Consider the following 56,176-nt stretch of genomic DNA (forward strand, 5'->3'; position numbering starts at 1 on the left):
TCTTGGCGGTGCGCAGGGTCTGCGGGTGGCTGTGCTCGGTGGTGAGGAGGGTCACCGTCTGCTGCGGTTCGAGCTTGGAAAGGGTCAGCACATGGGTCCAGGCGCGGACCATATCGGCATCGCTTACGGGCATGGGAGGTCCTTTGAGGTTCGGCGCGGGGAACGGATCACAGCTGCACGCCGAGGAAGCCGCCGAGGGCGGCATGGAAGCCGGCCTCGTCGTCCCACGGGATCATGTGGCCGGCGTCCGCCACCCGGCGAATGTCGATGGCGGGGCAAAGGGTGCGGATCTCATCCTCGTCGGCGGGGGTGATGACGCCGGCGCGGCCCGCCACCATCAGCAGGGTGGGGCAGGCGAGGGCCGGAAAATCCGCATGGATGTCGTCATTCTGGAAGTCGGCGAAGGCGGTGCGCACCGCGCCTTCGTGGCAGGTGTGGAGCCATTCGGCGCGCAGGCCCAGCTGCTCCTCGCTCCAGCTGGGGCAGAAGGCGCGCATGGCCGCGCCATCGCAGCCGGCGGCGGCGAGGCGGATCGAATCCACATACCAGGCGAGATTGGCCGGGTAGGGCCGCCGGCCGGGGCCCGACACCGGCGGATCCACCAGCGCCAGCTGCGCCGCCCCGGCACCGTGGCGGGCCTGGGCTCGCAGGGCGATGCGCGCGCCCATGGAATGGCCGGCGAGCACGTAGTTGCGCAGGCCCAGCGCCTCGGCCAAGGCCGCGGCGTCGGCGGCCATGGCATCGAGCCCATAGTCGAGGGCATCGCCGCTCTCGGAGAGGCCGCGCCCGCGGATGTCCACCACATAGGTGTCGAACACGCGGCCGAGGCGCTCGCCGACGAAGGCCCAGGTGATGGCAGGGCTGGTGATGCCCGGCAGCAGCAGCAGCGGCCGGCCGCGTCCGCCGAAGCGCAGCACGTGCTGGCGGATGCCGTTGGCGCGGACGTTGGCGCCATGAAGGAAGGTGCGGGTCATGGCGCGGTCCTCAGTAGGCGCCGGAGAGCAGGGCGCCGGCGCCGGGCACGAAGGTCTTGAGATCCAGCGCCTTGAGCATGGCATAGGTGGTGGCCGCCGCGGCCGTCACCACCGGCTTGCCGGTGCGCGCCTCCACCTCGGCGATGGCCCGCAGCGAGGGCATCTGCACGCAGGCGGAGAGCACGATGGCATCGGCATCGCCATAATCCATCTGCGCGACGATGCCCGGCAGCCGGGCCGGATCATGGCGCCCCACCTCGATATTGTCGGGGATCTCCAGGGCCCGGAAATCCTGCACCTCGATGCCTTCATGGGCGATGTAGTCCACCACCATCTGCGCCAGCGGGCGCATGTAGGGGGCCACCACCACGATCTTCTTGGCGCCGATGGCAGGCAACGCCTCCACCAGCGCGCCGGCGCTGGTGATGACCGGGGCCGGCGCGCCATTCTCCACGGTGCGGCCGTGCAGCCGCTGCTGGGAGATGCGGTGATAGGACTTGCCCATGCTCATGATGGCCACCAGGCAGGCATAGCCCAGCACATCCACCCGCGCGTCGGAGAGCTCCAGGGCGCAGCGGTCGGATTCGCCGTCCATGGCGGCGAGCTCCTCCTTCTTCACCGTCTTCATGCGCATGCGGCTGGAATGGAAGGTGAAGCGGGTGCCGTGGGTGCGCGCGTGCGCCTCCAGCATGGCGGGGATCTCGGTCTCCATGGTGGTGTTGGAGCTCGGCACGATCTGCCCGATGCGATAAATCTTGTCCGTCATGGTCTCGTCTCGCTGAAATCAGGCCACGAGGCGCGGCTGCGCCCCATCGCGCGCCGCCTCGAACTTGCGGGCGTCGTATGCGTAGACCCAGTTGGCCTGGATGCCGGTGGCCTGCGGATTGAGCAGGCCGCGCAGCCAGTAGATGAAATCCCGCTTGGCCTGGGCCATGGGCGAGGGCAGGTGATAGGTGCGGCCGCGCTCGCGCGCCTCCAGCTGCACCCGGCTGGTGCGGGGGAGCCGCTCGGCCTCATAGGCGCTGAGGGCGCCGGCCACGTCCGCGCCGTGGTGGGCGAGGGCGGCCGCCAGCACATAGGCATCCTCGATGGCCATGGCCGCGCCCTGGGAGAGGAACGGCAGCATGGGGTGGGCGGCATCGCCCAGCAGCGTCACCCGCCCCTTGGACCAGGAGGTCATGGGGTCGCGATCGAACAGGCCCCATTTGAAGACCTCGGTGACCTGGCTGAACAGCTTTTCCACCTTGGGGTGCCAGCCGCGGAAGCTGCCCATCAGCTCGGCCTGGCTCGAAGGGGCGTTCCAGGATTCCTCCACCCAGGCGGCGGTTTCCGCCACCGCGACGATGTTCACCGCCTTGCCGCCACGCACGTAGTAAGTGACGAGGTGGCTCTTCGGGCCCATCCAGAAAGAGGCGTCGGGGCTCACATAGTCCACCAGCCCCTCCACCGGAACCAGGGCGCGGTAGCACATGTGGCCGGTGAAGCGCGGCGCTTCCGGGCCGAACAGGGTGTTGCGCACGGCGGAGCGCACGCCATCGGCGCCGACGATGAGATCAGCCTCGAAGCTGGAGCCGTCGGCGAAGGTGGCGGTGGCGCTGTCCTTGCCCTGGACGACGCCGGTGCAGGCGGCGCCGAAGGTGGTCACGCGCTCGGGCACCAAGGCGGCGAAGATGGCGTGCATGTCGGCGCGGTGGATGTGGATGAAGGGCGCGTCGTAGATCGCCGGGCACACCGCCTTGAGCGGGGTGCGGAAGCTCTCCCGGCCGGAGCGCCAGTTGCGGCCGACGATGGCCTCGGGCAGGAAGCCTACCGCCAGCATCTTGTCGAGCTGGCCGAGGGCCTTGACCACCTTCACCGCGTTGGGGGTCATCTGGATGCCGGCGCCCACCTCGCCGAACGCCTCGGCGCGCTCGAACAGGCGCACCTCGAACCCGCGGGCGATGAGGTTGGCGGCCAGCGCGACGCCGCCGATGCCGCCGCCGACAATGCCGATGGTCTTCGGTCGTTTCACTTCGCTCTCCTGTCGTGCCAATGCCGGCTCTGCGGCATTAATTGTGTGATTATTTAATTTGTGGGGCAGGGGTGGTGCGATCCGCCGGCGCTCAGCCGCCGAGATAGGCGCGCAGCAGTTCCGGATCGGACCTGAGGGCGGCGGCGGGGCGGGCGGCGCGGGTGCGCCCGGTCTCCACCACATAGGCGCGGGAGGCCACGTCCAAGGCGTTGTAGATGTTCTGCTCCACCAGCAACACGGTGACCCCGTGGCCGTTGATGGCGCGCACCACGTCGAACACCTCGTCGGCCATCTTGGGGCTGAGGCCGAGGCTCGGCTCGTCCAGCATCAGCAGGCTAGGTTCGGACATCAGCGCGCGGGCGATGGCCAGCATCTGCTGCTCGCCGCCGGAGAGGGTGCCGGCCAATTGCCGGGCCCGTTCCCGCAGGCGCGGAAAGCGGTGGTAGGCCATGCCGATGCGCTGTTCCCGCTCAGCCCGCGAGCGGCACAGGAAGGCGCCGAGATTGAGGTTTTCCTCCACTGTCATGGCCGGCCACACGTGCCGTTCCTCGGGGCAATGGGCGATGCCGGCGGCCACCACCTTGTCGGGCGGCTGGTTGGCGATATCGCGCCCCTCGAAGCGGATGGCGCCGGACCGCAGCTTCAGCAGGCCGGAAATGGCCCGCAGCGTGGTGCTCTTGCCGGCGCCGTTGGCGCCGATGAGCGCCACCGTCTCGCCCTTGTGCACCTCGAAGGAGATGCCGTGCAGCGCCGCGGTGCTGCCATAGGCCACGTGGATCTGCTCGACGCTGAGCACCGGCGGCTGGGTCGCTGTCTGGCTCATGCGGCGGCCTTTCCGAGATAGGCTTCCTGCACCTCGCGGTTGGCGCGCACCTCTTCCGGCCGGCCTTCCGCCAGCTTCTGCCCGAAGTTGAGCACCACCACCCGGTCGCAGGTGTTCATGACGAGGCTCATGTTGTGTTCCACCAGCAGCAAGGCGGTTACGGCGCGGCCCACCAGTTGCTTCAGTGTTTCGCCGAACAGATGGGCCTCGTGGCTGTTGAGGCCGGCGGCGGGCTCGTCCAGCAGCAGCGCCTCGGGCTTGGCGGCGAGGGCCACCGCCACTTCCAGCAGCCGCAGCTCGCCGCAGGAAAGCAGGTGGGCCGGGGCATCGGCGCGGTGGCTGAGGCCCAGGGTTTCCACGATCTGCGCGGTGCTCTCGGCAATGCGCGCCTCGCTGGCGCGGGTGCGGGCGCCCGGCAGGAAGGTGCCGAGCAGGGATTGGCGGCCCTGCATGTAGTGGCCGGTGCGCACGTTCTCGAACACGGTCAGTTTCTTCATCACGCTGGTCTTCTGAAACGAGCGCACGAGGCCGAGCCGGGCGATCTCGAACGGCCGGCGGCGGGTGATGTCGGCGCCCTTGAACCGCACCGTGCCGGCGCTGGCCGGGCAGAAACCGGTGATCATGTTGAAACAGGTGGTCTTGCCGGCGCCGTTGGGGCCGATGAGGCCGACGATCTCCCCCGGCATGAGGCGGAAGGAGAAGTCGCGCACGGCAATGAGGCCGCCGAACACCATGGTGAGGTTGTCGGCCTCCAGCAGCGGCGTCGCGGGGGTGGGATGGGTTTGGGACATGATCACAGCACCCCTCGGTCGGCGGAGACGGGACGGGCCGGCGCATGGGGCCGCAGGCGCTTGAGCTTCGGCGCGAGGCTGATGATGCCATTGGGCAGGAACAGCACCACCGCCATGACGATCAGGCCGAACAGGGTGAGTCGTAGTTCCTGCATGTCGCGCAGGTATTCCTCAAGCAACGTGACGATGGCAGCGCCAATGATCGGGCCAATCAACGTGCCCTTTCCGCCGATCAGCACCATGATGATCATGCTGGCCATGAAGCTGAACTGGAAGATGTCCGGCCCGACGAAGGTGATGTAGTGGGCATAGAAGCCGCCGGCGAGCCCGGCGAGGCCCGCCCCCAGCACGAAGGCCAGCATGGCCGAGCCGAACGGGTTGATGCCGATGGACTGGGCCACGAAGCGGCTTTCCCGCACCGCCACGGCGCCGCGCCCGGCATTGGAATGGACGAAGCGGTAGCACAGATAGAGGGTGACGGCGGCCACCGCGAGCACCGCGTAGAAGAACAGGCGCTTGTCCTGGAGAAAGCCCTGCGGGATGCCGGCAAGACCCATCGGCCCGTTGGTCACCGCGATCCAGTTGTTGGCGACGAGCCGCAGCACCTCGGCAAAAGACAGGGTGACGATGACGAAATACGGGCCCTTGAGGCGCAGGGTGATGGCGCCGATGAAGCCGCCGGCCACCGCCGCCAGGGCCCCGGCCGCCGGGATGGTGGCCCAGACCGGCCAGCCGGCCTTCTGCGCCAGCAGCGCCGCGGCATAGGCGCCGACCCCGAGGAAGGCGGTGTGGCCGAGGGAGAACTCGCCCACATAGCCGACGATGAGGTTCAGGCTGGAGGCCAGCACCACATAGAACAGCACCAGGATGGCGATGTGCAGCACATAAGGATCATGCACCGCCAGCGGGAACAGCGCCGCCGCCGCCAGCAGGGTCAAGAGGATACGGGAATCGGACGGCATGGCTCAGGCCCTCTCGCTGGAGCTGGAGAACAGGCCCTGGGGCCGGAACAGCAGGATGAGGATGACGAGCACGAAGCCGATCACGTCCACCATGCCGGTGGCCACGTAGCCGCCCCACAGGGACTCGGCGACGCCCAGCAGCAGCCCGCCCACCACGGCGCCGGGAAACGAGCCCATGCCGCCGAGGATGACCACCACGAAGCTCTTCAGGCTGACCAGGCCGCCGACGCTGGCCTGGGCCGAATAGATGGAGGCGAGCAGCATGCCCGAGAGGGCGGCGAGCGTGCAGCCGAGCGCGAAGGTGGCGGCATGGACGCGGGCGACGCGGATGCCGGAGAGGCTCGCCGCCATGGGATCCTGGAAGGTGGCGCGCATGGCCTGGCCGAGGCGGGTGTGGCGGATGAGGGCGTGGGTGGCGATCATCAGCGCAATGCCCACCGCCACCGCCATCAGCCGTAGCTTGGTGACGATGATGGGGCCGATGAAAAGGGCGCCCTCCGGCACCGCGCCAGCCACCTTCAGCGGCGCCGGGCCGACCACCAGCAAGGTGACGTTGGCGAGGAAGATGGACAGGCCGATGGTGAAGAGAATGCCGGGCTCCTCGCCCTCCCCGCGCAGCCGCTCGATAAGGAAGCGATCGATGAGGAGGCCGAAGGCGGCCATCACCGCCGCCACCAGCGCGACGGACAGAAAGAAGTTCAGGCCGAGATGGGTGGTGAAGAACCAGCCCAGCACCCCGCCGAGCATGTACATCTCGCCATGGGCGAAGTTGACCACACGCATGAGGCCGAAGATGAGCGTGAGCCCGAGGGCGGAGAGCGCATAGAAGGCGCCGTTGATCAGCCCGTTGGTGAGGAACTGAAGAAACAGATCCATGGGTCTTTCCAAGAAGGGGGCGCGTCGCCGGTGGTTGGGGGCCGGCGGCCGGGAGCCGCCGGCGCACGCATCAGTGGGGCGCATCCACCGGCGCGGTCGCGATGACCTTGGGGCTCTTGCCCTCGATCTTCACCAGCGCGGTCTCGAAGCCATAGGCCTGGCCCTTGTCGGTGAATTTGTAGGTGCCGTTGGGGGCGGCATAGTCGGTCTGCTTGAGGCCGGCGAGGATGGCCGGGGCCTCGGTGCTGCCGGCGCGGGCGATGGCGGCGGCCATGATGTTCACGGCGTTGTAGCCGGCGGCGCCATACTTGCCGGGCTTGGCCCCATATTGCGCCTCATAGGCCTTCACGAACGCCGTATTGCGGGGCGTCTCAAGGGTGGAGACATAGGGCACCGCCGCATAAAGCCCCTCGGCGGCCTCGCCGGCGAGGTCGATGAAATCGGCGGTGGCCCAGGAGCCGACGCCGAACACCTTGGCGGACAGGCCGAGTTCCTTGATCTGTTTCACCAGGATCGAACCATCCTGGGTCTCGGCGGCCACCACGATGCCATCGGGACGGGTGGCGCGGATCTTCGTGAGCAGCGTGTAGAAATCTGTGGCACCGTGGTCGAAATACTCGGTGGCCACGGTCTTCACCCCGAGGGCGGTGAGATCGCGATCGAATTCGGCGACCGCACCGCGGCCCCAATCGTCATTGACGGCGATATAGGCGACGGTTTTCAGCTTCAGGCTGTTGGCCAGAATGCTCGAAAATGCCGTAGCCAGCAGGGCGTCGGTCTCGGCGGCGCGGTAGAAATAGGCATTGTTCTGTTCGGTCAGGTCCGCCTTGGACGACACGCCGGTCAGAAGCGGCACCTGATATTTCTGCGCCACGGGCATGATGGCGGCGGTGGCGGAGCTGCAGAAGGCGCCAATGAGGGCGACCACCTTGTCCCGCTGCACCAGCTTTTCGACGGCGTTGACGGAGTTGGCCGGCTTGCACTGGCCGTCCTCGATGACAAGGCGCACGGGCTTGCCGAGCACGCCGCCGGCGGCGTTGATGTCGGCGAGGGCGAGCTTGGCGCCGTCCACCACCGATTTGCCATTGTAGGCCACAGAGCCGGTGAGCGGCTGGATGAGGCCGATGCGGATCTCATCCTCGGCGACGGCTGGACTGGCGACGACGGCAGGGCTGGCGGCGAGCGCGAGCAGAAGCCCGTAGGAGGCAGCTTTCATGCGAAGTTCCCCGGCATCCTGAGGCGGGAGGGCCTCGGGCAGTTGCGATTGTTCCAGAAGGCGGTCGTATTAATTTATTAATCGACCAATTAATTTATGGATCATAGGAACGCTTTCGCGGCTGTGTCAATCCGACGCCGAGCGCTTGCTGCAGATTTTGATGCGCATCAATGCGCCGCCTCGCGCCCCTCTCATGGGCGGCGAAGCCGGGTGGGTCGCCTGCGGTCGCTCGCTGTCGCAATTTCGTGCAGCTGCTGCCCATAATTTGCCCCGTCCCGCGTGTCGCGAGGCCGGCTGCGGCGAGCGTGCGCACATGGGCTCCGTTGGGTTGCCAAGGCCGCCGGGGGATGCAGGGCGTGGGCTACGCGTGTCGGCAGGCCGGGATTTGTTGGAAGGGGCGGCGGGTTTGCCGGCGCGCGTGCCGGAATGTCGGGCGCAAGCGATGTCTGTTCCAGCGCTCGTTTTGGGTGTTCTCAAGATCATCTGCAATCGTTTGTGGCGTGGTCAAAACTTGACCAGCTGCTGCGTTGACACCTTGGAATGATTATGTCCTAATTCTTCATCATTTGCGCACAAACAATAAATCCAGAGTGCGGTGTTGACGATTGGGCGGTGATGTCTGTTGTTGCGGTGCGGTGAGACTTGTGCGCCGCGTCGAGACCTCAGATGAGCCGTTCCAGCACTGGAAGGGGACAGCATGACGAAATCCATGATCCGCAAGGCCGCCTTGGCCGTTCTGGCCGGTGGCATGGTCGCCACGGCCGCCTTCGCCGCCGAGCCGCTCAAGATCACGCTGGCGGGCGGCTCCGTCGGCGGCGCCTGGAGCGCCATGGGCGCCGCCATCGGCGAAACCATCCGCATGGGCGCGCCGGATTCCTCCTTCACCTATGAGCCCGGCGTGGATGCTGCCAACGTGCAGCTGGTGCAGTCCGGCCGGGTGCAGCTCGGCATCGCCCACGCGCAGATGGCCTTGCGTGGAATCAAGGGCTTGGCGCCGTTCAAGGCGGCGACGCCCGACATCCGCGCGGTGGCGTTGCTGGATCCCCTGGCGGCGGTGCAGATCGTGGTGAAGGCCGATGGGCCGATCCAGAGCCTGGCGGATATTCGTGAGAAGAAAATCCCCGTTCGCATTGCCTTCAATCAACGCGGCACCACCATGGCGGTGATCGGTGAGGAGGTCTTCAAGTCGTCCGGCATTTCTCTGAAGGATATCACTGACTGGGGTGGCCGGATCGAATATGTGTCCTTCAATGCCGGGCTTGATATGCTCAAGAACGGGCAGGTGGATCTGGTGCTGAACATGCTGGCCTTCCCATCGGGTCAGGTGAATGCCATCTCCCGCGATCTGCCGATCCGCCTGCTGCCGGTGCCGGCCGATGCGGTCAAGAAGCTGGTGGATGCAGAAGGCGTGAAGCCGGTGACGATCCCGGCCACCACCTACGGTTTCGAGGATAAGCCGGTGGAGACGGTGACGGCTTCGGTGGTGCTGCTGGCCTCCTCGAAGATGCCCGACGCCGAAGTGGCCGCGGTCACCGCCGCCATGATCAAGAACTATGATTACCTGAAGAAGGCCTATGTGACCTTCGGCAAGATGGAGCCCTCGCAGCTGCCCGACGTGGCCCCGCTCTCGCTGCATCCCGGCGCGGCGCAGGCCTATCGCGAGGCCGGCCTCCTGAAGTGAGGTCGGCGGGCGGCGACGCCCGATCGTTCCAGCAGTGTGGCGGGAGGCGCGTGTGCGTGTCCCCCGTCGCCAGGCGGATCTGAGGGATATCATGAGCTTGGTTCAGCTGATCGGTCCGGGCAAGTCGCGTGCCTTGGGCCGCGTCGAGACGGTCTTCGTTTACGCGCTGTGCACGGCGGTGGCCGCACTGTTCGTGGCGATTGCCTTCGGCTGGTACGTCAACCAGATGATCGGCCTTTACATCTTCCTCGGCGCGATCTTGTCGGTGGCCTTCCTCACCACCACGGGCAACCCGCAGCGGCCGCGCACCCGCACCGTCTTTTCCACGGTGGCGGCGATCCTCTCGCTGCTGATCTGCGGCTATTTCATCTGGATGCACCCGGTCTACGAGCAGCGCATCCCGATGATCGACGAATTGACGCCGCTCGATCAGGTGGCGGCCATCACGCTGATCCTTCTCGTTCTCGAGGCCACCCGCCGGTGCATCGGCTTTACCTTGGTGGCGGTGGTTCTGGTCTTTCTGAGCTATGCGGCATTCGGTTCCCATCTTGAGGGGGCGTTCTCCCATCGCGGGATGAGCCTGGAAGAAACCCTCACGCAGCTCGTCTTCACTCCGAACGGCATCTTCGGCTCGGCGTTGGAAGTGGCGGCGTTTCTGGTGTTCGTCTTCGTCGCCTTCGGCGCCCTGCTCGACCGCGCCGGCGGCGGTGACTTCTTCTTCGACGTGGCCAACAGCCTGGTGGGGCGCCAGGTGGGCGGACCGGCCAAGGTGGCGGTGGTCTCCTCCGGCCTCTACGGCTCCATCTCCGGCTCGCCCACCTCCGATGTGGTGACCACCGGATCGTTCACCATTCCGCTGATGATCCGCACCGGCCTCACCCGCAACTACGCGGCCGCGGTGGAAGCCACCGCGTCCACCGGCGGCGCCCTGCTGCCGCCCGTCATGGGGTCGGCGGCGTTCCTGATGTCGGATTTCACCGGCATCTCCTATGGCACCATCGCGCTGGCGGCCATCTTCCCCGCCTTCCTCTATTATCTCGCCATCTACCTGGCCGTGGATTTCCGCTCGCGCCTCGAAGGGGCCGTGCTGAGCGAGGCCGGCAGCACCGTGCCGCGGGTGCTCGAGGTGCTGAAGGGGGGCTGGTATTATCTCATCCCCGTGGGCCTGCTGGTCTATTGCGTGCTGATGTTGAACCGACCGGCGCTGTCGGGTGCGTTGGCCTTCGCGGCCCTGGTGCCGATCCTGATCTGGCGCAACCGCCGGCAGCCGGTGAAGGCGGTGACCGGGTTCGGCGATGCCCTGAACGAGGCCATGCGGCGCATGACCGGCATTGGTGTCGCCTGCGCGGTGGCGGGCCTGGTGGTGGGCACCCTGGCGGTGACCGACCTCACCGGCAAGATTTCCTCGGCGCTGTTCGCCCTGGCCGCCGGCAACTACCTTCTGACCCTGCTGATCGCCACCGTGGTGACCATCGTCCTCGGCATGGGCATGCCCACCCCGGCGGTCTATACCCTGGCGGCCGTGCTGGCGGCGCCGGCGCTGCTGGCCCTCGATGTGCCGCTGCTGCCGGCGCACCTGTTCATCGTCTACTTCGCCTCCATGTCGGCCATCACGCCACCGGTGGCGGTGGCGGCCTTCGCCGCGGCCTCCATTGCCGACACGGACCCCATCCGGGTCGGCTTCCTGTGCTGCCGCCTGGCCCTGGTGGCCTTCATCATCCCGTTCGTGTTCATCACCGATCCGAGCCTGCTGCTGATGGGCTCGCCGGGGGCGATCGCGGTGGGCATGCTGAGCCCCCTCGCCGGCGTCATCGCCCTGGTGGCGGCGCTGGAGGGGTATCTGACGCGGCCGATCGCCAGGGGCATGCGGTTGGGGCTGGGCCTTGCCGGCGCCGCCCTCATCACCACCAATCTCGTGGCCATCGGCCTCGGCGCGGTGCTGCTGGTGGGACTGCTGGTGCTGCACTTCCTCGGTCGCGACGGAACGGTGGTGGCCGCCCGGTCACACGCCCGCTAGGAAGAACTGTCAAAATCCACTTCTAATGGAAGTGGTGCGGGAAATTAGTTTGTATACATATGAGTTAACACGGGAAAACCAAGCATGTTCGATCGCCTCCACACCGAACGCCTTATCGATCTGTGGTTCCAGGAAGACGTCGGCCAGGGCGACCTGACCGCCACCTTGATGATCGACGCGGATGCCATCGCCACTTTCGATTTCAACGCCCGCGAGCCCATGGTGGTGGCGGGCATCGACGTGGCCGTCATGGTGGTGCAGCGTTATGTGCCGTCCGCCCAGCTCGACGTGCGCGTCAAGGATGGCCAGCGCATCGCGAAGGGTGATGTCCTGATGCGCGTCACCGGCCCGGCCCGCGGCCTGCTCACCGCCGAGCGCACCGCCCTCAACATCCTGCAGCGCATGTGCGGCATCGCCACCGAGACCGCCCGCTACGTGGAGGCCATCGCCCACACCAAGGCGTGCATGATCGACACCCGCAAGACCACCCCCGGCCTGCGCGGCCTGGAGAAGCATGCGGCGAGCTGCGGCGGCGCCCGCAACCATCGGCTCAGCCTCGACAACGGCGTGATGCTGAAGGACAACCACATCGCCGTTGCCGGCTCCATCACCGCCGCCGTCGCCCGCGCCAAGGCGGGTGTGCCGGTGCTCACCAAGGTGGAAGTGGAGTGCGACCGCCTCGACCAGGTGGAAGAAGCCCTGGCCGCCGGCGCTGACGTGATCATGCTCGACAACATGTCGCTCGAGGACATGCGCACCGCCGTGAAGATGGTGGATGGCCGCGTGCTGCTCGAGGCCTCCGGTGGCGTGCGCTACGAGACGGTGCGGGCGATCGCCGAGACCGGCGTCAACTTCATCTCCTCGGGCCGCCTCACCCAGAGCGCGCCGGCCGTGGACATCGGCCTCGACGCGCCCGAGTGAGCTCAAAGACCCCCACGGTCCGCCCCCACGGGGACGGACCTGACTGCGGCGTCCGCGGTGCGGGCGCCGCTCCTTCCTTTCGCAAGATGCTTCCGGTGATCTGACCATGACGACCCAAGGCACGCTCTTCCTGGTGGTGGGCCCCAGCGGAGCCGGCAAGGACAGCCTCATGGACCGCGCGCGCGCGCATTTCGGCGGCGATCCCAATTGGCTGTTCGCGCGGCGCATGGTGACGCGCCCGGCGGGCGCCGGCGGCGAGGATCATATCCCGATCACCCCGGAGGACTTCGCCCGCATGCGGGAGGAGGGCGCCTTCCTGTCGTCCTGGGACGCCCATGGGCTAAGCTACGGCCTGCCGCTGTCGCTGATGGCGGACCTCGCCGCCGGGCGCAACGTGGTGGCCAACGTCTCGCGCACGGTGCTGTCGCAGATCGCCCGGCGGGTGCCGCAGACCCTGGTGGTGCATGTCACCGCCCCGGCGGCCGTGCTGGCCCAGCGGCTGGCGGCGCGCGGGCGGGAAACCGCGCAGGACATCGCCGCTCGCCTCACCCGCGAGGTGAAGGCACTGCCTTCCGAGCTCGAGATCGTCACCGTGGTGAATGACGGCAGCCTGGAGGAGGGCGCCCGGCGCTTCATCGCCTGCCTGGAGGCCGGCCGGGCGCGGCTGCTGCGGGTGAAGGCGGTGGCCATCGACAGCTGGCACGACAATATCGCCTACCTGCACAAGGACTGCCGGGCGGTGCCGGCGGAGGAATTCCTCGGCCCCGGCCGCATCGATGTGCGCGGCAACGGCGCCAGCGTGCGGGCGCGGGTGCACGTGACCGACCGTGGCGACATCGTCGGCCCCAACGAGGTGGGTTTGTCACAGCATGCATTCGAGGAGCTGGCGCTGCCGGAAGGCGCGTCGGTGGAGGTGGAGCGCACCCCGACACCGGCCAGCATGGATGCGCTGCGGGCCAAGATCCGCGGCGAGGCCCTCGACGAGGCCCGCTACGACATGGTGATCCGCGATGTGGTGGAAGGGCGCTATGCCGACCGCGAGGTCGCCGCTTTCCTTGTCACCGCCGCCGCCTCGCTCACCGATGCGGAGGTGGAGGCGCTGGCCCGGGTGCGGGCCAATCACGCCCATCGCATGGTCTGGAACGAGCCCATGGTGGCGGACAAGCATTCGCTGGGGGGCATTCCCGGCAGCCGCATCACCATGATCGTGGTGCCCATCGTCGCCGCCTATGGCATCGCCATTCCGAAAACCTCGTCCCGCGCCATCACCTCGGCGGCCGGCACCGCCGATGCCATGGAGACCCTGGCGCGGGTGGATCTGACGGTGGACGACGTGCGCCGGGTGGTGGAGGGCGCGCGCGGCTGCATCGCCTGGAACGGCCGGCTCAACCATTCCCCGGCGGACGACGTGATGAACGCCATCACCCGGCCGCTGGGCATCGATTCCGTACGCTGGTCGGTGGCCTCCATCCTGTCGAAGAAGCTGGCGGCCGGCGCCACCCATGTGGCCATCGACGTGCCGGTGGGCCCCCGGGCCAAGACCCGCACCTATGAGGAGGCGCACGAGCTGGTGCGCCTGTTCGAGACCGTGGGGCGGGGGCTCGGCCTGGTGGTGGAGGCGCACGCTACCGATGGCTCCGGTCCCATCGGCCGCGGCATCGGCCCGGCGCTCGAGGTGCGCGACGTGCTGCAGGTGCTGGAGGGGCATCCCGACGCGCCGGTGGATCTGCGCGAGAAGGCGCTGTTCTTCGCCAGCCGCATTCTGGCGTGGGATCCGCAGCTGGGCCTCGGCAAGGCCCGGGCCCGGGCCGAGCAGCTGCTGGCCTCCGGCGCGGCCCGCGAGGCGCTCGATCGCATCGTCGACCTGCAGGGCCGGCGTGCCGCGCCGATCCTGCCGGCGCCCCTGGTGGGCGAGGTGCGGGCCACGGCGGCGGGCGAGGTGCGGCTGATCGACGGCTGGCGGGTGGGCGGTATCGCCCGGCGCGCCGGTGCGCCCGCCGACAAGGGCGCGGGGGTGGATCTGGTGGCCCCGGTGGGCAGCACGGTCGCGGCGGGGGATCTTCTCTACCGCATCCATGCCGGAACCGAGACCGACCTGCGCGCCGCCCTGGCCGACGCCCACGCGGATGCCGGCTACCGGCTGGCGGAGTGAGTGAGCCGCCGCGTCCACTCCGCGCCTTTCGCTTGACGTTGCCCGCCACGGCCGCGCTTATGGCGCAAATTGGCCTGCGGGTGGCGGGATGCAGCTCGACTTCCAGACCCTCTACGTCATCATCCTCCTGAACTCGGTCGCCTTCTGCGTGGTCTGGGCTGGTTTCGCGTTTGTGCACCGGCAGGTGCCCGGGGCGCGATTCTGGCTGGCCTCGTCCTTGGCCACCACCCTGGGTGGGGTGCTGATGTCGGGCGATGCCAGCGCTTATGGCCGCGCGTTGATGGTGTCGGGCAATGTCTGTGTGGTGTTCGGCTTCGGGCTGATCTGGGCCGGCACCGAGCAGTTCTACGGGCGGCCGCAGCCACGCTGGCGTCTGATCGCGCTGATGGCGGCGGTGGCGCTGGTGGCCGGCGTGCTGGCGGACGACACCCGTCCCAGCCAGAATGTCGCCTATGCGGTGACCCAGGTGCTGCCGCTCGGCGCCATCCTCATCACGCTGCTGCGGCGCGGGCGGGGCAGCCTCGGCTCCCTGGTGGCCGTGGCCGGCGTGGGCCTTGCCCTGTGCGGACAGGCCACCGAGGCCACGCTCAACCTGATGCGGATCGCCGGGCACCTCTCCACGGACGATTATTATGCGGTTGCCTCGCTGCTGCTGGTGGCCGTCATCATCGGCGCCAGCCTATGGAACCTCGGCTTCCTGCTGATGGCGATCGACCGCCTGCATGCCAAGCTCGCCGCTTTGGCGCTGTTCGACGATCTCACCGGACTGCCCAATCGCCGGGCCTTCCTGGAGAGCCTGGAGCAGAGCCTGACGCGGGTGCAGACCAATGGCCGGCCGCTGTCGCTGATGATGGTGGACCTCGACCGCTTCAAGGACATCAACGACAGCTTCGGCCATGGTGCCGGCGATGCCTGCCTGCAGCATTTCGCGGCGCTGTGCGTCCGCTCTATCCGGGCCGGACACATGGTGGCGCGGCTCGGCGGCGACGAGTTCGGCATCATCCTGGAAGGGCTGGAGTCCGACCGGGTGGCCCCCCTGGCCGAGAGGCTGGTGGCCCTGGTGGCGGCCTCGCCGCTGCACTGGCGCGGGCGTGCCGTGCCGCTCAGCGCCAGCCTCGGCATCGCCATGTGGCATGGCTCGGAAGAAACCTCGGTGGCCGGCCTCATCGAGGAGGCCGACCTGGCTCTTTACGAGACCAAGCGACGGGGTCGCAACGGCTACACCCTCGGCCAGCCGCCGGGCTCCGCCCGCACCCGGCTCGCGTCCCGCGCCGGCGCGCACGAGGGCTGACCACGCCCGGGGTCAGCGCCCGAAGCTGCGGGTGGCGGTGCCGCCATGGGGGCCGACACGCGTGACGTTGCAGGATTGGTCGGCGCGGCTGCAGGTGCGGCTGCGGGAGGCGGTGTTGCCTGCGGGGCCGGTGACGCTGCGGTTCGCCGTGCAGGTGCCGTTGGCACAGGTGCGGGTCTGGCTGGCGGAGCCGCCATAGACGCCGGTGGCCGAGCGGGTGGCGGTGCAGGCGCCACCGGCGCACGTCACCGCGCGATCATAGGTGGTGACGCGGCCGGGCCGGTACGGCGGCGGCGCATAGCGGGCCCAGCTGCCGTACCAGGGGTAGGTGACATAATAGCGGTCCCAATAGGCCCGGTTGAAGCTCACTACGGCAACCCCTACGGCCGGCGCCACCACCGGCGTGAGCACCACCGGCGCGCCCCGGTAGACCACCTGGACATAGGGGGCGGCGACCCAGCCGCGAAGCTGGCCGAGGGAGATGTCGCACCAGGTGATACCGGCCAGACAGCCATGGGTCAGTACCTGGGCTCCCGCGGGCACCACCGTCACCACCGGATAGGCGGTGGAGGGGCCGGCACGCAGATTTACGTTGCCAGTGGCCACCATCATTGTCGCGGCTCCCGCCATCGCCGGCAGCGCCAGCAGCATCATGAGCGCCAGTCCCAATCGTTTCATCAGCCCGGGTCTCCCTTCCTGACCGCCGCGCGGATATCCGGGGCGGTGCTGAACGGAGTGAAGGCTAGTGTGCGGCTATCGCCGGCGGCTGTCAGGCGTGTGGCAAACGGTATCGTTTCGTAACGGCGCGGCTGGCTCAGCCGTGGCCCAGGCGGCCGTCGCACAGTTCGATGGTGCGGTCGAACAGGTCGAGCGCCCGCGGGTCATGGGTCACCACCGCCACCGCCGCCTGCCGGCGGTCGGCGATCTCCCGAAACAGGGCAATCACCTGCCGACCGCGCACGCTGTCGAGGGCGGCGGTGGGCTCGTCGGCCAGCAGCAGGCGGGGCGCGTTGGCAAGGGCCCGGGCCACCGCCACCCGCTGCTGCTCGCCCCCGGACAGGCGCGCGGGGTGATTGTCCAGGCGGTGGCCGAGGTCGAGGGTTGCCAGCAGATGCGCCGCATAGGCGCGCGCCTCCCGTGGCCGGACGGAGTCGATCTCCAGGGCCAGCGCCACATTCTCCACCGCCGTGAGGAAGGGAATGAGGTTGGCCTTCTGGAAGATGAAGCCGATGTGGGTGCGCCGGAAGGTGCGCAGTGCGTCAAGATCCGTCTGCGCCGTCGCCACCGTCCGCCCATCCATGAGCACCTCGCCCGTGGTGGGCGGTTCCAGCAGGCCGGCGATCAGCAGCAGGGTGCTCTTGCCGGAGCCACTGGGGCCGAGAATGCCCACCACTTCACCCTGATGGATCTCAAGCGATACGCCGTCGAGCGCCCGCACCAGGCTGTCGCCGCTGCGATAATGGCGCGTCACGTCGCGCAGGCGGAGAATTGGCGTGGTGCTCATGACAGCACATCCTGCGCGCGCACCTTCAAGGCGCGGGAGATGCCCAGCAGGCTCGCAAAGCCGCAGATGACCGCGACCGCCAGCCCGAGCAGGGCGATGTCCGCAGGCAGGATCAGCACCTTGCGCGGGAAAAAGGGAAAGATCAGCGCGGAAAGGCCGAGGCCAAGCACCAGACCGGCCGCGCCGATGAGAAAGGATTGTTGTGCGATCATGGAGATGATCACGCTATTCTCCGCGCCGATGAGCTTCAGCATGGCGATCTCGTGCAGCTTTTCCATGGTGAGCATGTAGATGATGAGGGAGACGACGATGCCGGTCACCACCAGCAGCACTGCGGTGAAGGCGAGGATCTGCACCCGTAGCCGCCAGAGCCGCTGGTTCAGCAGGAGGTCCCGCTGGTCGACGCGGCTGAGCACATTGGCATCGCCCCAGGCCAGGACGGCCCGGCGCACCGCCGCTTCATCGGCGGTGGGGGTCAGCGCCACCAGGACGGCGGCGATCTTGCTGTCCTGCGGCACGGAGCTGCGATTGGCGGCGGCCGGGCCGGCGCTGGCCCGCGCCAGCAGGACCTCTTCGCTGGTGCGGCGCTGAGCGATGGCGATGGCGTCGTTGACGGTTACGAACAGCAGGCCGTCGCCCCCCATGTCCACCATGCCGCGGGCCAGGCCGACAATGGTGTAGTCATCCTGTCCCAGCCGGATCATGTCGCCCAGCCGCAGGCCGATGCTCACGTCCGCAACCGCCTCGAGATGCCCGGAGGCGAGGAGCCGACCACTGTGCAGGGAGATCCAGTCGCCGCGATCCTGCGGGAAATCGAGGCCAGTGATGGACGCGCGCAACGACCGGCCGGCGAACGGAAACTGCTGGCTGAACTGCACGAAGCGGCGCGCGGAGGCGACCCCGGACAGGCCTTCGGCGCGCCGGTCCATGGTGCCGGCGACCGCCGAACCCTCCGCGAATGGCCCCTGGCGCCCACCCTGCACGATCCAAAGATCGGCGCCGATGCGTTCGATCACCAAGAGGGCGTCGGCGACGATGCCGCGGTAGAGGCCGACCATGCCGATGGAGGCCGTCATCAGGAAGGCGACGCCAACTGCAGTGAGCAGAAAGCGCAGCACGTTGAAGCGGATGTCCTTGAACGCAAGGTTCATGGGCGCTTCTCCGATGTGATCCGAAGGCCCGGATAGACGCCTTTCGGCGCAGTGATGAGGTGATCGCCTGCGACGAGCCCGTCGCGCACCTCCACGAACTGCCCCGAAGAGGCTCCGGGAGTGATGGCGCGCCAGCCGGCGCGGCCGGCTTCGGCCACGAACACACCCGTTTCGCCGTTCCGCGTGGTGATGGCGGTGAGGGGAACGGCCAGCTTTGGCGTGGGGGCGCCGAGCATCAGTACCGCATTGCCCCGCTGCCCCATGGCCCAGTTCTGCGGCAGGCGGCTTGGCGTGATGTCCACGGTGAACTCGCGGGTCTCGGTATCCACCTCGCGGCCGATCCGCCGCACCGTCGCCGCGATGTCGGTTGCGCCGAAGCGCAGCCGGGCGGGCTGGCCGGGCGCGAGGGCGGAGATGGTGCTTTCGTCGAAGCGGGTCGACAGGACGATGCTGGCGGGGTCCACCAGCTCCAGGATGGCGGCGCCCGGCGCGACGAGGTCGCCGGGGTTCAGCTTGCGGGCGACGATCACCCCGTCCATGGGGGCGCGGATGATGGATTTGTCCAAGAGCGCCCGGCTGGCGCGCACGCTGGCTGCCGCCGCCGCTTCGCTCGCCTCCGCCTGGCTCACCGCCGCCTCGGCTTTGGCTCCGTCGGCGAGGGCCTGGTCATGGGCCATCTGGGCCGCATCGAGGGCCGATTGGGTGGTGGCACCGGAGCCGATCAGCCGCTGCTGGCGACCGAGGGTGGCGAAGGCGTTGACGCGGGAGGCGGCCATGCGCCGGCGGTCGGCCTGGGCCAGCTCCACCGCACGCTGTGCCGCGGTGTGGGCGGCGATGGCGGAATCGAGCTGGGCCTCAAGATCATGAGCATCGAGCTCGGCGAGGATGTCGCCGGCATGCACCACATCGCTGATGTCCACGTGAACGGCGTGGAGCACCCCCTGCATATTGGCGCTGACGTTCACTTTGCGGATGGCATCGAGGATGCCTGGTCCTCGGATTTCGGCCTGAAACGGAGCGGCGACGAGGGGCCGTGTCTCGGCGGTGCGGGGCATGCCATAACGCCAGCCGAGGCCGATGGCGGCGATCAGGACCAGCGTTGCCGCCATGATCAGGGCACGCCGGCCCAGCCGGCGGGGACGCGGCGCGGGGCGGGGCATCCGGTCCTTCAGCCCGGGTTCCGCCGTCTCTTCCTCCGGCTGGACCGGTGTGGTGGACGCTGCGGAAATGTCTGAGGTTTCAGATCGTTTGAACCCGACGGCCAAGGCACCCACTCGCATCTCCCGGAACGGCGCGCCCGCGCTGCTGGCGGCCTGTCTTTTCCATCAGATGCCATGTTGTTTTCCGCGTTATGGCGTGTCGATTGGATGTGTAAGCGAGGTGTATCAGTCTGTATCAATTTGTGGATCATCATCGTGTCGCTTGCTGTGAATGCCTGCGTTGATGCAAATATTTCTCCATGAAACATTTGCTTTGTCCGGCCCAGCGGAGCTGATGATCGCAGACATCGCCGACATGCTCATCTTTCTGGACAATGTTCTGCTTATCGTCCGGGCGGGATGAAGAGACGCTGAACTTTGCTTTGCGGCTGGGGGGGTGGCGGCCCATGCGCGCAGCGCCGGTGGGATCGGGCCGGGCGACAGGAGGGCTGTGGCCCTGCCGGTGTTGCAAGTCGCTTGAGGGTGCCCCGTCAGGAAGCCTTGAGCCGGGTGGCCAGCGCCTGGGCGAGGCTCTCCGCCCCCGCCTTCAGGCCTTCGCGCGCCGCATCCAGCGGGCCGAGGGTGGCGGCGATGTTGAGGGCATGGGGATATTGCTTGGTCACCTGGGCCGAGAGCAGCGTCTGGGATGGGCCGTCGCGGAGCTCGACCGCATAGATCACCATACCGGAGAAGCGGCCCTCGCCGTCGGTCACCGCTTGCAGTCCGTTGAGCGCGAAGCCTGCGGGGGTGAGTTTGGTGGCCGTCGCCAGCACCGGCACATTGGCCTGGGCACCGGTCAGCGTGATCTGGAGCTGGACCACTGCTGGACCGGGCGCCGCCGCGAGGATGCCCTGGCGCTGCAGTGCCGCGCGAAACTGCTGCTGGGCGTCGGCCGCGAGCTGCGCTTTTTCGGCCCTGGAGAGAGAGCCGAACTGGTGGTCCGGCCCCTCATAGATCGCGACCGGACGCAGATAGACGGCGGAGTAGCGCGCCAGCGGGCGCCCCGGCGCCTCATAGGCATAGGGAATGCGCCTTGCGTCGGCACGGCTGTTGGGGGTGAGCGCTGGCGCCGACGAGAGGCCGACGTAGCGGGCCGGCGTCGGGGAATTGGCGCAGCCCACGAGGAAGGGCAGGGCCATCAGCAGGGGAAGACCCATCATTCGCAGCTGCGGGCCAGGGCGTGAGGGAAGGGCGGCGAGCATCCGGGCGTTCCAGGAGCGGGCCTGCAGCTGCGCGGCAGCGGCAACTGCGGCGGCGCTGGGGCCATGGGTGGAAAAGGAATTGGGACTTGTGGGCCGCCAGGTTTCGCCAGCATGTCCGGATGGTGTTGAAATGTTGCAGCGGGCTCCTGCCATCTGGCCCGATGCTCGAATGCGACCGTTTCGCAAGTTGGCACGGCTTACGCATGAGAGGCGGCTGTTCCGCCGCCGGGGCGGCGTCCGGTCGAGGCGCCGCTGATCGCAGAATGGGGTGTGTGCGTCGCAATTCGATGCGAGAGCCGCAACTGTGTCCGAGGCGGTGTTCTGGGCGACGTGTCTGGGGCATGAGAATGGGCCGGAACCGTGCCCATTTGTTGGTCGGCCGACGGGTGCATTTTGAGCAGGGAACGTTGTTGAATTTTGCTCAAATAATTTTTACATTCATAAAAATCGCCCACTGTTCCCACTCAGAGGAGAGAGCGATGCTATCCCGTCGCCTTGCCGTTATGTCCCTTGCCGCCGTATTGGCCGGTGGGGTTTGCCTGAGCGCCGCCCGCCCGGCGCTCGCCGCCGACAAGGTGAAGGTGGGGGTGTTCCCGGTGGGCGCCGCCTTGCCCTATTTCGTGGCCCTGAAACGGGGTTATTTCGCCGCCGAAGGCATCGAGCCCGAAACGGTGACGCTGGGCACGCCGGCCCTCATCGTGCAGTCACTGGTGACCGGGGCGGTGGATGCCACTTCCAACCTGGTGACACTGGAAGGCGCCAACATCAATGCGCGTCGGCCGGGCACGCTGAAATACTTCGCGCTCCTGGGCCAGAATCGCGATGACATTTTCGAGCAGTTCGTGGTGCGCGCCGACAGCCCGGTCAAGACTTTGGCCGATCTCAAGGGCACGCGGCTGTTCACCTCGCCGGGGCCGGCCAATATCGGCCTGTCGAAGGCGATCCTCGCCAAGGTGGGCTTGAAGGACGGCGTCGACTACCAGATGCAGGAGCAGCCGCTGGCGGTGCAGACCGGAGCGCTGAAGTCCGGCAGCTTCGATGGCGGCTACACGCTGGAGCCGGTGGCGAGCATCATGGTCAAGAGCGGCATCGCCCGCCGGGTGGAAGGTGGGGTGATCTCCACCTATCTCCTGGAGAACCCCAAGGCCCATGCCTATGCCGCCGGGGCCGCCTTCTCCGATGCCTTCATGAAGGCCAAGCCAGACGTGGCCGCGCGCTTTGCCAAGGCCTGGTTCCGCGCCATGGACGACGTGGCCAGGGATCCCTCGGTGCGCGCCTATCTCGTCACCGACATGAACGTGGCGCAGGACGTGGTGGAGGAGCTGCCGCTGCCCCATTTCGAGCGGGTCAAGGACCTAACCCCCGAGCAGATCGCCAATTTCCAGAAGTTTATCGACATCGGCGTCGCCCTCAAGGTGGTGGCGTCTGCGGTGGACGTCAAAACCATGCTGGCGCCCTATTGATCCTTCCCTTCCCAATGGAGGCGGCAAGATGCGCGCCGCGATGAAGCAAGTGTCGGGGGCGGTGGCTGCGGTGCCCCCGCCCGCCGACCATGTGGTGGTGAAGGGCCTCAGCAAGGGCTTTGCCGGCCAGCCGCTGTATGCGGATTTCGACCTGACCCTGAGCCGGGGCAGCTTCGTCTCCGTGTTCGGCCCCAATGGCTGCGGCAAGAGCACCTTGATCAACATGATCTCGGGCATTCTGCCCATGGATCGCGGATCGGTGCTGTTCGACGGCCGGCCGGTGAGCGAGACGCGCATCGGCTACGTGTTCCAGAACTATCGTGAGGCGGTGTTCCCCTGGCTGCGGGCCATCGACAACATCCGCTATCCGCTGAAGTTCCTGCCCCTGAGCAAAGCCGAGCGGGAAGCGCGGGTGGAGGCGCTTCTGGCGAGCTTCGACGTGAAGCTCGACCTCAATCGTTATCCTTATGAGATGTCCGGCGGCCAGCAGCAGCTGGTCTCCATCATGCGGGCCTTGGTGGTGGATCCCGAGGTGCTGTTCCTCGACGAGCCGTTCTCCGCCCTCGATTATGAGATGACCCTGTTTCTGCGCGATCGGCTGCAGCACGTGCTGGAAGGGCGGGGGGTGACCTCGCTGCTGGTGTCGCACGATCTCGACGAGGCGGTGTTCATGGCCGACGAAGTGCTGCTTCTCACCAAGCGGCCCACCACGGTGGCTGCCCGCATCGCCTTCGATGCGCCACGGCCGCGCACGGCGGATACCACGGTGACCGCGGATTTCGTGCGGGTGAAGGCGGAATGCCTGGAGATCTTTCAGCGCGAGGTGCGGCGATGATGTTCAGCCGGATCGGCCGTGGTGTGCAGGCGCTCGTGGGGGCGCTGATCTTGATCGCCATCTGGGAAGTGGTGGTGGTGCTTCGCCTGGTGGATCCGGTGCTGCTGCCGGGCCCAGGGGACGCGCTCCGCTCCTTCTGGGATGGCCTCGTGCATGGCACCTTGTGGGTGGATTTTTCCCGCACCATCTGGCGCACGGCGGCCTCGTTCGCTATCGCGGTGGTGGTGGCGGTGCCGCTCGGCATCGTGCTGGGCGCCTCGGAGCGGGTCTATGGCGCGGTGGAGTTCCTCATCGACTTCTTCCGCTCCACCCCCGCCTCGGCCATGTTTCCCTTGTTCCTGGTGCTGTTCGGGGTGGGCGATTTCACCAAGATCGCGGTGGCGGCCTTTGGTGCTGCCTTGGTGATCCTGTTCAACGTCGCCTATGGGGTGATGAACGCCCGCAAGCAGCGCCAGCTCGCCGCCCGTGTCATGGGGGCCGGCCCGCTTCGGGTGATGGTGGACGTGACAGTGTGGGAATCTTTGCCGCAGACCTTCGTGGGGCTGCGCAACGGGGTCTCCATCGCCCTTGTCATCGTCATCGTCGCGGAGATGTTCATCGGCTCCACCGACGGGCTCGGCCAGCGCATCATGAACGCGCAGATGGTGTTCGACATGCCGCAGATGTACGCGGCGATCTTCGCCGCCGGCGTGCTGGGTTACGGGCTCAATCTCCTGTTCATCGCCCTGGAGCGCCGGTTCGTCCATTGGAGCGGCAAATAGCCCGGGCGCTGGCAGGCCGGTGCCGCCGCGTGGGGCACCGGCACGCGGCGGCCTCAGGGCTCCAGCACCAGTTTGTGGTGGGGGAAATCCGCCTGCCGCTGCCAGGCGTCCGCCACCTTGGCGAGGGGCAGGCTCTCCACGGGGATGGCCATGTCGCCACGCAGCACGGCGGCGCACATGGCGGCATAGGCCGCGGCCTTCTCGGGCTGGGGCACGGTGCCGCTGGAAAAGCCCAGAAGCGAGATCTGCGGGCCGCGCATGAAGGCGGGGTTGAAGGGCATCTGTCCGCCGGCGCTGCTGCCGAGCTGCACCAGCCGCGCACCGGCCGAGGCCACCTGCAACGCGGTCGCCGCCGGCACCCCCCACAGGGGATCGATGATCACATCCAGCCGGTTGCCGCTCTGGGCGCGGATTGCGTCGGCGATGTCGCTTTCGCTGCCCTCCAGCACCACGGTGGCATGGGCGCCGGCGGCGCGGGCGCGCTCCAGGCCCTCGGCCGAGCGGGCGGCGGCGATGACGCGGCCGGCGCCCAAGAGGCGGGCCGCCTGCACCGCCAGCAGGCCGACGGCTCCGCTTGCCCCCAGGATCAGTACATGCTCACCCGGGACGAGCCTGGCGCGCCACGACAGGGAGAGCCAGGCCGTGAGGCCGGCGATGCCGAGGGCCACCGCCACCCCGTCGCTGATGCCGTCCGGTACCGGCAGGGTGCGCGCCGGCGTCACCAGCGTGCGTTCCGCCATGGCCCCGTAGGGCGCCTTGCAGCCGTTGAAATAGACCCGAGCCCCGTCGTCCATCAGGCCGACCCCCTCGGAGCCGGCGACGCTCGGCAGCTGCGGCATGCGGGCGGCGATCTTGCCGGCGGCGATGGCCAGGTCGATGGGATTGAGCCCGGCCGCCTTCACCGCGATGGTGGCGAAGCCGTCGGTGGGCTCGGGATCAGGAAACGTGCCGAACGTGGGCACGCCATAGGCGGTGAGCACCGCTGCGCGCATGGTGTGATCCTCCTGGTGATGCCTGTGGCGCTCCGGATGGGGCGCGATGAAAAGACCGCCGCGGCTAGCTCCGACGCGTGTCGCCGGCCTGCAGTCGCCCTCAAAAATTTTGATAACATTCAAAAACGGTTTGCGCAGCTTCAAAATGGCGCTTAGTCTCATTCGCAAGATCGAACAGGCCCAACCTGCGGGACGGTGCGGTTTCGACGTGCTTCCCAAACCGTTCCGCCCGGCTCCTGCCGGGCGCGGCGGCGGGCCCTTTCCCGTCCTGATCGAGATGCGTGAAATCCTGTCATGAAGCCAGCTCCATTCGAGTATGTGAGGCCGTCGAGCCGGGCCGAGGCGGTGGCGGCGCTCGCCACCCACGGCGACGACGGCAAGGCCATCGCCGGCGGTCAGAGCCTGGTCGCCGCCATGAATTTCCGCCTGGCGCGGCCGGCGGTCCTGGTGGATCTGAACGGCGCCACCGATCTCGATTATCTGCGGCCCGAGGGGGGCAAGCTGCGTATCGGCGCGCTGACCCGCCACGCGGCGTTCCACCGCCCGGTGGTGGAGGGGCCGCTCGGGGTGCTGCTGGCGCGGGTGGTGCGCAACATCGCCCATTATCCCATCCGCCAGCGCGGCACCTTTACGGGGTCTTTGGCCCATGCGGATCCCGCCTCCGAATGGTGCCTGGTCTCCCGCACCCTCGGGGCGGAGATGGTGATCGCCAATACCGGTGGCGAGCGGGTGTGCGCGGCGGCGGATTTCTTCAGGGGCACCTTTACCACCGCCGTCGGCACCGAAGATCTTCTGGCCGAGGCGCGGCTGCCTTTGCTGGGCCCGAACTGGCGCAGCGGCTTCTTTGAATTTTCCCGGCGGGCGGGGGATTTCGCCCTCGCCATGTCGCTGGCGGCGCTGGAGATCGAGGGCGGGGTGATCCGCGCGGCGCGGCTCGGCGTCGGCGGCGTCGCCGACCGGCCGCTGCGGCTCGAGGCGCTGGAAGCGCAGCTGGTGGGGCAGGCGCCGTCCGCCGCTTTGTTCGCCGGCATGGGCGAGGCGGCGCGGGATCTCATCACCCCCACCGAGGACATCCACGCCAGCGCGGATTATCGCCGCGATCTCATCCGCACGGTGGTGAACCGGGCGCTGACGCAGGCGGCATCATGAGCTGGATCGGCCGTTCCCTGCCGCGCCTGGAAGACCCTTCGCTGCTGAAGGGGCAGGGGCGCTATGTGGCGGATCTGGCGCGGGGCGCCGCCGCCGTGAAATTCGTGCGCAGTCCGCTGGCGGCGGGCGCCATTCTTGGCATCGAGAAGCCGGACGACGGTCTCGTGTTCACCGCCGACGACCTCGTCGGCGTCAAGGCCATCCGGCCGCTGCTGCACCGGCCTGATTACGTACCGGTCTCCCAGCCGGTGCTGGCCAAGGATCGGGTGGTGTTCTGCGGCCAGGCGGTGGCCGTGGTGGTGGCCGACGACCAGGGCCTCGCCGAAGATCTCGCCGAGCAGGTGTTCGTGGACATCGAGCCCGAGGATGCGGTGGTGGATTTCGCCCAGGCCCTGGGCGAAGGCGCCCGGGCGGTGCATCCCGAGGCGCCGGGCAATGTGCTGGTGGAAGGCAACATCCGCACCCCTGGTGTCGATGCGGCGTTCGCCGCCGCGGCCGAGGTGGTGGCGCTGGAGCTGCGGTCCGGGCGGCAGACTGCCATGCCGTTGGAAGCGCGGGGCGGGGTGGCGCGGTTCGATCCCCTTGCGGGCCGCGTCACCCTTTACGCCTCGGTGCAGATGCCGCACATGCTGCGTACCGGCATCGCCGACGTGCTCGGCTTCCCCGAATCCGACCTGCGGGTGGTGGCCCCCGACGTGGGTGGCGGCTTCGGCCAGAAGATGTCGCTGTTTCCGGAATATGTGGTGCTGGTGTGGCTCGCCCGGCATCTCCAGCGGGACGTGGCGTGGCTGGAGGACCGGCGCGAAAACTTCCTGGCTGCCGCCCACAGCCGCGATCAGGTGTTCAAGGTGCGCGGCGCCTTTGCCGCCGATGGCACGCTGCTGGCCATCGATGCCGACCTGAAGAGCAATGTGGGCGCCTTCTCCTGCTATCCGGTCACCTGCGGCGTGGAGCCCCTGATGGGCCTTGCCGAACTGCCGGGGCCCTACCGCTTTTCCGAATATGCCGCCCGCTCCCGGGGCGTCACCACCAACACCTGCATGATGGCGCCATATCGCGGCGTCGCCCGGCCCATGCTGACGCTCACCATGGAGCGGATGATGGATGTGGCGGCGCGCCGCCTCGGCATCGATCCGGTGGAGATCCGCCGCCGCAACCTCATCGAGACCTTCCCCCATCGCTCGCCCACCGGCCTCGTCTATGACGAGGGCTCCTATGGCGAGACCATGGAATTGGCGGTGAAGGCGCTGGACCTGCCGACCTTCCGCCGTCGCCAGGCCGAGGCGCGGGCGGCCGGGCGCTATCTCGGCGCCGGCTTCTCGGTGTTCTCCGAGCGCACCGGCTACGGCACCCCGGCCTATGCCGCGCGCGGCATGGACATCGTGCCCGGCTATGAGCTGGTGAACCTCGCCATGGACCCCTCCGGCTTCGTCGAGGCGCGGATCGGGGCCTCGCCCCACGGACAGGGGCTGAAGACCTCGCTGGCGCAGCTCATTGCCGATGAACTCGGCGTGCCGCCCACCAAGGTGCGCATCATCGCCGGCGATACCGATGCCACGCCCTATGGCTGGGGCACTTTCGCCAGCCGCTCGATGGTGATTGCCGGCGGCGCCTGCAAGATCGCCGCCGGCAAGGTGGCGGAGCGGCTGAAGAGCGTTGCCGCCGCCATGATGCATGTGGAGCCGGAGACCATCCGCCTCGCCGACGATCTGGCCTATGCCGAGGCCAGCAACCAGACCCTGCCCATCGGCGAGGTGGCCCGCGCCGCCTATCACCAGAGCCACCGCTTTCCCCAGGCCGGCCCCGGCCTGCAGGAGCAGGCGCTGTATGATCCGGCCGGCACCTTCTCCAACGCCTGCCACGCCTGCATCGTCGAGGTGGATGTGGAGACCGGCGGGGTGAAGATCGAGCGCTTCGTGGTGGCGGAGGATGCCGGCATCCTCATCAACCCCATGATCGTCGATGGCCAGATCCATGGCGGCGTCGCCCAGGGCATCGCCAACGCGCTGTTCGAGGAGCTGGTCTATGACGAGACCGGCAACCTGCTCACCGCGTCGCTCGCGGACTATCTGCCGCCCACCATCGCCGAGATGCCGTCCATCGAGATCGAGCATCTGGTGACCTATTCGGAAGCCACCATCACCCGCGCCAAGGGGGTGGGGGAGGGCGGCACCATTGGCGCGCCGGCGGCGGTGATCAACGCCATCGTCGACGCCCTCTCGCCCTTCGGCATCGATCTGTTCGAGATCCCGGCCACGCCCCAGCGCATCCGCGATCTCATCCGTAACGCTGAACGGACTTCTCATGGCTGACAAGCGCGCCGTCACTTTGAACGTCAACGGCAAGGACTACCGCATCACGGTCGAGCCGCGCCGCACCCTGGCCGATGCCCTGCGCGATGACTGCGGGCTGACCGGCACCCATATCGGCTGCGAGCATGGCGTGTGCGGGGCCTGCACGGTGCTGGTGGACAACCGGCCGGTGCGTTCCTGCCTCATGTTCGCGGTGCAGGCGGAAGGCCGCAATGTGCGCACCGTGGAGGGGCTCGCCAATGGCGAGGAACTGCACCCCCTGCAGAAGGCGTTCTGGGAAAAGCATGGCCTGCAGTGCGGCTTCTGCACCCCCGGCTTCCTGATGCTGGCCACCGGCATCCTGGAAGCCGAGCCGGACATTTCCGACGAGGACCTGCGCGACGTGCTGTCCTCCAACCTGTGCCGTTGCACCGGATACCAGAACATCATCAAGGCGGTCCGTGCGGCCGCGAGCGAGATGCGCGCATGTCAGCCCTCGGCCAGCCTCTGAAGCGGATTGAGGATCGCCCGCTGATCACGGGAACCGGCCGTTTCGCTGCCGACGAGCAGCGGCCGGGGCAGGTCCATATGCGGGTGGTGCGCTCGCCGGTGGCCTTCGGCCGGCTGGTGGGTGTCGACACGGAAGAGGCGGCCGCTTTGCCCGGCGTGCGCGCGGTGTGGACCCATGCCGACATCGCCGACCTGCCGCCCATCGACTTCCGCATGACCCGTATCCAGGGGCTCGATCCCTACCGCCAGTATGTGCTGGCGAAGGACTATGTGCGCTATGTGGGCGACCCGGTGGCGGTGGTGTTCGCCGACGATCCTTACGTGGCCGAGGATGCCGCGGAAATGGTGTTCTGCGACATCGAGGAGGAAGATGCCTGCCTCGATGCCACCCTCGATCCGGTGCCGTTCATGCCGGAAACCCTGCCGGGGGTGCTGAGCGAGCCGGCCTGCATCGTCAAGGCCTATGGGGATCTCGACGCCGCCTTCGCCGGCGCGGCCCATGTGATCGAGCTGGAGGTCAAGGTCGGCCGCCACACCGGCGTGCCCCTGGAGACCCGTGGCGCGCTGGCGGTCTATGACGCCGCCCGCGACGTGATCACCATGTACGGCGCCTCCAAGGTGCCCCACTACAATCGCGATTCCATCGCCAGGATGCTGGGCCTGCCCCAGGACCATGTGCAGCTCAGCGAGGGCCATGTGGGCGGCGGCTTCGGCATCCGCGGCGAGCTTTATCCGGAAGACGTGCTGGTGTGCCGGGGCGCCCATGTGCTGGGTGTGCCGGTGAAATGGGTGGAGGACCGCCGCGAGCACCTGCTGGCCGCCAACCACTCCCGCGACCAGGTGCACCGCATGCGGGCGGCGGTGGACGCCAACGGCTTCATTCGCGGCCTTGCCGACACCTTCTTCACCGACCAGGGCGGCTATGTGCGCACCCATGGCGGCACGGTATCCGACCTCGCCGCGGCCCTGCTGCCGGGGCCCTATGTGATCCCCGCCTATCGGGTGGAAGGCCACATCCGCCTCACCAACAAGACCCCGGCCGGCACCTATCGGGCGCCCGGCCGCTACGAGACCACCTTTGCCCGCGAACGGCTGATGGACGCCATCGCCCACCGGCTCGGTCTCGATCCGGTGGAGGTGCGCAAGGTGAATCTGATCCGCGAGGATCAGATGCCGTTCGATCGGGGCATCGACGCCCTTGGTACCCATGTGGTCTATGATTCCGGCAAGTATCACGACCTCTTGGAACGGACCCTGGCGCGGGTGGATTATCCGGCGCTGCAGGCGCGCTTCGCGGCGCGCCGGGCGGCGGGCGAGAAGGTGGGCATTGGGCTCGCCTTCTTCATCGAGAAGAGCGGCCTCGGCCCGCGGGATCGGGTGACGCTCACCGTGCTGCCCGATGATCGGATCGAGGTGGTCACCGGCGTCGCCTCCATCGGCCAGGGCATCGAGACCGCCATGGCGCAGATCTGCTCCGACGTGGTGGGCCTGCCCATCGAGAACATCCGCATCATCCATGGCCAGACCGAGCGCATCTCGGAAGGCTATGGCGCGTTTGCCTCGCGGGTCACGGTGATGACCGGTTCGGCGGTGCGCTTGGCCTCCCAATCCCTGCAGGAGACCGCGTTCGCCCAGGCGGCGCCGCTGCTGCAGACCCGGCCGGACGACCTCGATCTGGTCGGCGGGCGGGTGGTGGCGCGCTCCAGCGGCGCGGCCATTTCCCTGTCGGATCTTGCGGCGCAGCTTCCGGAGGGCCTCACCGCCGAGGGCGTGTTCGAGGCCGATCACATGACCTATCCCTACGGCGTTCACGTGGCCCAGGTGAAGGTTGATCCGGAGACCTGCGGGGTGGCGGTGGAGCGCTATCTGGTGGCCTATGACGTGGGCCGGGCGATCAATCCCATGATGATCGACGGCCAGATCGTCGGCGCCGCGGCCCAGGGCATCGGCGGGGCGCTGCTGGAGGAGTTCGTCTATGACGAGGCCGGCCAGCCTTTGGCGGCGAGCTTCGCCGATTATCTCATGCCCACCTCCCACGAAATGCCGCCGGTGGACGTGCTGCTGCGCGAGGATGCGCCGAGCCCGCTCAACCCGCTCGGGGTGAAGGGCGCGGGCGAAGGCGGCATCACCGCGGTAGGGGCGGCCATCGCCGCGGCGGTGGACGACGCCCTCGGACGGCCGGGCCTGATCGACCGCCTGCCCATTTCGCCCAACCGCCTGCATGCGGTGCTGGGCGCCCGGGCCTGAGGCGCGGTCATGAGCGGCAATCGGGAGCGGACCGCCGGATGTCGACCCGCTCCCGGTCGCAGCTCAATCCCGCTGCATGTTGATCCACAGGGTGCGCACCTGCCGGTCGCCGCGGTTCCAGATGCGGTGGGGGCGACGGGAGCTGTAGGAGATGAGGTCGCCCGGCTCCAGGATATGGCTGATGCCGTCGACCTCCACCGTAAGGGTGCCGTCGAGCACGAAGCCGTATTCGTAGCCGTCATGGGTGATCGGCTTCTCGGTGGCGCCGGTGTGCGGCTGGTATTCATTGATGGCGATGGAGACGCCGCGGGAGCGGTCCTCCTTGATCAGGCGGCGAATGACGTGGGACGCGGTTTCGATGGCCGTGCGATCGCTGGCGCGCACCACCAGCTCTTCCTCGTCGACCTGATGCTCGACGATGAGCTCGGACATCTGCACGCCCAAGGCGTTGGCGATCACGATCAGCGAGCCGATGGACGGCGAAGCGCGCCCGCGTTCAACCAGACTCAACATGGACGGGCTGAGGCCACAGGCGGCGGCCAGGGCTTGCAGGGTCATCTCACGGGCTTGGCGTTGCTCGCGGATGCGGGCGCCGATGGCGACGAGGGCGCTGGCGGTGGATTCCGTTGGCGTATCCCAGGTCTTCAAGAGCCGTTCACTGCTCACGGTTGAGGGTTCCTTCGCTGCCCGCCCTGCGGGTCCGGTGAATATAGGTGGCAAAGCCCAATTGGGAAAACGAATGCTCTTGCCATACCTGAAATTTTGAGCATATTAAAATCAATTGATCATTATTAAAAGGACGCTGTTTCGTGGTCCCTCCCGAATCCCCTCAGACGGTGCGTGTGGTGGACAGCGCGGCAGACTGTCCCGACCTCCCGATCATCCAAGGCAAGGGTAGTGCCAAAGTGGTGATCTGGCCGGGCAATGGCGCGCTCTATCGCACCTTTCAGGTGCTCGATATGCAGGAGGGCGACCGGACCCGCGATCTCACCCACCCCACCGACAGCGTCTATTACGTGGCGGCCGGCGCCGGCAGCGTCGCCGATGTGGCGTCCGGCGAAAGCTGGCCGCTGGGCCTCGGCTCCATGGTGCATATCGACCGGGGTGATTCCTACCGCTTCGAGGCGGCCGCGGGCGGCATGAAGCTGATCGGCGGCCCGTGCCCGGCCGACCAGGCGCTCTACGCCCTCATTGCCGAAACCGAGGACGCCTGATCATGGCCATCCGCATCTTCCATCGCGACCACCCCACCCTCATGCTCGACCTCATCTCCAAGGACGCGCGGTTCGTGGTGTGGCCCGGCACCGGCGCGTGGCATGCCAACATGAACTATGTGCGGCTGGAGCCGGGCGAGGCCAACAAGCCGCACATCCATCGCCTGTCTGAAGATTCCATCTTCATCCTCGAGGGCGAGGGCACCATCCATGACTACACCAACGGCATCGCCGTGCCGTTCCATGCCGGCTGCGTGGTGCATGTGCCGGTGGGTGTGAAGCATGCGGTAGCCGCGGATCGCGGCGTCGAGGTGGTGAGCGTGGGTGGCCCGGCGCCGGCCGACGTGCCGCTGCTGAAGGCCGTGGGTGCCATTCCGGCCGACGCGGAGCTGCCGGAATGAGCTTCCGCGTCGCCGCCCTCCAGTTCCAGGCGCAGCCCGGCGCGGCCGCGGCCAATCGCGCCCACACCCTGGCGCTCATCGCCGGGGCGGCTGCGCGCGGGGCGCGGGTGATCGTGCTGCCGGAACTGGCGATTTCCGGCTACACGCTGGATCGGGCGGCGCTCGCGGCGGCGGCGGAACCGCTCGATGGGCCGACGCTCGCCGCCTGGCACGAGGTGGCGCGCCGGCTCGGCGTGGTGATCGCCGGCGGCTTCTGCGAGCGGGTTGGCGAGGAGCTTGCCAATGCGGCGGTGATGGTGGGGCCGGAGGGGCTCCTGCTGCATTATCGCAAGCTGCATCTGTTCGATGGCGAGAAGGCGGTGTTCCGGCCCGGCGATCTTGGGCTGTCGGTGGCCGACACCCCGTTCGGGCGGATTGGCCTATGCGTCTGCTACGATCTGCGCTTCGTCGAGGTGATGCGGGCGCTGGCGCTGAAGGGCGCGGATCTGGTGGTGGTGCCCACCGCCTGGGTGGGCGGGTTTGACAAGGTGGCGCGGGACGGCGACGGCCTCATCGGCCAGGCGCGCGGCGCCATCGTCCAGGCCAATCTCAACCAGGTCTATGTGGCCTGCGCCTCCCAATGCGGGGCGACGCCGGAGATGGGTTTCCTCGGCTCCTCGCTGATCGCCGATCCCTATGGGCGGATCCTGTCCGGTCCCCTGCCGGCGGAGGCCGCCGGCGAGGTGGTGGCCGAGGTGGATCTGGCGCAGGCGAAGCAGGCGCAGGAGCGGTCGGCGCGCATTCGCCCGCGGCAGGATCGCCGCACCGATGTCTATGGCTTGCGGCTTGGAGCCGAGACCTTGTGAGGGCTCGCGCCGCCATTCAATAAGAAGAGGGACCGATCGATGAAGATCTCGCAGGAATTTACCGTCGCCCGGCCGCTTCCGGACGTGTGGGCCTTCTTCCACGATATTCCGAAGGTGGCGGCCTGCCTGCCGGGCGCCGAATATCTCGGCCCCAAGGAAGACGGCAAGCACGCCGGCAAGGTCTCCTCCAAGATCGGTCCGTTCCAGGCGAGCTTCGAAGGCGAGGCGGCGGTGGTCTATACCGACGCCGACCATGCCATCCATGTGGACGGCAAGGGTGTCGACAAGAAGGGCGCCAGCCGCGGCAAGATGGTGATGGACTGCCGCCTGGAGCCGGCGGGCGAGGCCACCAAGGTCAGCGTCGATGCCGACATTCAGCTGTCCGGCACCATCGCCCAGTTCGGTCGCACCGGCCTCCTCACCGAGATCGCCAACGTGCTGGTGGCGGATTTCGTGCGCAATGCCGAAGTCGAGCTCGCCCCGCCGGCGGCCGCGTCTGGTGCTGCCCCCGCGGCCGAAGCCCCGCGCGCGCCGGCGGCCGCCAAGCCCATCAGCGCCTTCGCGTTGTTCATGGCGGCCCTGAAATCGTGGCTGCGCTCGCTGTTCGCGCGCCGCCCCGCCTGATCCTGTCCCCTGATCCTGTCTGGAGTGCCCCGATGAAGATCGTCGATCTGTCCCATCTGATGAATGTGCATACGCCCGGGTGGGTCGGTTATGCCGGCAACAAGATGTATTACGCCCAGAACCTGCAGACCAAGATGATCGTTGCCCAGCGCATCGACACCGCGCTGCATGTGGGCACCCATATCGATGGCGCCATGCACGGCACCGACGGCATGGGCGACATGGCCTCCTACCCCCTCGACTATCTGGTGGGTCCGGGCGCCGTGGTCGATGTCTCGCAGGATATGGACGATTGGGCGGTCATCACCCCCGAGATGATCGAGAAGCAGCCGGTCGAAGTGAAGGAGGGCGACATCCTCATCCTCCACACCGGCTGGCACCGCTATTGGGAAGGCCAGCCGCAGCAGGATCTGGTGCGCTATTTCTGCATGCATCCCGGTGGCGGCATCGAGCTGCTCAACTGGATGCTCAAGAAGAAGATCAAGTGGTTCGGCATCGACTGCGGCTCGGGCGACCACTCCATGAACACCTCCATCCGCCACATGCGCCCGGACCTCGCCAAGAAGTTCGAAGCCAAGGTGGGCATGACCTGCGAGGAGTTCTTCGGCGAGTATAATTACACGCACAAGAAGTCCGGCCGCGAGGTGACGGAGAACATCTTCCCGTTCCACGCTTATGCTTTCCAGGAAAACCTCATCCATGCCGAGAACGTCGGCGGCGACATTGAGCTGATGCTCAACCAGCGGGCCGTCATCGGTGCGTTCCCCTGGCGCTATGAGGGTCTGGAAGCCTGCCCCTGCCGCATCGTCTGCTTCCAGGACATCGCGGAGAATGTGGAAGCGGTGGGCGATGTGGCCAAGGCCATCTTCGGCGGCCCACGCCATTTCGCCTCCGGCGTGGCCTCGGGCGGCCCGGACGGCCGGTGAGTGCCTCCATGCTGATCGGCGCGCGTACCCCCGATGAGATGACGGACGCCCAGCGGCGCGTCTATGACCTCATCGCCTCCGGCCCGCGGCGGGATGTGCCGTGGCCCTTCCTCGCCATGCTGGATGCGCCGCATCTGGCGGACGCGATCCAGGCGGTGGGCGCCGCCATCCGCTTCTCCGGGGTCATCACCCCGGAGCTGCGGGAAGTGACCATCCTGGCCGTCTCCGGCGCCTTCGGCTCCGGCTACGAATGGGATTATCACGTGGCCATCGCCCGTGACCTGAAGCTGAGCGAGGACACCATCCGCGCCAGCACCACCGGGGATGTGGCCGGGCTCGACCCGGTGCATGCCACCATCATCCGGCTGTGCCGCGGCGCGGTGCTGGAGCGACGGGTGGACCAGACGCTGCTAGCCGAACTGGTGGATCAGGTGGGCCGCCAGGTGGCGAGCGAGGTGGTGACCATGTGCGGCTACTACCAGATGCTGGCGTTGTTCCTCTCTGCCGGCGTGCTGGACCATCCGGTGCCGGCGGTCTGAGGCGCGAAACCGAGCTGCGCCGGAGCTTCGGCGCAGCTCTTACGGCATCGGCTGGATGCTCCGATGTTAAGTTCAATAGAGTTGATCGCGCGCCCTGGTGCATGAACATGCGCCGGGGTCGCGTGCGTTAAAGTTATATTTCTAAGTCATATGCGTATTTTATACCAATTCTATATTGTATTATTTTTGCGTTTTAATTGCATTCTTCTCTTGCGTCATCGCTGCTTCCGAATTTGAATGTGATTCAAACAAGAACAAGAAAATTGAATCTCCTGAATGAGAGCGGAGCAGAAGCATGTCCCCTTTCCGATCCAGATGGACCGCGCGGGTGATGGCCGCGGCCGTGGCTTTCGCCGCGGCGTCGCCGGCGCTTGCCGCTGACGACATCAAGGCGGCTTTCATCTATGTGGGTCCGCGTGCCGACAACGGCTGGACCTTCCGTCACGACGAGGCCCGCAAGTGCCTCGAAAAGGAGGGCATTCCCACCTCCTATGTGGAGTCCATCACCGAGGGGCCGGACGTGGCCCGCGTGGAGCGCGACTTCATCTCCCAGGGCTACAATGTGATCTTCGCCACGGCGTTCGGTCACCAGCCCTTTACCCAGCAGGTGGCCAAGCAGAACCCCAACGTCCACTTCTTCGTCATCGGCCCCGGCATCGCGCCGGCGCCGAATATCCAGACCTATTACGGCAAGCTCTGGGATGGTCGCTATCTCACCGGCATCGTCGCCGGCAAGATGACCAAGACCAACAAGATCGGCTTCGTCGCCGCGCATCCCAAGCCGTCGGTGCTGGCCGGTATCAACGCCTTCACCCAGGGCGTGAAGTCGGTCAATCCGAAGGCCGAGGTCAATGTGGTGTGGACCCTCTCCTGGTTCGATCCGCCGGCCGAGAAGCAGGCCGCCGTGGCGCTGGTCGAGGCGGGCAACGACGTGATCGCCCAGCACCAGGACACCGGCTCGGCCGCCCAGGGCGCCACCGAGAAGGGCGCCTTCGCCATCGGTTCCGAGGCGGACCTGTCCGGCATCGCCGGCGAGAAGGTGCTCACCGGCACCATGTGGGACTGGTGCGATTACTACAAGAAGGCCATCGCCAGCGTGAAGGACGGCACCTTCAAGGCCGGTGACTATTTCGGCGGTCTCGATGACAAGATCATCAGCCTCGCGCCCATGAGCCCGCTGGTGCCCGCCGATGTTGCCAAGCTGGTGGCTGAGAAGAAGCAGGCCATCATCGACGGCAAGCTCGACTATTGGAAGGGCCCCATCAAGTCCAACGACGGCAGGGTGGTCGTGCCCGAAGGCCAGACCATGGGCCTCACCGATGTCCAGAAGACCAACTGGCTCATCGAAGGCGTCAACGGCACCGTGGGCAAGAAATGAGCTCGCTCTCCCGACACGACCCGTCCGGCGCGCCAGCGCCGGGCGGAGGCCCGGTGCCGCTCCTGGCGGTGGAGGATGTCTCCAAATCGTTCGGCGACGTGCACGCCAATACCGATGTGAGCTTCCTGGTGCCGGCGGGTTCCGTGGTGGCGCTGCTGGGCGAGAACGGTGCCGGCAAATCCACCATTATGAATGCCGTGTGCGGCCTCTACCTGCCGGAGAAGGGCCGCATCCGCATCGATGGTGCGGTGGTGGAGGCGGGCTCGCCGGCGGCGGCGCGCGCGGCCGGCATCGGCATGGTGCACCAGCAGTTCAAGCTGGTGGAAACCCTCACCGCTTATGAGAATATTTCGCTCGCCACCGGCCATGGCCGCTTCCTCCAGCCATCGGCGCCGGACGAGAAGCTGCGGGCGCTGATGGCCGAGGTCGGCTTCCAGGTGGATCTGTCCGCCCCGGTGTGGAGCCTGTCGCTGGCGGCGCGCCAGCAGCTCGAAATCTTGCGGGTGCTGGCTCAGGGCGCGCGGCTCCTCATCCTCGACGAGCCCACCTCGGTGCTGTCCCCAGTGGAGACCGAGCAATTGTTCACCATCGTCCGGCGCATCGCGGCCTCGGGGCGCTCGGTGATCCTGATTTCCCACAAGCTGGCCGAGATCCGCGACGTGGCCGACCGCATCGTGGTGATGCGCGGCGGCCGGGTGGTGTTCTCCGGCGAGAACAAGGGCTTGTCGGCCGACGACATCGCCGAGCTGATCATCGGCAAGCGCGCGCTGCGCGCCGGGGTGCGGCCGCAGGCGCCGCGTGGCACGCGCCAGCTGTCGGTGCACAACGTCTCCATCCGCGGCCGCGATGGCGCACCGCTGGTGCAGCAGGTGAGCTTCGACGTGCACGGCGGCGAGCTGGTGGTGGTGCTGGGGGTGACCGGCAACGGCCAGTCGGAACTCCTCGATGCCATCGGCGGCCTGATGGCGCCGAGCGAGGGGGCCATTACCGCGCCGCGAACCGGCCGGCGGCGGGCGTTCGCCTTCATTCCCGCCCGCCACCTCGGCATCGGCCTCGCGCCCGGGCTCAGCCTCGAGGACAACGCGCTGCTCGGGCCCCACCGCTCGGAGCGGTTCGGCGCCTGGCTGCCGCGCAAGGCCGTGCGGGCCCATGCCAAGGCCGTGCTGGAGACCTTCCAGGTGAAGGCGCGGGCGCAATCGGCGACGCGGCGGCTCTCGGGCGGCAATCTGCAGCGGGTGGTGCTGGGCCGCGAACTGTCCAGCTCGCCGCCGCTGATCGTCGCCAGCTACCCCACCCGCGGGCTCGACATCGCATCCGCCGCGCAGATCCGCGAGGCGCTGGTGGCCAAGGCTTCGGCCGGCGCCGCGGTGCTCATGGCGAGCGAGGAGCTGGACGAATCCCTGGAGATTGCCACCCGCATCCTGGTCATGAGTTCCGGCCGCATCGTCGGCGACCTCACCCCGGATGCCTTCGACATGGATGTGATCGGCCGCATGATGACGGCGGCGCAGGAGTCATAGATGTCCCTACGTCTTCGGTTCGAACCCCGGCTGAGGTCGGTGGGGGCGGGGGAGATCGCCCTGCGCATCGCCTTTGGCGTGGTGCTGGCGCTGGCCGCCGGCGGCTTGGTCATCGCCATGAGCGGGCATGATCCCGTCACCGCCTACCAGGCGCTGTTCCGCGGCGGTTTCGGCTCGCGCATGGCGTTCGAGGGCACCCTCAACAAGGCGGTGCCCATCGGCCTGTGCGCGCTCGGCATCGCGCTCGCCTCCCGCGCCCAGCTCACCAATATCGGCGGCGAGGGCCAGTTCTATTTCGGCGCCTTCACCGCCACCGCCATCGGCCTCGCGCTGCCGGAGGCGACGCCGGGCTGGATCGCCATTCCCGCCGTGCTCGTTGCCGGCATCATCGGCGGCGGGTTCTGGGCGCTGATCGCGGCGGTGCCGAAGGCGCTGTTCGGCGTCAGCGAGATCCTCTCCACCTTGATGCTCAACTACATCTGCATGCTGTGGGTGGGCTATCTGGTGCGCGGGCCGTGGGCCGACCCCATGGCCTATTCCTTCCCCTATTCGCCGCCCATCATCGACAATGCGCAGATGATGCCGCTGTTCGGCTCGGTGCATGGCGGGCTGTTCCTGCTGCTCGCCGCCACCCTCGGCCTGGCGCTGGTGGATCGGGGCTCGCGCTGGGGCTACGAACTGCGGGTTTCGGGCGATGCGCCGGAAGCAGCACGCTATGGCGGCATCAGCGCCACGGCCATCGTCATCTCCGCGCTGTGCTTCTCCGGCGCCATGGCGGGTCTGGCGGGGGCGGTGGAACTCTCCACCACCGGGCGGCTGCAGCTGGGCCTCTCCCCGGGCTACGGCTTCATGGGCATTCTGGTGGCGTGGCTGGCGGGCGGCCGGGCTGTGCCCATCCTCATCGTCTCCATCTTCTATGCCGGCCTGCTCAATGGCGGTTTCTCGCTGCAGGTCTCGCGGGTGCCCTCATCCATCAGCACCATCCTGCAGGCGCTGATCCTCATCTTCGTGCTGGCGGCGGTGACGTTGTCCCAATACCGGCTGCGCATCTATCGCTCGGAGGCCCGCTCATGAGCATCGAGCTTCTTCTGGCGGCGGCCCTGGTCTCCGCTACCCCGATCCTTTATGCGGCGCTGGGCCAGCTGCTCATCGAGAAGGCCGGGGTGCTCAACCTCAGCATCGAGGGCGCCATGCTGGTGGGGGCGGTGAGCGGCTTCGTCGTCACCTCCGTGTCCGGCTCCATGGTGGTCGGCCTCATCGGGGCGGTGCTGGCGGGGGGCGCGTTCAATGCCGCTTTCGCCTTTTGTGTGGTCACCCTGCGCCTCAACCAGGTGGTGACGGGGCTGGCCTTCTCCATTCTCGGCGGCGGCCTCTCCGCCTTCATCGGCCAGGCCTTCGTGGGCAAGGCACTGGCGGCGCAGATGCCGGACCTGCACATTCCCCTGCTGGCGGATCTGCCGTTCCTCGGCCCGGTGATCTTCAAGCAGGATCCCTTGGTGCTGCTCGCCTTCGTGCTGGTGGGGGTGATGGCGCTGTTCCTGTCGCGCACCCGGCCGGGCCTGCTGCTGCGGACCCTGGGCGAGAGCCCGCAGACCCTCGATGCCCTCGGCATTCCGGTGATCGGCCTGCGCTATCTCTATTCCATCCTCGGCGGCGGGCTGATCGCGCTGGGCGGGGCCTATCTCTCGGTGGTGGATACGCCCACCTGGGTGGAGAACATGACGGCGGGTCGTGGCTGGATCGCGCTGGCGGTGGTGATCTTCGCATCGTGGCGGCCGGGCTGGGTGATGGTGGGCTCGGTGCTGTTCGGCCTGGTGGATGCCTATCGATTCCGCGCCCAGGCCAGCGGCCAGGCCTTCATCGATCCCCACTTCCTGAACATGCTGCCCTATGTGGCGACCCTGGTGGTGCTGATCGCCATGTCGCGGCCGGGCCTGAAGGCGCGGCTGCGGCCGCCGGCGGCGCTGGGCCTGCCCTATGATCGCGAGCGGCGCTGAGCGATCCCTTCAGCGCCGCTTGGCTTCCAGGAAACGGCGGAAGGCATCGAGGGTGGTTTCCGAGACGTAGTGCTCCATGCCCTCCGCGTCCGCTTCCGCGGCTTCCTCGGGCACGCCGACGGCCATCAGGAAGTCCACCACCAGGCGATGGCGGGCGCGCACCCGGTCCGCCATCGCCGCCCCCGCCTCGGTGAGGAAGACGCCGCGATAGGGGCGGGAGGTCACCAGGCCTTCGCGCTTGAGACGGGCGATGGCCTTTGTGGCGGTGGGATGGGTGACCCCGAGCCGCCGGGCGATGTCGGTGACGCGGGCTTCGCCATGCTCGTGGATCAGGTCGGAGATCAGCTCCGTATAATCCTCGAGGATCTCGGCCGAGCGGGCCGAGCGGGTCCGCGCGAAGCGCAGCACTTCGTCACTCTCATCGAGTGGTGCGGCATCGGCGGGAACGCTGGCTTTCGGCGTGGCTGTCAATGCGTCTTCCCGTTCACGGGTGGAACCGGCGCGTTCACGCGATCCGCGGCCGCCGCACCAGAGGAGCCGCATCCCTTACCAAGCCAGGGCCATCATGATCAAGGCGCGGGGCCGCCGCCGCGCGGCGGAGCCGGTTTTGTGAAAAGGCTATTGCACTTAATGTAGCCATGGCTACATTATTCAGAGGCTGCAACACAGCAGGCCCATCCCAACCGCCTCAATACCGGCTGCCCCATGTCCGTGATGCCCAGTCTCGAGCCTGCCCCCACGCCTTCGGTGAGCGATCGCACCAGCGCGGCCATTCAAGATGTTCTGGCGGGGCGGCGCCGCGGACCGCGGGCCGCCTTCCTGTTCGCCGGGCCGGCGGTGATCGCCTCGATCGCCTATATGGATCCCGGCAATTTCGCCACCAACATCCAGGCCGGCGCTCATTACGGGTACACGCTGCTGTGGGTGGTGGTGCTGGCGAACCTGATCGCCATGCTGTTCCAGGCACTGTCGGCGAAGCTCGGCATCGTCACCGGGCGCAATCTGGCGGAGCTGTGCCGGGAACAGGCGCCCCGCCCGCTGGTGGGGGTGATGTGGGTGGTGAGCGAGATCGCCGCCATGGCCACCGATCTCGCCGAATTCCTGGGCGGCGCCATCGGCCTGTCGCTGCTGTTCGGCCTGCCGCTGCTGGCGGGCATGGGCGTCACCGCGGTCATCACCTACGGCATCCTGCTGTTCGATCGCCAGGGGTTCCGCCCCATGGAGCTGATTATCGGCGCCCTGGTGGCAGTGATCGGCCTTTGCTACCTCATCGAGATGTTCGTGGCGCCGGTGGATTGGGCCGCCGTGGCGGTGCATGCGGTGTGGCCGCAGATGCCGGATTCCACCGCGCTGCTGATCTCGGTGGGCATCATCGGCGCCACCGTGATGCCGCATGCGCTGTTCCTGCATTCCGGCCTGACGCAGAACCGCGCCACGCCGCAGGATGCGGCGCAGCGCCGGATGCTGCTGCGCTTCTCCAATCGCGAGGTGGTGCTGGCGCTGGCGGTGGCGGGGCTCGTCAACATGGCCATGGTGATCATGGCGGCCAGTGCCTTCCATCTGGGGCATAGCGAGGTGGCGGAGATCGCCACCGCCTATCACACGCTGACGCCGCTGCTGGGCGCGGCGGCGGCGGGGCTGTTCCTGGTGTCACTGATCGCGTCGGGCATCTCCAGCTCGGTGGTGGGCACCATGGCTGGCCAGCTGATCATGCAGGGCTTCGTCGGTTTCCGCATTCCGCTGCTGCTGCGCCGCCTCATCACCATGGTGCCGGCCTTCGTGGTGGTGGCCATGGGGGTCGACACCACCTACGCGCTGGTGCTGAGCCAGGTGGTGCTGTCCATTGCCCTGCCGGTGCCGATGATCGCTCTGGTGGTGTTCACGGCGCGGCGCGACATCATGGGTGAGTTCGTGAATTCCCCGCTGGTGAGCGTGCTGGCCGTGGTCGGCAGCGTCCTGGTTCTGGGGCTGAACGGCGTGCTGCTCGCCGATGCCTTCGGGCTGCCCATTCCGGGCCTCGGGTCGTAGCCACGGCTAGGGCTGCCGGGTGCCCCGCTCGGTGGTGGCCAGGTGGCGGTGCAGCGTCGAGCGGTGAATTCCGAGCCGCCGCGCTGCTTCGGAAATATTGCCGTTGGCGGTGGCGAGTGCGGTCTGGATGGCGGCACGGGTGATGGTGTCGAGATCGCCGCGCGGGTTCGACACGGTGCTTTCGGTGGTGTCGGCGGCCGGTATGGCGCGGATATCGGCCGGCAAGGCGTCTACGTCCAGCTCGCTGCCGGGCTCGGCCAGCGCATGCAGCACCTTCAGCGTGCCCACGAACTGCCGGAAGTTGCCGGGCCAGGCATGCCGGACGAGGCGGTCGACGCACGCCGCCGACAGGCGGGGGGCCTCGGGCCCATCGGCCAGGGTCGCCCAGAAGGCGCGCACCATGGCGTCGCGATCGGGCAGGCTGCGCAGAGCCGGCAGGGCCACGGTATATTGGGCGATGCGGAAATAGAGGTCGGCCCGGAACGCCCCACTCTCCACCAATTGCTTGAGATCCCGGTGGGAGGCGCAGAGCAGGCTGAAGTCCACCGGCACCGCGCGACCGCCGCCGAGCGGCATCACCTCGCGATCCTGCAGTACCCGCAGCAGGCGCGTCTGCAGCGACAAGGGCATGTCGCCGATCTCGTCGAGGAACAGCACGCCGCCGTCGGCCTCCCGCAGCAGGCCCTTGAAGCCAGCCCGGCGTGCACCCGTGAACGCGCCTTCCTCATAGCCGAACAGCTCCGACTCGATGAGGCCCTCGGGCAAGGCGGCGCAATTGATGGCGGCGAACGGCCGGGCGGCCCGGCTGGACCGGGCGTGCACCTGGCGGCTGAAGACCTCCTTGCCGGTGCCGGTCTCACCCTGCACCAGCACCGGAACGCCGGCTTCCAGCAGCCGGACGGCGCGGCGCAGCGCCTCGGTGGTTGCGGGGTCGAAATGGGGGAGGGAGGAGGCAGCCTCCGGTCCCCGCCGATCGGTGGAGGGGCGCGCGCCGGCAGGGGCGCTGCTGCGCTGCGGTGCGCGCTCGGCGCCGCCCGTGCTGCCGCTGATTGTCTCCTCGCGGGCCTGCGGCGAGGAGGCGGGTGCGCCTGCGGCGGGCCGGTCAGTGTCCCTGGCGGCTGCGGCGTGACGCATCTTGCGGTCGAACCGCAGGTGCAACTGGGCGCCATTGGCGGCGCGCACCCGCCGCTCCTCACCGTCGCGGCCGAGACTGCCGTCGAACAACTCGCTGTAGCGTCGCCGTTTCAGCGCATCCCAATCGAGGCCGAGCTGGGCGAGGCCGGTGCGGTTGGCGGCCACCAGCCGATACTCCTCGAACACCAGGATGCCTTCATGGCTGGTACCCAGGAAGCTCGGGTCTCCATGGAAGCGGACCACGTTGCAATCGGGAAAGGCGCCGTCGAACAGCCGGTGCTCCACCTGGTTCACCGCCAGCTGCACCAGGCCCATGGCATGGAGCTGCGGCACCGTGGCCGGGCCGGACAGGTCCAGGAGGCCGAGCACGTCGCCATAGGGATCGAGGATGGGCACGGCGGCGCAGCTGAGGAAGCCGTGGGCCTCGGCATAATGTTCCGCGCCGCGCACCTCCAGGGGGCGGCGCTCCTCCAGAGCCGTGCCGATGGCATTGGTGCCCAGCGCCGCTTCGCTCCAGTTGACGCCGGGCTTGAGCGCCACCTGGGCGGCGCGGTCGGCGAAATCGGCGCTGCCCACCGTGTCGAGCACCAGCCCGGTGGGATCGGTGAGGATGACGATGGAGCCGGTCACGTTGGCATTGGCGTGCAGCGCCTCCAGCTCCGGCCGGCAGCGGCGCCAGAGCGCCTCGGTCTTGTCGCGCCGCTGGCGCAGCTCACCGGAGGTCAGAGGCTCGGCGGCCACACCTCCGCCTGTCGGCAGGCCGCGCGCGGCGCAGCGGGTCCAAGAGCGCAGGATCGGCGGTGCCACGTCGTCGCAGACCGTTTCGCCCGAGAAAAAGCGCTGCCGCGCCTGCTCCAGCGCCTGTGGCGACAGCAGATAAGCGGTGGGCGACGGGATGATTTGCGGCATCGGCACCCTCGGCTTGATTTCGCTCCCGCGCGACAGCTGTCGCATCTTGCAACAGGTGTCGCAGGTTCTTGTTCTTCTCGGCGACAGTTTCGCACGACAGTTTGCCCGTCGTCCAGCAGCGGCGCCGCCGCGCGCGCGAAGTCTTGATTTCCTCTTGTTTTCATCTGCCGTGAAACAAGCACTTACCGCACTGCAAAAGCGAAAGATCCATGGCCGGGCACCGGTTGGCACGAGGGCTGCGATGGGGCCCCCGACCCATCACGGGAGGAAACCATGAACAAGCCTGAACTGCTCGCCGCCCAGAATGCCTCGCCCTTCAAGGCCCGCTACGGCAATTTCATCGGCGGCACCTTCGTGGAGCCGGTGAACGGCCGCTATTTCGAGAACATCTCGCCCATCAACGGCAAGGTCATCTGCGAGGTCGCCCGCTCCGACGAACAGGATATCGAGAAGGCGCTCGACGCCGCCCATGCCGCCAAGGACGCCTGGGGCCGCACCCCGGCCGCCGAGCGTGCCCTGGTGCTGCTGCGCATCGCCGATCGCCTGGAGGAGAACCTCGACCTTCTGGCCCTCGCCGAAACCTGGGACAACGGCAAGCCGATCCGCGAGACCACCGCGGCCGACATTCCGCTGGCCATCGACCACTTCCGCTATTTCGCCGCCTGCGTGCGGTCCCAGGAAGGCGCCCTCTCCGAGATCGACCACGACACCATCGCCTATCACTTCCACGAGCCCCTCGGCGTGGTGGGCCAGATCATTCCCTGGAACTTCCCCATCCTGATGGGCGCCTGGAAGCTCGCTCCGGCCATCGCCGCCGGCAATTGCGTGGTGCTGAAGCCGGCCGAGCAGACCCCGGCCTCCATGCTGCTGCTGGCCGAGCTCATCGCCGACATTCTGCCCCCCGGTGTGCTCAACGTCGTCAATGGTTTTGGCCTGGAGGCGGGCAAGCCGCTGGCGTCGTCCAAGCGCATCGCCAAGATCGCCTTCACCGGCGAGACCGGCACCGGCCGCCTCATCATGGGCTATGCCAGCCAGAACCTCATTCCGGTGACCCTAGAACTGGGCGGCAAGTCCCCCAACATCTTCTTCTCCGACGTGGCGGCGGAGGATGACGACTTCTTCGATAAGGCCATTGAGGGCTTCGTGATGTTCGCCCTCAATCAGGGCGAAGTGTGCACCTGCCCGAGCCGCGCGCTGGTGCAGGAGAGCGTCTACGACCGCTTCATGGAGAAGGCGCTGGCCCGGGTCGCCGCCATCAAGCAGGGCTCGCCGCTCGATCCCGCAACCATGATCGGCGCCCAGGCCTCCAGCGAGCAGATGCACAAGATCCTGAGCTATATCGACATCGGCAAGGCGGAAGGGGCCAAGGTGCTGGCCGGCGGCGAGCGCAACACCCTCGATGGCGATCTCGCCGACGGCTTCTATGTGAAGCCCACCGTGTTCCTCGGCAACAATTCCATGCGCATCTTCCAGGAGGAGATCTTCGGCCCGGTGGTGTCGGTGACCACCTTCAAGGACGAGGCGGAAGCCCTCCACATCGCCAACGACACCCTGTTCGGCCTCGGCGCCGGCGTGTGGACCCGCGACGGCTCGCGGGCCTACCGCTTCGGCCGCGCCATCCAGGCCGGCCGGGTGTGGACCAATTGCTACCATGCCTATCCGGCCCATGCGGCCTTCGGTGGCTACAAGCAATCCGGCATCGGCCGCGAGACCCACAAGATGATGCTCGACCATTATCAGCAGACCAAGAATCTGTTGGTGAGCTACAGCCCCAAGAAGCTCGGCTTCTTCTGATCGGGGCTTGAACCGGCCATGGCCGGCGGCGGGGCGGGGATGCCCGGCATCCTCAACTCATTCCGCTCCGCCGCCGGGAACCGCGCCGGGCCCGGCATCGTTTCAGCGCTGGACGCCTCCAGCCTGAGGCAAGCCCGGTCGCGGAGAACAGACCAGGTGCAACATTCAGGGAGGATACGACGGCCATGTCACAGGCCGGAAGCCAGTTTCCCCCTGGCTTCCGGTGGCCGTTGTCCCCACCACATTCCATGCCGTGCCAGCCTGCGGCGCCCGGAGCCCCGAAAGCGGTCCGTGGCGCACCCCTCCTGCGCCAGCCTGCGGCATCTGTCCCCCAATTGGCATTGGTCCACCCGCCCCGCGCCGCGGTGCCGCTGCATCGGCCGCCGGGCAGATCGAAAGGGAGCCACATGACAAAGACCATGAAGGCCGCCGTCGCCCACGCCTTCGGCCAGCCCCTGTCCATCGAGGAGGTACCGGTGCCGACGCCCGGTCCCGGCCAGATCCTGGTGAAGATCGCCGCCTCCGGCGTCTGCCACACCGACCTGCACGCAGTCGAAGGGGACTGGCCGGTGAAGCCGAAGCCTCCCTTCATTCCTGGCCATGAGGGCGTGGGCTACGTGGCCGGCGTCGGCGCCGGCGTGCGGCATGTCAGGGAGGGCGACCGGGTCGGCGTGCCGTGGCTCTACACCGCCTGTGGTCATTGCAAACATTGCCTCGGCGGCTGGGAGACCCTGTGCGAGGAGCAGCAGAACACCGGCTATTCCGTGAATGGCGGCTTCGCCGAATATGTGGTGGCGGACCCCAATTTCGTCGGTCACCTGCCGGCCAATGTCTCCTTCACCGAAATCGCGCCGATCCTGTGCGCGGGTGTGACCGTCTATAAGGGGCTGAAGGTGACCGATACCAAGCCTGACGACTGGGTGGTGATCTCCGGCATCGGCGGGCTCGGGCATCTGGCCGTGCAGTATGCCAAGGCCATGGGCCTCAACGTGATCGCCGTGGACATCGACGACGCCAAGCTCGATCTGGCCAAGCGGCTCGGCGCCGCGCTCACCGTCAACGCCCGCACTGCCGATCCGGTGGCGTTCGTGAAGAAGGAAGTGGGCGGGGCCCAGGGGGTGCTCGTCACCGCCGTCTCGCCCAAGGCCTTCGAGCAGGCGCTGGGCATGGTGGGGCGTGGCGGCACGGTGGCCCTCAACGGCCTGCCGCCCGGCGACTTCCCGCTCTCCATCTTCGACACGGTGCTGAACGGCATCACCGTGCGCGGCTCCATCGTCGGCACCCGGCTGGACCTGCAGGAGGCCCTGAACTTCGCCGGCGAGGGCAAGGTGAAGGCCACCATCGAGACCGAGCGCCTGGAGGACATCAACGCCATCTTCGCCCGCATGCACAAGGGCGACATCCAGGGCCGCATCGTCCTCAATTTCGAGGGCTGAGAGGGCCCGTGCCTCTCCGGGGCGGGGGCGTCTGCGACGGCCTCGCCTCGGGGGGGCGCGTTTGCCTTATTTTTGATCAGCGGTGCACAGGGGCGGATTTCCGCCCGAAAACTGGCCTCGGCCTTGCTCTGACCTCTCCCGGCTTTGGTTCATGGAGAGTTTGCAATGTCGGACGATGCCCTGCACCCCGTCGTCGTAGCGAAGAAGACCATCGAGGCCGACAATATGGTCTCGTTCGAGCTGGTGGATCCGGCGGGCGCCGAACTGCCGGCATTCTCCCCCGGCTCGCATATCGATGTGACCCTGCCCAGCGGCATGGTGCGCCAATATTCGCTGTTCAACAGCGCCCATGAGCGCAACCATTATCTCATCGGCGTGTGGAAGGATGCCAACAGCCGCGGCGGCTCGGTGGCCCTCTACCAGGATGTGCAGGTGGGCGACACGCTTCAGGTGAGCACGCCGCGCAACCGCTTCGAGGTGCCGGAAACCACCACCCGCGCCCTGCTGCTGGCCCGCGGCATCGGTGTCACTCCGATCCTCTCCATTGCCGATCATCTGAAGGCCCGGGGCATTCCCTTCGAGCTGCACTATCTGTTCGCCGGCGGCTCGCCGGGTTCGTTCAAGGGGATGATCGAAGCGTCGGCCTTCGCCGGAGACACCACCTTCTACCTGGAAGGGGCGCAGCCGCCGTTCAATCCCGCCACCATCCTCGCCGACCGACCGGCCGATACCGAGCTGTTCATCTGCGGTGTCGACTGGTGGATGGAACCCATCGTCAAGACCGCCCAGCAGAAGGGCATCGACCCCGCCCTGATCCATATGGAGCGGTTCGGCGGCAAGGCGCCGGCGCCGCTCTTGGACAAGGTGTTCGAGGTCAAGATCGCCTCCACTGGAAAGACCTACAAGATCCCCGGCGACAAGTCGGTGTCGGGAGCGCTGGAGGAGCGGGGCGTCAAGATCCGCACCTCCTGCGAGCAGGGCGCCTGCGGCACCTGCAAGGTGAAGGTGCTGGAGGGCGAGGTGGACCACCGCGACAAGCGCCTCTCCACCGCCGAGAAGGAAGAGGGCTGGATGCTGGCCTGCGTGTCGCGTGGCAAAGGCGACCTGCTGGTGTTGGACTTGTGACACGTCCCGCCAAGGCCGGGGGATGTCCCTCAGTGAGGGTCTTTAAATACCTTTGATGGCGGGCCGGCATTGCCGAAAAGGCGCGCGCGGCCCGCAGAAAATTTAGGCACTGGCGCGGCGCCCTCGGGCGCCGCCGCACGAGCCGCAGGATCGGGAGCATGGTCATGCCGAGCGACGTGGAGCTGTGGCGCACCGCCTGGGTCATCGCCGAGCAATATGGCTCCGAGGGAGTCGATTTCGCCGCGGAGATGGCCCAGAGCTTCGAGAGCGGGGGCAAGACCTTCGAGCAGGGGGTGTGGCTCGCCATCATGTATAAGGTGGAGGAGATCACCGCCGGCGAGGGGCGCGCCCTGCAATAGCCGGGCGGGGCTTTGCTCCGCGCGGATCGGCTTTGGGTGTCAGCGGGCAGGCATCGCCATCAGGCCGAGCAGGCCCTTGAGCAGCGCCGTGGGCGTCGGCGGGCAGCCGGGAATGCTGAGGTCCACCGGCAGCACCGCTTGCACGCCGCCCATCACCGCGTAGCTGCCGGCGAACAGGCCGCCGTTGAGGGCGCAATCTCCGGCGGCCACCACCCATTTGGGGGCGGGCGTGGCGTCATAGGTGCGCTTCAACGCTTCCCCCATGTTGCGCGTGACCGGCCCGGTCACCAGCAGCACGTCCGCATGGCGCGGCGAGGCCACGAACTTCAGCCCGAACCGGTCGATGTCGTAGAAGGCGTTGGAAAGCGCGTGGATTTCCAGCTCGCAGCCGTTGCAGGAACCGGCATCCACCTCGCGGATGGAGAGGCTGCGCCCGAGGGTGGCTTCCGCCGCCACGCCCACCTCCCGCGCCAGCGCGGCGAGTTCCACTGCACCGGGGCCGGGCTCCGTGAGCGGCGATGAGGCGAGGCTCTTGAACAGCAGGGTCAGCATGCCGGCGCCTTACAGGTCCACGCCCGAGTAGGAGCAGTTGAAGGATTTGTTGCACAAGGGAAAATCCGCCACGATGTTGCCCTCGATGGCGGCTTCCAGCAACGGCCATTGGAACCAGGACGGATCGCGCAGGTGGGCGCGGGCCACCCGTCCCTCCCCGTCGAGGCGCACCACCGCGAGCACGTCGCCGCGAAAGCCCTCCACCAGCGCCACCCCTTCGCCGGGGCCGGGTTCGACCCGGGCGGCGATCGGCCCATGGGGCAAAGTGTCGAGCAGCTGGATGATGAGGCCGAGGCTCTCCTCGATCTCGAGAATGCGGATCCAGATGCGGGCGTTCACATCGCCATCGGTGCGCACCGGTACGTCGAAGCGCAGCCGGTCATAGGGCGCATAGGGCAGGGCGCGGCGGGCGTCGAAATCGCGGCCGCTGGCCCGTCCCACATAGCCGCCGGCGCCGAACGTGGCGACGAGCGTCGCCTTGACGATGCCGGTGCCCACGGTGCGATCCTGGATGGACGGCGTCTCGTCATAAAGCCGCATCAGCGCGGGGAAGGTGGCCGCGACGGTGGCCACCAGGGCGCGCAGGGCGGCGATGCCGTCCTCTGTGATGTCGCGGGCGACGCCGCCGGGCACGATGGCATCCATCATCAGGCGATGCCCGAAGGCGCTGGCGCTCGCCCGCAGCACCCGCTCGCGCAGCGCGCCGCAATGGGCCAGCATGAGGGCGAAGGCGGCGTCGTTGCAGATGGCGCCCACGTCGCCGATGTGATTGGCGAGCCGCTCCAGCTCCGCCATCAGCGCTCGCAGCGCCGTCGCGCGTGCCGGCACGCTCACATCTCGCGCCGCCTCCACCGCACGGGCGAAAGCAAAGGCATACGCCACCGTGCTGTCGCCGGAGGTGCGGCCGGCGAGTTGGGCGGCCTTCGCCACGTCCGCGCCGGCCATCAGGCCCTCGATGCCCTTGTGGACGTAGCCGAGCCGCTCCTCAAGCTGCACCACGGTTTCCCCATGGCAGCTGAAGCGGAAATGGCCGGGCTCGATGATGCCCGCATGCACCGGCCCCACCGGGATCTGGTGCAGCGCCGCACCTTCGGCTGCAAGGAAGTCATAGGGTGGCTGCCGCTCCGCCGGGACGGTCGCGGCGAGCGGGGCTTGGACCGCCCAGCGGCCATGGTCCAGCCACGGCCGGCTGTCGGGGGCATGATCGGGGATGAGGCCGAACAGGTCCCTCACCGTGCGTTCCAGCCGCTGCGCGGGGGCATGCACCTGCCCCACCGAGGGGAAATGCCCGTCCGGGCAGAGGCAGGTGGCGATGCCGGCGGTGCCGCTCTGTGGCTCCAGTACCGCCATATGCACGGCGCCCTCGTCGCCCCACAGGCCGGCGAGGGTCAAGGTGCCCTGGGCGAGATGGGCTGCGAGGGCCGACCAGTCGCCGGGGGCGAGCACCGCGCGCGGCCACGGGCGGCAGGCAGGCACCGGGGTGCCGCAGGCGAGGAGTTGGCTGAGGCTCTGCATCGCGCGCCCCTATCCCAGAAGCCCGGCCACGTGCTGGAACCACGCCACCAGCGGCGCCGGCAGGTAGATGCCGGCCATGAGCACGAGCGCGAGGTGGACCACCATGGGCAGGTAGGAGGCCTTCACCGGCGCGGTGCCCGGTGAAGGCGCGCCGAAGGCGATGGCGGAGAGCTTCAGCATCAGCGCGCCGAAGGCGATCAACAGCCCGACCACCAGCGGCAGGGCCAGCAGCATCAGCGGGAACGGCTGCTCGAACGTGGAGGTCACCAGCAGGAACTCGCTCATGAACACCCCGCCCGGCGGCAGGCCGGCGATGGCGAGGGTGCCGATGACCAGCGACCAGCCAAGCGCGGGATGGGAAGTGGTGAGGCCGCGGATCTCGGAGAGCTTCTGCGTGCCCTTCACCTGCGCCACATGGCCCACGGCGAAGAAGATGGCGGATTTGGTGAGCGAGTGCATCACCATGTGCAGCAGACCGGCGAAATTGGCGAGCGGCCCGCCGATGCCGAAGGCGAACGCGATCAGCCCCATATGCTCGATGGAAGAGTAAGCGAACAGGCGCTTGATGTCCCGCCGCCGGTACAGCATCACCCCGGCGATCAGCAGCGAGGCGAGGCCCATGCTCATCAGCAGCGGCCCCGGCGCCAGTGCGGCGGGGTTGGCGGCGAGCAGCATCTTGAAGCGCAGCACCGCATAGAGCGCCACGTTGAGCAGCAGGCCCGACAGCACCGCCGAGATGGGGGTGGGCCCTTCCGCATGGGCGTCGGGCAGCCAGGCGTTGAGGGGGGAGAGCCCCACCTTGGTGCCATAGCCCAGCAGCAGGAACACGAAGGCGAGGTTGAGCAGGGCCGGATCGAACTGCGCCGCGCGGGTCACCAGCACGCTCCACACCATGCCGTCCTGACCTTCGCCCACCACCGGCTGGGCCGCCATGTAGACGAGGATGGTGCCGAACAGAGCGAGGGCGATGCCCACCGAGCCGAGCATGAAGTATTTCCATGCCGCCTCAATGGCTTCCGGGGTGCGGTAGAGGCCGACCATGAGCACGGTGGAGAGCGTCGCCACCTCGATGGCCACCCACATGACGCCGAGATTGTTGGAGACCAGCGCCAGCGTCATGGCGAACAGCAGCACCTGATACATGGCGTGGTAGGCGCGCAGGTTCAGGCTGTTGAGCCGGCCGCTCTCCACCTCATGGGCGATATAGGTGGCGCTGAACACGGCGGTGGTGAAGGCGACGAAGCTGTTCAGCAGCACGAACACGCTGTTGAGGTCATCCACCAGCAGCAAGGCGCCGCTCTCGGGCCGGTGCACCATCAGCCCCACCGCCGCGCCGAAGCTGATGGCGCAGGCCAGAACGTTGATCCACGCCCCGGAACGATAGGCGGGCCACAGGGCCAGCAGCACGGCGGCGAGCGCCGGCGTCGCCAGAAGCACGGTCATGGCGGTCATGAGCGGCCTCCGCGGAAGCGGTCGAGGGCGTCCACGTCCACCGTGTCGAAGCGCTCGCGGATGTGGAACAGCACCACGCCGATGACGATGAAGGCGATAAGCACCGAGAAGGCCACCGAAATCTCCACCACCAGCGGCATGCCGCGGGCGCCGGTGGCGGCCAGGATCAGGCCGTTCTCCATGGACATGAAACCGATGATCTGGCTCACCGCGTTGCGGCGGGTCACCATCATCAGCAGGCCCAGCAGCACCACCGAGAGGGCGAAGGCCAGATCCTCCCGCGCCAGCGGATCGGAGGTGGCGGTGACCGGCAGCATGATGACCAGCGACAGGCCGACGAGCCCGAGCCCGGCCAGCATGGTGGGGCCGGTGGCCACCGCCGTTTCCACCTGCCGGTGCAGACCGAGCCGCGTCACCATGCGCTGCAGCGCCAGGGGAAGCGCGATGGCCTTGAAGATCAAGGCGATGGCGGCGGTGACATAAAGATGCGGCGCATCATGGGCATAGGCCTGCCAGGCCACCGAGGCCGCCAGCGCCACCGCCTGCAGGGCGAACACCTTGATCAGCGCGGTGAGGCGGTCCTGATACAGCATCATCAGGCTGATCAGCACCATGGCGCCGGCCAGGAGATGGGCAATGTCGAAGACCAGATGGGGGGACATGGGCTGGTCCATGGATCAGAGCCCCCGCGACACGAACAAGAGCAGGGTGCCGAGCAGCCCCAGCATCAGCGCCGCGCCGAGGAAGTCCGGCACCCGGAACACCCGCATCTTGGCGATGGAGGCCTCGAACGCGCCGAGCAGCGCCGCGCCGCAGACCAGCTTGGCGCCATAGGTCACGAAGCCAAGCGCGAAGGCGCCGGCACCGGCGCCCGCCGGGGCGAGGCCCCAAGGGGTGAAGACGCAGGCGATGAGGGAGATGTAGAGCAGCAGCTTCAGCTGCGCCGATAGCTCGATGAGGGCGAGGTGACGGCCCGAATATTCCAGCACCATGGCCTCGTGCACCATGGTCAGCTCCAGGTGGGTGGAGGGATTGTCCACCGGGATGCGGGCATTCTCCGCCAGGGCCACGATCATCAGCGCGATCAGCGCCAAAGCGAGGGAGACCCGCAGGCCCACGCCCGCCAGCATCACCCCGGCCATGGTGGAGAGCTGGGTGGAGCCAGCCACCAGGGCCAGGGAGAACACGATCATGATCATGGCCGGTTCGGCCAGGGAGGAGATCATCATCTCCCGGCTCGCCCCGAGGCCGCCGAAGCTGGTACCGATGTCCATGCCGGCCAGCGCCAGGAAGAAACGGGCGCTGCCCAGCAAGGCGATGATGGCGATGAGGTCCGCCGACCAAGAGAACAGCAGCCCGGTGGCGAAGGTGGGCACCAGGGCCGCGGCGACCCAGGTGGCGGCGAAGATGAGGTAGGGGGCGGCGCGGAACAGCCAGGAGGCGCCCTCCGCCACCACCGCTTCCTTGCGCAGCAGCCGGGCGAGGTCGCGATAGGGCTGGACGATGCTGGCGCCGCGCTTGCGATAGAGCCGCGCTTTCACCTTGCGCACCAGGCCGGTGACCAGGGGGGCGAGGGCGAGCACCAGCAGCATCTGGCCGCCCTGGATGAGGAGGTGGCTGATCAGCGCCATATGGCCAGCACCAGAAGGAGCGCCACCAGCGTCGCGAAGACGATGCCGAGATATTGGCGAATAGTGAGATAGGGCAGGATGTTACTGCGCTCGGCCAGGGCCTCTACCGCCCGCGCCAGCGGGGTGAAGAGGAGGGCCCATGCGGGGTCGCGCTCGGTCAGCCGGATGCGGGCGGGGGCGCTGTCGCCGGGGGGCGGCATGGTCACCTCCTCGCGGGCGCTGAACAGGGTGCGGGCGAACACCCGGCGCAGGGGCTGGCCAAAGCTGGAAGCGGAATACTGGGTGATGGGATCGGCGTTGGGAAAGCCGCAGTCCCACGCCGGCGCGCGGCGCAGCGCGCGGGAGGCGAAGCGGTGGATGACGAGGGCCATGAGGCCCGCCGAGAGCACCATGAACACGAAGACGAGGAGGCCGTTGTAGCTCGAGCGGCTCTCGCCCACCGGAATGATGGAGAGCCAGGCCACATCCGTCTGCACCGGCAGGCGGGCGCCCATGAGCGGACCCACCGCATTCTGCAGCGCGTCGAGCACCGGGCCGGGCAGGATGCCGGCGAGCACGCACAGGGTGGCGAGCCCCACCATGGCGCCGCGGGACCAGCGGTCCACCTCGACCGCCTGCGCGGCCTCTTCGGAGCGGGGGCGGCCCAGGAAGGCGATGCCGTAGAGCCGCACGAAGCAGGCGGCGGCCAGCGCCGCGGCGAGCGCCAGGAGGGCGCCCACCAGGGGCACCAGCAGCTTGAGGCCCCAGGGGGACAGTGCCGGGCTGAGCAGGATGGCCTGGAAGGTCAGCCATTCGGAGACGAAGCCGTTGAGCGGCGGCAGAGCGGAAATGGCGGCGGCGCCCACCAGCATCACCACGGCGGTGGTGGGCATGCGGTGGATGAGGCCGCCCAGCTTCTCCAGGTCGCGGGCGCCGGTGGCGTTGAGCACGGCGCCGGCGCCGAAGAACAGGAGGTTCTTGAATAGCGCGTGGTTGAGCACGTGGAACAGGCCGGCGGTGAGGGCCAGCGCCCCGGCGGCCATCAGGCCGTTGCCGCGGAATGCCAAGGCGAGGCCCAGGCCGATGAAGATGATGCCGATGTTCTCGATGGTGCTGAAGGCGAGCACCCTTTTCATGTCCGATTGCAGGAGCGCCTGCAGCACGCCGGCCACCGCGCTGATGCCGCCGATGGCCAGCACCGGAATGCCCCACCACCAGGCCGGCGGACCGGCAAGATCGAACACGATGCGGATGAAGCCATAGACCGCCACCTTGGTCATGACCCCGCTCATGAGGGCGGAGACGTGGCTGGGCGCGGCGGGATGGGCCAGCGGCAGCCACACATGCAGCGGCACCAGGCCGGCCTTGGAGCCGGCGCCGAGCAGCGCCAGGGCCAGCACCAGCGCGCCCACCAGCGGGCCGTGGGGGGCGTGGGCGAGGGTGGCGAACGTGAGATCGCCGCCGCCCGCCAGCAGCGCGAAGGCCAGCATCAGCGCCAGGGTGCCGAAGCTCGCCATGGCGATATAGACGAAGCCGGCCTTGAGGTTGTCTGCGGATTTGTCGTGGGCCACCACCAGCGCCCAGGAGGCCAGCGACATCAGCTCCCAGCCGAACAGGAAGCTGTAGGCATCCGCCGCCACCAGCACCAGGGACATGGCGCCGAGGAAGGCGGGGAAGAAGGGCAGCACCCGCTGCGGGGCATGCTCATGCCGGCCGTAGCCGATGCCGTAGAGGCTGGCGGCCGCGCCGCCCAGATTGATCACGCACAGGAAGAAGCCGGCGAGCGGATCGAGGCTGAA

The 56,176-nt window shown here is 68.0% G+C and carries 51 protein-coding genes (2 of these 51 running past the window's edge); 27 read left to right on the top strand and 24 right to left on the bottom strand.

Features of this window, described 5'->3' with window-relative positions; translation table 11 throughout:
* The 9 genes from MEU52_RS15650 to MEU52_RS15690 form a co-directional block, all read right to left on the bottom strand.
* Positions 1-133, bottom strand: the 5' portion of a protein-coding gene (locus MEU52_RS15650; protein ID WP_238122216.1) for a 2,5-dihydroxypyridine 5,6-dioxygenase. The gene continues 926 nt to the left of window position 1, outside the view; the window shows 133 of its 1,059 coding nt (coding positions 1-133); its start codon is at positions 131-133; its stop codon lies off the left edge, out of view.
* 34 nt (positions 134-167) lie between these two features.
* Entirely contained in the window at positions 168-974 is an 807-nt protein-coding gene (locus tag MEU52_RS15655; RefSeq protein ID WP_238122215.1) for an alpha/beta fold hydrolase, read from the bottom strand.
* Between the two features lie 10 nt (positions 975-984).
* Positions 985-1,740 carry a maleate cis-trans isomerase family protein gene (locus tag MEU52_RS15660; protein WP_273546264.1) on the bottom strand — a complete coding sequence of 252 codons (756 nt, stop codon included), beginning with the start codon at positions 1,738-1,740 and terminating at the stop codon, positions 985-987.
* An 18-nt stretch (positions 1,741-1,758) separates the two neighbouring features.
* Entirely contained in the window at positions 1,759-2,985 is a 1,227-nt protein-coding gene (locus MEU52_RS15665) for an FAD-dependent monooxygenase (RefSeq protein ID WP_238122214.1), read from the bottom strand.
* Positions 2,986-3,076: 91 nt separating this feature from the next.
* The gene (locus MEU52_RS15670) at positions 3,077-3,781 is read right to left on the bottom strand and encodes an ABC transporter ATP-binding protein (RefSeq protein ID WP_443267378.1); all 705 of its coding nucleotides are present in this window, start codon (positions 3,779-3,781) and stop codon (positions 3,077-3,079) included.
* A 23-nt stretch (positions 3,782-3,804) separates the two neighbouring features.
* Positions 3,805-4,599, bottom strand: coding sequence for an ABC transporter ATP-binding protein (locus tag MEU52_RS15675; RefSeq protein WP_238122212.1), 795 nt, complete (start codon positions 4,597-4,599; stop codon positions 3,805-3,807).
* A gap of 2 nt (positions 4,600-4,601) precedes the next feature.
* Positions 4,602-5,561 (bottom strand): branched-chain amino acid ABC transporter permease, encoded by a 960-nt coding sequence (locus MEU52_RS15680; RefSeq protein ID WP_238122211.1) that lies wholly within the window; start codon positions 5,559-5,561, stop codon positions 4,602-4,604.
* Positions 5,562-5,564: 3 nt separating this feature from the next.
* Positions 5,565-6,437 (bottom strand): branched-chain amino acid ABC transporter permease, encoded by an 873-nt coding sequence (locus MEU52_RS15685; protein WP_238122210.1) that lies wholly within the window; start codon positions 6,435-6,437, stop codon positions 5,565-5,567.
* 70 nt (positions 6,438-6,507) lie between these two features.
* Positions 6,508-7,653, bottom strand: coding sequence for an ABC transporter substrate-binding protein (locus MEU52_RS15690; RefSeq protein ID WP_238122209.1), 1,146 nt, complete (start codon positions 7,651-7,653; stop codon positions 6,508-6,510).
* A 697-nt stretch (positions 7,654-8,350) separates the two neighbouring features.
* Between MEU52_RS15690 and MEU52_RS15695 the strand changes: the two genes are divergently transcribed.
* The 5 genes from MEU52_RS15695 to MEU52_RS15715 all read left to right on the top strand — a co-directional run bounded on the left by MEU52_RS15695 (position 8,351) and on the right by MEU52_RS15715 (position 15,715).
* A complete protein-coding gene (locus tag MEU52_RS15695; RefSeq protein WP_238122208.1) occupies positions 8,351-9,334 on the top strand; it encodes a TAXI family TRAP transporter solute-binding subunit in 984 nt (327 codons plus the stop codon).
* Between the two features lie 91 nt (positions 9,335-9,425).
* Positions 9,426-11,351, top strand: coding sequence for a TRAP transporter permease (locus MEU52_RS15700; RefSeq protein WP_238122207.1), 1,926 nt, complete (start codon positions 9,426-9,428; stop codon positions 11,349-11,351).
* Positions 11,352-11,435: 84 nt separating this feature from the next.
* Positions 11,436-12,272, top strand: a complete 837-nt coding sequence (gene nadC, locus MEU52_RS15705) for a carboxylating nicotinate-nucleotide diphosphorylase (protein WP_238122206.1) — start codon at positions 11,436-11,438, stop codon at positions 12,270-12,272.
* Between the two features lie 106 nt (positions 12,273-12,378).
* The gene (phnN, locus tag MEU52_RS15710) at positions 12,379-14,424 is read left to right on the top strand and encodes a phosphonate metabolism protein/1,5-bisphosphokinase (PRPP-forming) PhnN (RefSeq protein WP_238122205.1); all 2,046 of its coding nucleotides are present in this window, start codon (positions 12,379-12,381) and stop codon (positions 14,422-14,424) included.
* Positions 14,425-14,512: 88 nt separating this feature from the next.
* Entirely contained in the window at positions 14,513-15,715 is a 1,203-nt protein-coding gene (locus tag MEU52_RS15715) for a GGDEF domain-containing protein (protein WP_238122204.1), read from the top strand.
* A 12-nt stretch (positions 15,716-15,727) separates the two neighbouring features.
* Here the strand turns inward: MEU52_RS15715 and MEU52_RS15720 are convergent, their stop codons facing one another.
* From MEU52_RS15720 to MEU52_RS15740, 5 genes are all read right to left on the bottom strand, one after another.
* A complete protein-coding gene (locus MEU52_RS15720) occupies positions 15,728-16,393 on the bottom strand; it encodes an SH3 domain-containing protein (protein WP_238122203.1) in 666 nt (221 codons plus the stop codon).
* Between the two features lie 136 nt (positions 16,394-16,529).
* Positions 16,530-17,219: an ABC transporter ATP-binding protein gene (locus tag MEU52_RS15725; protein ID WP_238122202.1), complete on the bottom strand. Its 690-nt coding sequence runs from the start codon at positions 17,217-17,219 to the stop codon at positions 16,530-16,532.
* Complete coding sequence (locus tag MEU52_RS15730) at positions 17,216-18,370, bottom strand: ABC transporter permease (protein ID WP_238122201.1); 1,155 nt, start codon at positions 18,368-18,370, stop codon at positions 17,216-17,218. Before MEU52_RS15730 ends, MEU52_RS15725 begins: the two co-directional genes overlap by 4 nt.
* Complete coding sequence (locus MEU52_RS15735; RefSeq protein WP_238122200.1) at positions 18,367-19,530, bottom strand: efflux RND transporter periplasmic adaptor subunit; 1,164 nt, start codon at positions 19,528-19,530, stop codon at positions 18,367-18,369. The genes MEU52_RS15730 and MEU52_RS15735 overlap by 4 nt, the downstream gene beginning before the upstream one ends.
* Positions 19,531-20,060: 530 nt before the next feature.
* Entirely contained in the window at positions 20,061-20,729 is a 669-nt protein-coding gene (locus MEU52_RS15740; protein ID WP_238122199.1) for a DUF3313 domain-containing protein, read from the bottom strand.
* Between the two features lie 521 nt (positions 20,730-21,250).
* Here MEU52_RS15740 and MEU52_RS15745 point away from each other — a divergent pair.
* The 3 genes from MEU52_RS15745 to MEU52_RS15755 are packed head-to-tail and all read left to right on the top strand — an operon-like array spanning position 21,251 to position 23,830.
* Positions 21,251-22,234, top strand: a complete 984-nt coding sequence (locus MEU52_RS15745; RefSeq protein WP_238122198.1) for an ABC transporter substrate-binding protein — start codon at positions 21,251-21,253, stop codon at positions 22,232-22,234.
* A gap of 28 nt (positions 22,235-22,262) precedes the next feature.
* A complete protein-coding gene (locus MEU52_RS15750; RefSeq protein WP_238122197.1) occupies positions 22,263-23,069 on the top strand; it encodes an ABC transporter ATP-binding protein in 807 nt (268 codons plus the stop codon).
* Positions 23,066-23,830: an ABC transporter permease gene (locus MEU52_RS15755; protein ID WP_238122196.1), complete on the top strand. Its 765-nt coding sequence runs from the start codon at positions 23,066-23,068 to the stop codon at positions 23,828-23,830. The genes MEU52_RS15750 and MEU52_RS15755 overlap by 4 nt, the downstream gene beginning before the upstream one ends.
* A 53-nt stretch (positions 23,831-23,883) precedes the next feature.
* On the opposite strand, the gene MEU52_RS15760 is transcribed toward MEU52_RS15755, so the two are convergent.
* On the bottom strand, positions 23,884-24,822 hold the full coding sequence (locus MEU52_RS15760; protein ID WP_238122195.1) for a quinone oxidoreductase family protein: 939 nt from the start codon (positions 24,820-24,822) through the stop codon (positions 23,884-23,886).
* A 294-nt stretch (positions 24,823-25,116) separates the two neighbouring features.
* Between MEU52_RS15760 and MEU52_RS15765 the strand changes: the two genes are divergently transcribed.
* The 4 genes from MEU52_RS15765 to MEU52_RS15780 are packed head-to-tail and all read left to right on the top strand — an operon-like array spanning position 25,117 to position 31,019.
* Positions 25,117-25,971: an FAD binding domain-containing protein gene (locus MEU52_RS15765; protein WP_238122194.1), complete on the top strand. Its 855-nt coding sequence runs from the start codon at positions 25,117-25,119 to the stop codon at positions 25,969-25,971.
* Positions 25,968-28,283, top strand: coding sequence for a xanthine dehydrogenase family protein molybdopterin-binding subunit (locus MEU52_RS15770; protein ID WP_238122193.1), 2,316 nt, complete (start codon positions 25,968-25,970; stop codon positions 28,281-28,283). Before MEU52_RS15765 ends, MEU52_RS15770 begins: the two co-directional genes overlap by 4 nt.
* Positions 28,276-28,773, top strand: coding sequence for a (2Fe-2S)-binding protein (locus tag MEU52_RS15775; RefSeq protein ID WP_238122192.1), 498 nt, complete (start codon positions 28,276-28,278; stop codon positions 28,771-28,773). Before MEU52_RS15770 ends, MEU52_RS15775 begins: the two co-directional genes overlap by 8 nt.
* A complete protein-coding gene (locus MEU52_RS15780; protein WP_238122191.1) occupies positions 28,749-31,019 on the top strand; it encodes a xanthine dehydrogenase family protein molybdopterin-binding subunit in 2,271 nt (756 codons plus the stop codon). The genes MEU52_RS15775 and MEU52_RS15780 overlap by 25 nt, the downstream gene beginning before the upstream one ends.
* A gap of 63 nt (positions 31,020-31,082) precedes the next feature.
* Here the strand turns inward: MEU52_RS15780 and MEU52_RS15785 are convergent, their stop codons facing one another.
* Positions 31,083-31,685: a cupin domain-containing protein gene (locus MEU52_RS15785; RefSeq protein WP_238122190.1), complete on the bottom strand. Its 603-nt coding sequence runs from the start codon at positions 31,683-31,685 to the stop codon at positions 31,083-31,085.
* 143 nt (positions 31,686-31,828) lie between these two features.
* On the opposite strand from MEU52_RS15785, the gene MEU52_RS15790 reads away from it, so the two are divergent.
* From MEU52_RS15790 to MEU52_RS15835, 10 genes are all read left to right on the top strand, one after another.
* Positions 31,829-32,233, top strand: a complete 405-nt coding sequence (locus MEU52_RS15790) for a hypothetical protein (protein ID WP_238122189.1) — start codon at positions 31,829-31,831, stop codon at positions 32,231-32,233.
* Between the two features lie 2 nt (positions 32,234-32,235).
* Complete coding sequence (locus MEU52_RS15795; RefSeq protein WP_238122188.1) at positions 32,236-32,634, top strand: cupin domain-containing protein; 399 nt, start codon at positions 32,236-32,238, stop codon at positions 32,632-32,634.
* Positions 32,631-33,479 carry a nitrilase-related carbon-nitrogen hydrolase gene (locus tag MEU52_RS15800; RefSeq protein ID WP_238122187.1) on the top strand — a complete coding sequence of 283 codons (849 nt, stop codon included), beginning with the start codon at positions 32,631-32,633 and terminating at the stop codon, positions 33,477-33,479. Before MEU52_RS15795 ends, MEU52_RS15800 begins: the two co-directional genes overlap by 4 nt.
* A 39-nt stretch (positions 33,480-33,518) precedes the next feature.
* Positions 33,519-34,103: a CoxG family protein gene (locus tag MEU52_RS15805; RefSeq protein WP_238122186.1), complete on the top strand. Its 585-nt coding sequence runs from the start codon at positions 33,519-33,521 to the stop codon at positions 34,101-34,103.
* Between the two features lie 32 nt (positions 34,104-34,135).
* A complete protein-coding gene (locus tag MEU52_RS15810) occupies positions 34,136-35,029 on the top strand; it encodes a cyclase family protein (RefSeq protein WP_238122185.1) in 894 nt (297 codons plus the stop codon).
* Between the two features lie 8 nt (positions 35,030-35,037).
* Positions 35,038-35,568, top strand: a complete 531-nt coding sequence (locus MEU52_RS15815) for a carboxymuconolactone decarboxylase family protein (RefSeq protein ID WP_238122184.1) — start codon at positions 35,038-35,040, stop codon at positions 35,566-35,568.
* 295 nt (positions 35,569-35,863) lie between these two features.
* Positions 35,864-36,946 carry a BMP family ABC transporter substrate-binding protein gene (locus MEU52_RS15820; protein WP_238122183.1) on the top strand — a complete coding sequence of 361 codons (1,083 nt, stop codon included), beginning with the start codon at positions 35,864-35,866 and terminating at the stop codon, positions 36,944-36,946.
* Positions 36,943-38,466, top strand: coding sequence for an ABC transporter ATP-binding protein (locus MEU52_RS15825; RefSeq protein ID WP_238125019.1), 1,524 nt, complete (start codon positions 36,943-36,945; stop codon positions 38,464-38,466). The genes MEU52_RS15820 and MEU52_RS15825 overlap by 4 nt, the downstream gene beginning before the upstream one ends.
* Positions 38,467-39,540: an ABC transporter permease gene (locus MEU52_RS15830; protein WP_238122181.1), complete on the top strand. Its 1,074-nt coding sequence runs from the start codon at positions 38,467-38,469 to the stop codon at positions 39,538-39,540. It begins immediately after the preceding gene.
* Positions 39,537-40,463 carry an ABC transporter permease gene (locus tag MEU52_RS15835; RefSeq protein WP_238122180.1) on the top strand — a complete coding sequence of 309 codons (927 nt, stop codon included), beginning with the start codon at positions 39,537-39,539 and terminating at the stop codon, positions 40,461-40,463. The genes MEU52_RS15830 and MEU52_RS15835 overlap by 4 nt, the downstream gene beginning before the upstream one ends.
* A 9-nt stretch (positions 40,464-40,472) precedes the next feature.
* On the opposite strand, the gene mntR is transcribed toward MEU52_RS15835, so the two are convergent.
* The gene (mntR, locus tag MEU52_RS15840) at positions 40,473-40,934 is read right to left on the bottom strand and encodes a manganese-binding transcriptional regulator MntR (RefSeq protein WP_273546262.1); all 462 of its coding nucleotides are present in this window, start codon (positions 40,932-40,934) and stop codon (positions 40,473-40,475) included.
* Between the two features lie 234 nt (positions 40,935-41,168).
* On the opposite strand from mntR, the gene MEU52_RS15845 reads away from it, so the two are divergent.
* Positions 41,169-42,491 (top strand): Nramp family divalent metal transporter, encoded by a 1,323-nt coding sequence (locus MEU52_RS15845; protein ID WP_238122179.1) that lies wholly within the window; start codon positions 41,169-41,171, stop codon positions 42,489-42,491.
* Between the two features lie 6 nt (positions 42,492-42,497).
* On the opposite strand, the gene MEU52_RS15850 is transcribed toward MEU52_RS15845, so the two are convergent.
* Positions 42,498-44,534 carry a sigma-54-dependent Fis family transcriptional regulator gene (locus MEU52_RS15850; protein ID WP_238122178.1) on the bottom strand — a complete coding sequence of 679 codons (2,037 nt, stop codon included), beginning with the start codon at positions 44,532-44,534 and terminating at the stop codon, positions 42,498-42,500.
* Between the two features lie 273 nt (positions 44,535-44,807).
* On the opposite strand from MEU52_RS15850, the gene adh reads away from it, so the two are divergent.
* From adh to MEU52_RS15870, 4 genes are all read left to right on the top strand, one after another.
* Entirely contained in the window at positions 44,808-46,328 is a 1,521-nt protein-coding gene (gene adh / locus MEU52_RS15855) for an aldehyde dehydrogenase (RefSeq protein WP_238122177.1), read from the top strand.
* 407 nt (positions 46,329-46,735) lie between these two features.
* On the top strand, positions 46,736-47,764 hold the full coding sequence (adhP, locus tag MEU52_RS15860; protein WP_238122176.1) for an alcohol dehydrogenase AdhP: 1,029 nt from the start codon (positions 46,736-46,738) through the stop codon (positions 47,762-47,764).
* Between the two features lie 165 nt (positions 47,765-47,929).
* Complete coding sequence (locus MEU52_RS15865) at positions 47,930-48,889, top strand: PDR/VanB family oxidoreductase (protein ID WP_238122175.1); 960 nt, start codon at positions 47,930-47,932, stop codon at positions 48,887-48,889.
* A 158-nt stretch (positions 48,890-49,047) separates the two neighbouring features.
* Complete coding sequence (locus MEU52_RS15870; RefSeq protein WP_238122174.1) at positions 49,048-49,248, top strand: hypothetical protein; 201 nt, start codon at positions 49,048-49,050, stop codon at positions 49,246-49,248.
* A 39-nt stretch (positions 49,249-49,287) separates the two neighbouring features.
* Here MEU52_RS15870 and MEU52_RS15875 read toward each other — a convergent pair whose 3' ends face one another.
* The 6 genes in view from MEU52_RS15875 to hyfB are tightly spaced (at most 15 nt apart) and all read right to left on the bottom strand, a layout consistent with a single transcriptional unit that may run on beyond the window.
* Positions 49,288-49,800 (bottom strand): NADH-quinone oxidoreductase subunit B family protein, encoded by a 513-nt coding sequence (locus tag MEU52_RS15875; protein ID WP_238122173.1) that lies wholly within the window; start codon positions 49,798-49,800, stop codon positions 49,288-49,290.
* A 9-nt stretch (positions 49,801-49,809) separates the two neighbouring features.
* Positions 49,810-51,315, bottom strand: coding sequence for a hydrogenase large subunit (locus MEU52_RS15880; RefSeq protein ID WP_238122172.1), 1,506 nt, complete (start codon positions 51,313-51,315; stop codon positions 49,810-49,812).
* A gap of 9 nt (positions 51,316-51,324) precedes the next feature.
* The gene (locus MEU52_RS15885; protein ID WP_238122171.1) at positions 51,325-52,767 is read right to left on the bottom strand and encodes a hydrogenase 4 subunit F; all 1,443 of its coding nucleotides are present in this window, start codon (positions 52,765-52,767) and stop codon (positions 51,325-51,327) included.
* Complete coding sequence (locus tag MEU52_RS15890; protein ID WP_238122170.1) at positions 52,764-53,429, bottom strand: hydrogenase-4 component E; 666 nt, start codon at positions 53,427-53,429, stop codon at positions 52,764-52,766. The genes MEU52_RS15885 and MEU52_RS15890 overlap by 4 nt, the downstream gene beginning before the upstream one ends.
* 15 nt (positions 53,430-53,444) lie before the next feature.
* Positions 53,445-54,398 carry a respiratory chain complex I subunit 1 family protein gene (locus MEU52_RS15895; protein ID WP_238122169.1) on the bottom strand — a complete coding sequence of 318 codons (954 nt, stop codon included), beginning with the start codon at positions 54,396-54,398 and terminating at the stop codon, positions 53,445-53,447.
* Positions 54,389-56,176, bottom strand: partial view of a hydrogenase 4 subunit B gene (gene hyfB / locus MEU52_RS15900; RefSeq protein WP_238122168.1) — the 3' portion only. It continues 231 nt past the right edge of the window; 1,788 of the gene's 2,019 nt are visible here — the last part of the coding sequence; the start codon falls outside the window, past its right edge; it ends in the stop codon at positions 54,389-54,391. The genes MEU52_RS15895 and hyfB overlap by 10 nt, the downstream gene beginning before the upstream one ends.

This window comes from Xanthobacter sp. NM-25 (assembly GCF_022138605.1).
Classification (GTDB): domain Bacteria; phylum Pseudomonadota; class Alphaproteobacteria; order Rhizobiales; family Xanthobacteraceae; genus Xanthobacter.

Excerpts from the sequence above, each read along its gene's own strand:
- MEU52_RS15870 (WP_238122174.1), top strand. The coding sequence starts at position 49,048 with ATGGTCATGCCGAGCGACGTGGAGCTGTGGCGCACCGCCTGGGTCATC.
- MEU52_RS15780 (WP_238122191.1), top strand. The coding sequence starts at position 28,749 with ATGTCAGCCCTCGGCCAGCCTCTGAAGCGGATTGAGGATCGCCCGCTG.
- MEU52_RS15735 (WP_238122200.1), bottom strand. The coding sequence starts at position 19,530 with ATGCCCCGCCCCGCGCCGCGTCCCCGCCGGCTGGGCCGGCGTGCCCTG.
- MEU52_RS15865 (WP_238122175.1), top strand. The coding sequence starts at position 47,930 with ATGTCGGACGATGCCCTGCACCCCGTCGTCGTAGCGAAGAAGACCATC.
- MEU52_RS15810 (WP_238122185.1), top strand. The coding sequence starts at position 34,136 with ATGAAGATCGTCGATCTGTCCCATCTGATGAATGTGCATACGCCCGGG.
- MEU52_RS15685 (WP_238122210.1), bottom strand. The coding sequence starts at position 6,437 with ATGGATCTGTTTCTTCAGTTCCTCACCAACGGGCTGATCAACGGCGCC.
- MEU52_RS15765 (WP_238122194.1), top strand. The coding sequence starts at position 25,117 with ATGAAGCCAGCTCCATTCGAGTATGTGAGGCCGTCGAGCCGGGCCGAG.
- MEU52_RS15875 (WP_238122173.1), bottom strand. The coding sequence starts at position 49,800 with ATGCTGACCCTGCTGTTCAAGAGCCTCGCCTCATCGCCGCTCACGGAG.
- MEU52_RS15850 (WP_238122178.1), bottom strand. The coding sequence starts at position 44,534 with ATGCCGCAAATCATCCCGTCGCCCACCGCTTATCTGCTGTCGCCACAG.
- MEU52_RS15690 (WP_238122209.1), bottom strand. The coding sequence starts at position 7,653 with ATGAAAGCTGCCTCCTACGGGCTTCTGCTCGCGCTCGCCGCCAGCCCT.
- MEU52_RS15805 (WP_238122186.1), top strand. The coding sequence starts at position 33,519 with ATGAAGATCTCGCAGGAATTTACCGTCGCCCGGCCGCTTCCGGACGTG.
- MEU52_RS15830 (WP_238122181.1), top strand. The coding sequence starts at position 38,467 with ATGTCCCTACGTCTTCGGTTCGAACCCCGGCTGAGGTCGGTGGGGGCG.
- MEU52_RS15720 (WP_238122203.1), bottom strand. The coding sequence starts at position 16,393 with ATGAAACGATTGGGACTGGCGCTCATGATGCTGCTGGCGCTGCCGGCG.
- MEU52_RS15760 (WP_238122195.1), bottom strand. The coding sequence starts at position 24,822 with ATGCGCGCAGCGGTGCTCACCGCCTATGGCGTGCCCACGTTCGGCACG.
- MEU52_RS15675 (WP_238122212.1), bottom strand. The coding sequence starts at position 4,599 with ATGTCCCAAACCCATCCCACCCCCGCGACGCCGCTGCTGGAGGCCGAC.
- MEU52_RS15750 (WP_238122197.1), top strand. The coding sequence starts at position 22,263 with ATGCGCGCCGCGATGAAGCAAGTGTCGGGGGCGGTGGCTGCGGTGCCC.
- adhP (WP_238122176.1), top strand. The coding sequence starts at position 46,736 with ATGACAAAGACCATGAAGGCCGCCGTCGCCCACGCCTTCGGCCAGCCC.
- MEU52_RS15655 (WP_238122215.1), bottom strand. The coding sequence starts at position 974 with ATGACCCGCACCTTCCTTCATGGCGCCAACGTCCGCGCCAACGGCATC.
- MEU52_RS15880 (WP_238122172.1), bottom strand. The coding sequence starts at position 51,315 with ATGCAGAGCCTCAGCCAACTCCTCGCCTGCGGCACCCCGGTGCCTGCC.
- MEU52_RS15755 (WP_238122196.1), top strand. The coding sequence starts at position 23,066 with ATGATGTTCAGCCGGATCGGCCGTGGTGTGCAGGCGCTCGTGGGGGCG.
- adh (WP_238122177.1), top strand. The coding sequence starts at position 44,808 with ATGAACAAGCCTGAACTGCTCGCCGCCCAGAATGCCTCGCCCTTCAAG.
- MEU52_RS15815 (WP_238122184.1), top strand. The coding sequence starts at position 35,038 with ATGCTGATCGGCGCGCGTACCCCCGATGAGATGACGGACGCCCAGCGG.
- MEU52_RS15890 (WP_238122170.1), bottom strand. The coding sequence starts at position 53,429 with ATGTCCCCCCATCTGGTCTTCGACATTGCCCATCTCCTGGCCGGCGCC.
- MEU52_RS15820 (WP_238122183.1), top strand. The coding sequence starts at position 35,864 with ATGTCCCCTTTCCGATCCAGATGGACCGCGCGGGTGATGGCCGCGGCC.
- MEU52_RS15680 (WP_238122211.1), bottom strand. The coding sequence starts at position 5,561 with ATGCCGTCCGATTCCCGTATCCTCTTGACCCTGCTGGCGGCGGCGGCG.
- MEU52_RS15845 (WP_238122179.1), top strand. The coding sequence starts at position 41,169 with ATGTCCGTGATGCCCAGTCTCGAGCCTGCCCCCACGCCTTCGGTGAGC.
- MEU52_RS15770 (WP_238122193.1), top strand. The coding sequence starts at position 25,968 with ATGAGCTGGATCGGCCGTTCCCTGCCGCGCCTGGAAGACCCTTCGCTG.
- nadC (WP_238122206.1), top strand. The coding sequence starts at position 11,436 with ATGTTCGATCGCCTCCACACCGAACGCCTTATCGATCTGTGGTTCCAG.
- MEU52_RS15740 (WP_238122199.1), bottom strand. The coding sequence starts at position 20,729 with ATGATGGGTCTTCCCCTGCTGATGGCCCTGCCCTTCCTCGTGGGCTGC.
- MEU52_RS15695 (WP_238122208.1), top strand. The coding sequence starts at position 8,351 with ATGACGAAATCCATGATCCGCAAGGCCGCCTTGGCCGTTCTGGCCGGT.
- MEU52_RS15825 (WP_238125019.1), top strand. The coding sequence starts at position 36,943 with ATGAGCTCGCTCTCCCGACACGACCCGTCCGGCGCGCCAGCGCCGGGC.
- MEU52_RS15715 (WP_238122204.1), top strand. The coding sequence starts at position 14,513 with ATGCAGCTCGACTTCCAGACCCTCTACGTCATCATCCTCCTGAACTCG.
- MEU52_RS15885 (WP_238122171.1), bottom strand. The coding sequence starts at position 52,767 with ATGACCGCCATGACCGTGCTTCTGGCGACGCCGGCGCTCGCCGCCGTG.
- MEU52_RS15730 (WP_238122201.1), bottom strand. The coding sequence starts at position 18,370 with ATGAACCTTGCGTTCAAGGACATCCGCTTCAACGTGCTGCGCTTTCTG.
- MEU52_RS15775 (WP_238122192.1), top strand. The coding sequence starts at position 28,276 with ATGGCTGACAAGCGCGCCGTCACTTTGAACGTCAACGGCAAGGACTAC.
- MEU52_RS15795 (WP_238122188.1), top strand. The coding sequence starts at position 32,236 with ATGGCCATCCGCATCTTCCATCGCGACCACCCCACCCTCATGCTCGAC.
- MEU52_RS15800 (WP_238122187.1), top strand. The coding sequence starts at position 32,631 with ATGAGCTTCCGCGTCGCCGCCCTCCAGTTCCAGGCGCAGCCCGGCGCG.
- MEU52_RS15700 (WP_238122207.1), top strand. The coding sequence starts at position 9,426 with ATGAGCTTGGTTCAGCTGATCGGTCCGGGCAAGTCGCGTGCCTTGGGC.
- phnN (WP_238122205.1), top strand. The coding sequence starts at position 12,379 with ATGACGACCCAAGGCACGCTCTTCCTGGTGGTGGGCCCCAGCGGAGCC.
- MEU52_RS15745 (WP_238122198.1), top strand. The coding sequence starts at position 21,251 with ATGCTATCCCGTCGCCTTGCCGTTATGTCCCTTGCCGCCGTATTGGCC.
- MEU52_RS15835 (WP_238122180.1), top strand. The coding sequence starts at position 39,537 with ATGAGCATCGAGCTTCTTCTGGCGGCGGCCCTGGTCTCCGCTACCCCG.
- MEU52_RS15725 (WP_238122202.1), bottom strand. The coding sequence starts at position 17,219 with ATGAGCACCACGCCAATTCTCCGCCTGCGCGACGTGACGCGCCATTAT.
- MEU52_RS15660 (WP_273546264.1), bottom strand. The coding sequence starts at position 1,740 with ATGACGGACAAGATTTATCGCATCGGGCAGATCGTGCCGAGCTCCAAC.
- MEU52_RS15895 (WP_238122169.1), bottom strand. The coding sequence starts at position 54,398 with ATGGCGCTGATCAGCCACCTCCTCATCCAGGGCGGCCAGATGCTGCTG.